The sequence below is a fragment of the Enterococcus hailinensis genome (assembly GCF_045862035.1).
Lineage (GTDB): Bacteria > Bacillota > Bacilli > Lactobacillales > Enterococcaceae > Enterococcus_A > Enterococcus_A hailinensis.
Map to the genome: position 1 here is coordinate 1 of NZ_BAAFRV010000013.1, position 55818 is coordinate 55818.

Genomic DNA, 55818 nt, shown 5'->3' on the forward strand with positions numbered 1-55818 from the left:
TTATAATCGTAATCGAATCCATAGTTCGATTCATTACTTAACTCCACAGGAGTTTGAAGATTTAGAAACAGAGAAAATGTCTTAGCAGTCTCTACTAAAATATGTCCAAGATATTGACTCAAATCCATCACTTAAATTGCAATACATAAAAAGTTCATCAATTAACTCTTTGAAAACAACATATCTATTTTCTCTTAAATCATTATTTTTAATTTCGTATCTATATCCATGATACAAATCGCTTCGCTCAATCACTCGATCAAAAATACCCATTTTTTTATACTTCCATAGTAAATTTTCGACTTTACTATCATATATTGGATATTCTTTTGGGTTAGAAAAACTACAGAATTTTGTAGCAAACGAAAATATTATTCCAGTAGTTCCGTTATTTGCTAAATCCCAAACTGCACTAGGATCACCTTTTTTTTCTTTAGAATCAAATTTCACATGATTTGCTACAATCCAATTTGCTACGGCAAGAACATCTTTATTATACAAATTAGTGCTATAAACAGAATTCAATATAGAAACTTTAGTAAAAACATTGGCAAAATCACTATTAATTTTATTGGAAAACATGGATACTAGAACTTCTTCTGGTTTTTCATAGATATCTTCACTATTCCACGCTTTGATACTATCACCTATTAAATCATTTGAAGGTAAACTATTTTCCATTTTGGCAACTCCACTTTATTCTTTTATTATGGATCTTCGTATCGTTCTATATCTTTAAATTTTCCATTTGCGGTAATTTCTTAATCCACATAAATATTACTCCTTAATCCGAATGTAGATATCATTCTATACCGTACTCCATATAACCCGTTTGGATTTCTCCTGATGTTTTCATATGCCTAGGCGTACTTCTCAAGGCTTCTTCTATAGACATGCCATTTTGCACCTTATATGCAGCGGGTGACATACCGTAAACATTCACGAAGCCGGTCAAAGTACTTGTATCTGTAGAAATATCTTGAGTTGTATCATCATTTTGTTGCTGAGCTTGATTATTCGAGTCTAATTGATCTTTTTGAGCTTGGGTAATGATATTGCCTGCATCATCCATAGCAAGACCATTCTCGCTTAGAGCCATACCGAACGCTTCCCACTCCTTATTGGACCAGTTTGTGCGATCGGCTGGAGTAGATTGCAATGTGCGTTGTTTTAGCTGTTCATACGTTTCCTGTTGAACCGCTGCAGGAGTAGTAATAGAATCTGTAGTTGACGATGAATCTGTAGCAGAGCTTGAAATAGAGCTTGTAGTTGTGGTACTGCTGCTTTCTTTAGTCTGGCTACTTTTAGTTTCCTGCTGTTTAGAAGTAGAGTCTGTAGTTTTATCATTCGAACAAGCAGCTAATAGTAAAGCAGAACATACCAACAATGCAATACTAATTTTTTTCATTTTATTTCCTCCTAAATATTTTACAATTTTATTCATATTAAGGAATCCCCAAAGTGGGGCAACGAATTAGTAGCTTCCGGTCCAAGATGCGTCGGCGAAATACACTTCATAATTAGGCGTATCATTTTTAACATCAAAATACGCAACACCAGTAGCTGATTTACCAGGTTGGATTGTATCTGAATAAAAATCTCTAGAGTTCAATTCAGCTTTCATGTTTTGACCGTCATAGAAATCCAGCTGATGAGCTGTAACTTTGAAAGGGTTATCTCCAAGATTCGTAACAGTAAAGCTAACTTTTGCATAGTAGCCATTTTCAGGGACATAGTAGTCTCCGTCACCCATATCTTTCTCAACAGAGTCGATTTTAACATCGATCATATCACCAGACTCGCTAGTAAAGGGTTGGCTTTGACCGATAGATGCAGAAACCTGCGCATTTGAGCTACTGTCACTGACATCCTCAGAATCTGATTCGTACGCTTCTTCTGCAGCCACTTGTTGCTTTGCTTCTTCAAATTCATCGTCTATATTATAAGATGATGAACTTTCTTCTGTTTCTGCTTCGTTTGAGGTTGAGCACCCAGCAATAAATACACCGACAAATAAGCATGATAAAACACAAATTATCTTTTTCATGATTTCCCCTTCTTTCAATTAGCAACTTGTACTACCATCATATCATCTTCAAAGACAATTGTTCAATTCGTAACAATTAGATAGTGGTTTACTTAATTCTTCATACAGTATTATTTATAACCCATAAAATCTGGTTCTTCCTTTGTTAAGCCAAAACCTATTGCTAACTCTTCGCCTTCATTAGTCTCATCAGTAAATATTTTTGCTTCCGAAATATTTTGAGTAAAAATGATTTCTTCTTTTACTTTTCTAGTCACACTTAGCTCATAACGTTTAAAAAACAGTCTACCCATACGCAATACATACTTTGGCAATATCTTTCTTTTTTCTTCTTCATACTCGTCCACCTGCTTATTCAATTCTTTTTGAAGTCGGTACTCGGCTTTATTTCTACGTGTTCTATATTCTTTCAGTTCAATATTATTTTTTTCTGATAGTATTTGGTCTGTAATCGGAAGCCTTGCCATGTAGCCATCATGTTCAGGGCTATATTGTGTTTTGTGGTCTGAATCCAAATATTTCTCAGATAGCAAAATGATATCCTCTTTGCTAGTGACGGATAATGCTTTAAAAAAGATTTTTGCCATTCTTTTCTCGTATTCATTCAGTTCGTTTCTATATTCCATGAATCCCGCCCATTTTGCCAAGTATCTTTTTACGTTCGGATAAATTACTGGGTAACTCATTACAACACCTCCGCCATTAGTTCAATATCAAGGTATAAATTATTCGCTAACTCAATTCGTTCGTCTGGTGGTTCATAGCCAAATTTGAACGCCGTAGCTGTCTCTATCTCGTAAATTTCATCAAGTACCTTCTCGTATATCCTTTGACTCCAAAAGCCTTTTTTGAGACTCTCACGTTCGATTGTAGCAAGGCTAGATAAGAACCTTTCAAACTGGCTTCTACGATACTCCCAACGTTTTATACGCTTATCTACCAACGAACATGCTTCTACATTATCAGCTACTAGCTGTGCTATTTTAGGGGCTTTCGCATGGATAGACAATTCATCATAAGTTATGCTAGTACAAAGGCTTTGATTATATAGTTCTTTTCTTATTGATTGTTTTTCTATCTCTAGTTTTTTGAGATATAAATCAATATTTAAATATCGCTTTAAATTATATTCGTTATCCACGCTATCCTCCTAGTAGTTTTCAAATGTACCTTGATAGTAATTTGGATTATCTTTTAACATACATAGATTTAAAGTAAATGTTCTATTAATATTTTTAAATACAAAAAGACGGTATGCTTTTAGTCATACCGCCTTTACCCAAAGAGAGAGAAAGAAGTTTGGAAACAACGATCCTCTTATAGCCATTTCTATCAACTATTATGGCGGGACTATTTATAAAGTTTCTAAAGGGAGATTCGTTCACACAAGAGAGGGCTTCGATTTATTGCCTCTCGCTTGCATAGGGGGGTCATAAATTTTTACCACTCAATTTGTCTAGCATTCTTGTCAATAAATCTTAAATAGTCATCTAGCCAACGAACATTCAAATTAAAATCTGCATCATAAAGAAAATGACGTTTTTGCTCGCTCACTTTGTCCAGCTCATATTTTAGTTTCTTATCAAATTCCGACCAAGCTTTTAGATTTTCTCGGTATTCTTTTTCTGCTTCTTTGTAGGCTTTTCCTAGTTCTTCTTTATAGTTATTAAAAATATATTCCCTAATAGAAGTCGCAGTTGTTTCATTGTTTAGCTTCAAAGATTCAAGTTCTTTATTTAATTGAATTAACTGGTCATTGATCTCAGACGTTCTTAATGGCTCAACAGCTTTGATGGTTACTAACTCATTTATTTTCTTTTGGATATCATTTTTTTCTTTTTCAATTTCCTCTTTATCTACACGCTTTGTAGCTTTTTGAGTATCACTACGCATCCGACTTACAATACCTATCAGTTCTTTAGCCTTGCTTTCATCAGTTGGTAAATGTTCAGTATTAATAATTTCATTCATGTATTATTCTCCTAACACTAATTTTATAAAATCTTTTTTGTCACGATCTGTATCTAATTTATTGATTTTATTAAAGTAATCATTAAAGTATTCGAGTGCCTTACTCTTTCCATATTTTTTTACTAATGCTTGCATAAGCAAATCTTTATTGGTTTGGACTACTTTCAAATCTAATTCCCTTTTGCTCATAGCAGGCAAATCATTGATTCTTCTCCGTTTATAATCACTTCTTGTATCTATCAATCGCATACTTATTTCCCTCCTTATTCCAAAAATAAAAGAGACTACCTCTCTCAAATTAATGAGTGAAGTAGCCTCTAGCTTTGTCTAGTCAGCTTTATTTAATTTGCTCTCCAATTTGCTTAGTAATATATACTGGTACGCCGTTCGCATACTTGATAACTACCTCACCATAATCAATTGGCTCAATCTTTATTTCTTTACCATCTTTTAAGATAATCAAATAATTTTCTATCTTTATCTACTCCTTTATTATAACATAAAAACTAATTTTTTAATACACTAAAATGCTTATATACAGAGGTTTATCGATTATTTTAAATAAACTAATCTCGGAAATTTAATAAAGAAAAGTATTGGCTTACTATTATTTATTCTAGAATTTATACACTATCAATCCATCCTATTCAAGTTCTAGGTGAATCTCAATAAACGGACTATACAACAAGTAATTTCTACCATCATCAAACTGTATGCTTATACAATTATCCTTTAATATTTTAAAACCATGTACTCCTCTTTGACCAGTTGCATATCTAACACGTTCCACACCATCGAACACATAAACCACTTCAATCATCTATGCTACCTCCAATAAGTTAGCTATCAATTCATCATCTGTTAGTAGCAAAGCCAAGAACTTATCATGGATGTTTAAAAACAAATTATCCTCATTCGATGTAAGCTCTCGTTGTCTCGCTCGGTCATATAGATTAAGCAAACAATTAAATTCATCCATTAGCTCACCTGTATCATCATAGTTCCCACTGTCAGCCAATGATCCCACTACTAGCGACTGACACCACACTACTGACTCCTGCAGCCAGTCAGGTTCTTCTACCATTATCTTTAATACTTCTGGATCAAATGTGGAATAATCTTCTGTTACCAATCCCACACTAAATGCCAGCGTGTTCATTAGAAACCGATCTATTTCATCTGTATATTGAAAGTTCGGTGCTTTGTTTGTTGAAATAATATTGAGCATTTACTTTCCTCCTGTTTAAATTGTCTGTCTTTTTTCCATTCATTGTCCGTAGTTCAATTTTTTTAAACCTTGATATATCAACGATTGTCCGTATTGTCCGACTTTTTACGCTACTTCTTTATATAAATAATATTACTAATATTTTTACTTTTTTATTTTTAAAAGAATTAACAAAAAATAGGGACAATAGGGACAATCCCTTGATACGTATGGCTTTCTTTTAGAAAAAATAGGGACAAAAGTCGGATAGAATAGAGACAATTACTCGTCCGTGATGTGGTATGTGGAAATTAATTTCAAACCAGTGTAACGTTCTTTGTGGCTTCCGCTATCGTTAAAACCTCTGGTATGTTTCTTTCTAGGTACATCAAACTTTTTGTTTAGATACTTAGTCAATTCAATCTTACTTTGGGGTTTAAATCCATTTTGCATACAAAATGCTTTGTATTCTAAGTAAACAGTAGTCGCAATTTCTCCCCTAGTTTCGGTATTATCGATCTTGCAACATTCAAAAACAAATTGTCCCATTCGGTCATTATCAAACAACCATTCGGCTTTAGTTTGCCGCATACTTTCGGAACGTGTAAAAGTAGCTTTCTTGCCATCGAATATTTTTCTAAACTCTTTAATACATTCATAGGCAAATGCGGGCGCTTCTTTCTCGATTGCTTCTAAGTCCTGTTCCTTCCAGAAAGTAGCACCTTCTTTCCGTTGATTACCAATAGTAATTGGTACGACTGTAAGGCGATCAGCAAACCCTGGGCTTATATCTTTAAAATGAAAGAAGGCGTTCATACTAAAAATGTGTTTAGCGTGGCTTACAAAAGTAAATCCTTGAATCCCTTTGAATTCTCCCTTAATAGCGTCTGAACCTGTTAAACGCTTCAAAATACCTGTCTGACTAATGTAATCATCATCAATATCCCCACTAATATTGAAAGCTTTGCCCAATAAATCTACTATCGAAAATTTTTCTTTGGTTAATTCTTGCGGTGTTAGCGCTGTACGATTTTCTTTTGTAACATAATATTCAGCTATCATGTTAAGAAAACTTGATTTTCCTTCGCCACCTTCGCCGTATAAAAACACTAAATCTTGAGCTGGTGCATGACTTCGATAAAATGTATAACCAATGAACTGTTTCATGAATAATGCTGCCTCACCAAAAAAATCAGTAAAAAATTTATCAGTTGCCGGCGTAGCTTTCCCCGACATATCCAAATTGTAATCATAAGAGATAAGAATATAATTCGATGGATCATGCGAATTAATTTCATCGGTCAAAATGTTATACGTTCCATTTTTGAATGGTACTAGCGCTGGATTGCTATCTTCAAAAGGTGATCTATTCGAATAACTCGGATCGTACGTTTTTTGTTTTACATATGTTTTAACTGGTGATATATATTTTTGATCGTAGAAACCCCACATTTGTAACTCCTCAAGACAAATTTTCTCGGCAAACATTATTAGTTCGTTTTTGCCAAAATACCGCCATGCGCCTTTTTTTGATTCATAAACAGCACCTTCTAACAACTTAGGAAATCGTAGTAAATGGTGCCTTTGGATAATTAGATCTCCCATTACCTCATGATTAAATCCATATTTAAAAGTTGCGCTGCTTACATGACCGTTGTTATCTTTTTTAATATTTGGGATAATCCAGAACCATTTAGGTGTATCATTGTTCAATTTACTTGTGGCATTTTTTATAAAAACAGCTCTTTCTTCCATATCAATAATCTTTTCAGATTGTTTAGTAATCTCACTTAATTCGATATTAATATGAATAGATTCGTTTGTTTTTGTTGTTAACCCTGGCACTGATATGAAGTAACTATCTTTCTTTTTAGGATCATAAACGTTTACAGTGTCTGCAATAGCTTTCTCCAGTGTAATTTGTCCATAAGTAGCGCCGTCGCTTCGGTGTTTCCGATCCCATTTTTCACGATATAGCCCCGACTGTCTAAAAATGGTGTCCATCATTCCGTAGTCTTTCTTAGAAAAAAAGGCTAAATAATTTGCTAGTGCTTGATCCGCCGATGACCAGTCATCATTATAGTAGCTAATATCTCCACGCATTAGAGATGAAATTTTGCTACCCGCTTTTGATTGGTTCATTGCTCGAATAATTTCAGCTTCACTTAAATTGTTAGGTTCATAATTTGCAATACGTGGCTGTGGAGTTACCTTCTCTTTTTTAAAACTATATTCTTTAATGATAAAATCAATCATTTTCTGGCAGTTCTGTGGTTCTAAATCGTTGTAACGATCTCCAGAAACCGTTACCCACCCAGTGTTAGTAAAAAACTCAATTTCTTCACCGCTTGCTGTTTTGCGCTTACGCCCAATATCACTGGGAACATTTCCAATCACCCAAACGTGTAAGCCACGCCCAGATGGACTCTTTTCAGCGTAGCCAGCATTGGTAATCGTTTGAAGTTCTTCACTAATGAATTCAACGCCCCTGCTGTTGTCTAAATCCACACACTGATACGGTGTGCTGCCTTGAGAAAAACCAATACCATCTGCAAAGCCAGCTTCTACCGCTTGTTTAACCTCTAAAAAACTAAATAATTCTCTTTCTTGCCACCCATATAAAAATTGTCCATTTAAATCAACGGGAACTTTATTTATTTTTTCTGGTTCTTTTTTATCAGGAACAGCTTTCCAACAAAGCCAACGATTGTATTTTTTCATTTCGTCTGGAATGTTTTCCCAAACTGGTTCACGTATTTTATCTGTTGCTAATAATGCCAATAAACTTCCCTCCCCTAACTCGCAAAAATTGCCTTCGGTGTGCCATCTTCATTAAATCGATCGTTAAACACAAGCCAAACTTGCTGTGCTTCAAAATTCAGCCATTGTGGGTTATTGTCTCCGTTCATATCAGTCAAAACAGAAAGAGTGATTTCTCGATCCATATCATTTCCAGCACCTACCGTAGCACCATGAGATAAAATTGGTGTATCAATCGGTATTTCTTTAAATCCCCAACGATCAATCATCATAATTTTCCCAGTGGGTTTTCCTGTCGGATCATATTGTTTTTCTAGCAACGTTTTACTCATGATTGATTCCCTCGTTTCGTTGGTCATAGTCGTAAAAATCGTATCGCATGAACAATGCTATTGCTGTACTTACAAGCAACGCTATCTTTATTGGTGCTGGTAGAAAGGTGACCACGCCACCTAAAATAATGCTAAGCAAAATTAAATTTGTTCTCTTATTCATTGTGATTCCCTCCTAATCTGGGCAAATGGTATTAGATATTTCTTGGATCGCTTCACCAACTATTTGAAGGTTATCGCCCATATCTTCCATCAACCCACTTTGTATTTGATGATTCACCGCGAACTGATCCCCGCTGACTCGTGAGTATTCCAGGTTTTCAGCCAGTCGGTGTAATACCTTAATTTGTTGCGCACATTCGGTTAGTTTCTCTGCCTGTTTTAAGAGTTCATCATTAGTTAAATGTTCCATCATAGTTTCCTCCGATTTTTTAATATGGTATAATCGGAACAAAGAATATCGGGTTTTATCCCAATATGTGTGCCTTTAACGTTCGCTTTGGTCGGTGGAATCGTTAAGGCTTTTTCTTTGTTCTCGATCATAGTTTTGCTCCTAGTTTGCTACTACTGGCATTTTTAGCGTAGTTTGATAAATTACATCTTGTCCGTTTAGAATGCCCTTGATTGTTGTGTAGTCAAAGTTTAACCCTAATAACGTTGTAACCTGTTGTTCTCGCTGATTCACTGCTTCAATTTCCTCTACTGTTAAATAATCAAGTGGTGTAGCTTTCTTGGTTGCTTCCCTAGCCTCACGTAATTGTTTAGCATTAAATCCTAACGCTGTTTTGTAAACAAGGTCTGTATAATGTTTATAGTAATGCGAAGACAGACCCAACTCTTTTATAACATCCGTCATCGATTTACGGACACGTTTACCATAATGACGTTCCATTCTTCGAGCGTACAACTCGTTTTTCATATCATAGAATTGACGAACTAATTCTTTTTTAAAGATTCTGACTGGCTCTGTATTATCAAGATAAGTAACTAAAAGCGTTGTTTGTTCTTCATTCAGAATGTAAGTTTTTTTAGGTCTACCACCTAACGTCCCCTTTTTAGGTTTACGGATTTCAAATCGCAAAACTCCAAAATCTTCTAAGTCCGATTGATAAGTTCTAATTAATCGCTTTACTGATTCTTGATCATTTTCCGAATACTTCGCAATAATCTCATCAGTAGTAAATGGTTCTTCCTCGATATACTCTGAATTTAAAAATACTAATTCGTTCATTCCGCTTCCTCCACTTCGATCCCTAGCAAGCTTGCTAACAACTCAACTTGCTGATACAAAATTTCTTGATACTCTTCAATAGAAAGTCGTTCTTGAAACTCTGCTTGTACTAAATCGTTCAAACCTTGCAATACTCCACTTACCGTTGGATCTTTAGGTAGCAATTTCTGATAGTCCATTTGCTCGTATAAGCAATTAAAAGTTTCTTCTAGTGCTTCGCCTTCCAAATTTGCTAATTCCTCAGCGGTTTCTTCTGTAACAACTCTCGATAATACTTTTTCAATTACTTTATTTTGTGTTAAATCCATTTTGGTTCCTCCTGTTAATCACTTGCCCCCACGCTTGCGATTATTTTTGATGATTCATAAGCCATTTTTTTGTTTCTTCTTTAGAAAAAAAGATTAATCCGTCAATTTGAATAACTGGCAATCCCATACTCTCTAATTTAGAAAGTGAATTGTAACTAATGCCTAGCCATTTTGCCATTTCACCTTTTTTCAAAAAGTCCTTATCAACGTTAGCCACATTTTTGGCTTCCGCCATTGCTTCTTTAGTAATCTCAAAAACATATTCTTTTAAAGAAGCTGCTTGCTCGTCTGATAGCATTACTTGAAATCCGTTCATGTTTGTCACCTCTATTACATTTATGTAGTTATTATTTTACATATGTATAGTATCATCACTTTAAATCATTTGCAAGCATATAGTTAAAAAAATACATGTATATAGGAATTATGATTGCTAAAGAAATTAAAAATCGCTATACTTGTACTATCGAAGGAGGGGAAACTGTGCATAAAGTTAATTTAAAAAATATCCTTGAAGAAAAAGGAAAAACTATGACTTGGCTACATGAGCAAACTAAAATATCAAAAAATACGCTTAGTTTAATATCTAATAATTCAAGTAAGGGGATTCAATTTGATACATTAGAAAAAATCTGCCTTGCCCTAGATATAACTCCTAATGATCTGATAATTATCAAGGAAGATTCCTATGATATGTCTATTTTGTCTGAAACATTTGAAGAATCGACACAAACTCATTATATTTTGGGGGAGTATATTCCCATGAGTAAAATGAAGGAAATGATTCAGAATGGAGGGATGACTACTGCAAACGATCCTTGGTTTATTGTTAAATACCCAGAGAATTTGAAGAATAATAAATTAATATATATAGAAGTAAGTATGCCTTCTCAAGAAGAATTAAGTAAAATTGATTTGGCTTTTATTACAAGTCTTACCGATCAAAGAAATAAAGAATTCTTTCAATCACTAGATGAAACAGAGATTTATTATTTCATTGAACAAATTTTTAATTTCATTATCTTAAAAAGAATCGGGTTAACTAATGATCAGATTATAGTTGGCTTAAAAAATAAGCCAGAATCTGATAGTTATACCGCTTTTATTTTTGTAAAGAATGATAATGGCGATTATGTTTTAAATTAAACCCTTCCTCCCACTCGCCCCCCACGGCTTGCTACACTATGGAGGGGAAATCTTATGGCAACATTCAAGCAATATGAAACTAAAAAAGGTAAATTTTGGCTCTATGAAGCCTATCTTGGAATGAACAAAATGACTGGCAAACCTGATAAGGTTCGTAGACGAGGTTACAAAACAAAAAAAGAAGCCCAGCTTGCCTTGTCACGGTTGCAAGTGGACTACGATAAAAACGGTATTAAAAAAGCGAACAACGAGACGTTTAAAGAAGTTTATGACTTGTGGCTAGAAACATATAAAACCACTGTCCGTGAAGCCACCTTCATGAAAACTGAAATCAAGTTTAGAAAGTGGATTCTTCCAAAATACGGAAATCTTCGTATAAATGAAGTCACGGTAAAAAAAGCCCAACAAATTGTAAATAGCTGGGCTGAAACTACCGATCAATATAAGGTTCTTCATTCAACTTCTAAGCGTATTTTTAGCTATGCTATCAATCTTGGGATCATTGAGACTAATCCATTAGAAAACGTCCTAATGCCTAAAAGAACCACCACTAAGCATGAAGAAAAGGTCAAAGTTTACAGTAAAGAACAACTGATAACCTTGTTTGATTACCTAAACAGCAAACCTGAAACTTATCGAAATGACTTTGATAAAACATTATTACGTTTTCTCTTTTATAGTGGGGTTAGAATTAGTGAAGCCCTTGCATTGAATTGGTCAGACATTGATTTTCAAGAAAATACAGTCACCATCAATAAAACACTAAGCCAATCCAAAAATGGCTATAAAATCAGTGATCCTAAAACTGATCGTAGTGCTGGAGTTCTTCCACTAGATGAAAGAACAATTTCTATACTAAAAAAATGGCAGATTAACCAGCGAAAATATATGCTGACACTTGGCATTACTAATCCGACTATGATTTTTTGCGGTATCTATAAAGAACTAATCACACACCACGCTATTTACGCAAGATTGAATACTATTTGTGAAAAAGCTATGGTTCCGTTTCTCGGTGTGCATGTAACAAGACATACTCACGCTTCAATGCTCTTGGACGCTGGGGCTACTATGGTAGAAGTTCAAACTAGATTACGGCATACAAAAATTAGTCAGACGATCGATTGCTACGGTCACTTGGCAAAAGAAACGAAAGAAAAGACTGTTGAAAAATTAGTACAACACTTAAATATCGACTAGATGGCATACAATGTGGCATACAGTAAAAAATAAAAAAAGGAGAAACCCTATCATATCAAGGTTTCTCCTAGCTTTATAGCCTATTCTTCTTCTTCAGTCATGAATGTATTGAATACTTCTTCAATCATATCCCATTCAGCATCTGTTTCGATTTGTTGTAAGTCACCTTCACTGCCGTCTTCGTTTTCAACGTAAGCGTAAGCTTGTAATTCTACATCTTCATCTTCAGGTGCTCCTGCTGGATAAAGTAACACATAGTTACGATTAAATTCTTCTTGACCATCGATCGTCAAAAGAATTTCATAAAGGGTTTCATTTCCTTCATCATCTACTAAAGTAATTAATTCATGTTCGTGATCATGGTCATGTGTGTGTTCGTGTGCCATTGTCATTCCTCTTTTCTAAAATTTGCTGCTTGTGCGATCAAGATAGTTTTGTAAAATCATGACTGCCGCAAGCTTGTCTATTACTTTTTTACGTTTTGAACGTGAAACATCTGCTTGTTCAACTAACATTCGTTCTGCCTGAACTGTCGTCAGACGTTCATCTTGAAATTCAATAGGTAAACCAAAAAGCTCCTTGATTTGTTCCGCATAAGCCATTGAAGCTTCGGCACGCGGTCCAATCGTATTATTCATGTTTTTAGGGAGACCTACTACAAATTTAGTTACTTTATACTCTTTGACCAGTTCGCCTAAGCGATCAAAACCAAATTCTTCATTGGCCTCATCGATTCGAATGATTTCTACTCCTTGTGCGGTCCAGCCGAAAGGATCACTGACTGCGATACCGACGGTTTTTGAACCCACGTCTAATCCCATCACTCGCATCAAACGTTAATACCATGATCTTTAAGATAGTATTTCACTAAAACTTCCATCACTTCATCACGTTCGTGACGACGAATCAAGTTTCTTGCATCTTGATAACGAGGAATATAGGCAGGATCGCCTGATAATAAATAGCCGACGATTTGGTTGATCGGGTTGTAGCCTTTTTCAGCTAATGCATTGTAAACGATCGTCAATGTCTCACTGATTTCTCTTTTATGATTATCATCAAAATCAAAACGGACTGTTTCATCTGTGTATCCCATTTTCTCACACCTCTCTTTGAAAGTATCAACAATTATATTTTACTAAAAGAAAACAAAACTTACAAATCTAGCAAGCTCTTAAATCGTTGACTTAACAAAATCTTCCGAATTATTATAACATGGTTTCACTTCAATTCGTATTTTATTAAGCATCTTTTTTTCTTTCAGTCAAAAAGCTCGTTATACTTTAACTAAAAGGAGGACAGTATTATGTTAAAAAGATTTTTTACACTACTTGCCTGTGTGATCGGCGTAGAGTTGGTTGGATCAATCTCAGGCTTTTTTGCCGGTGATATTCCTGCAGTATACGCACAACTAAACAAACCACTATTTTCACCACCGGGAAGTTTGGTAGGAACTGTTTGGATCATTCTATATGCTTTGATTGGATTGGCCTTATTTTTGGTGATTGACAGCAAGGAAAGACGCAGTAAAACATTCGCTTATTTACTTTTTGCGATTCAATTAATTCTTAATTTCATCTGGAGTATCATTTTCTTTGGGGCTTCTCATTTTTGGATTGCTTCATTCATCAGTCTCTTTTTATTGATTTCCATTTTATTCAGCATCCGTGAGTTTCGCAGAATCTCAAAAGTGGCTGCCCTTTGTTTCATTCCTTATCTCGCATGGGTAGCTTTTGCTACATACCTATCTTTTGGATTAGCTATTCTAAATTAAATTTTATGCTACCAGAATTTTTTTCTGGTAGTTTTTTTATAAAAAAAACTCTTGAGGAATTCCTCAAGAGTTCAAGCGATTGGATTAGTATAGTTCTAAATATTGATCGCGTTCCCACTCAGAAACTGTTTGACGGAAGGCTGCCCATTCCATACGTTTTGCTTCATTGAAGTTCGTATAGATATGTGTGCCCAAAGCATCGACCATAATTTGATCTTCACGCAATGCTTTGATCGCATTGTGGATCGTTGAAGGTAAATCATAGATTTCTGCTTCTTTGCGTTCTTCTTCTGTCATCACATAGATATTACGATCGACTGCTGCTGGAGGTGTTAAGTCATTACGGATACCATCTAGACCAGCTTCAATCAATACAGCCATTACCAAATATGGATTTGCTGCTGGATCAACAGAACGTAATTCTAAACGAGTAGACAATCCACGAGATTCAGGGACACGAATCAATGGTGAACGGTTACGTCCGCTCCAAGCAACGTATACAGGTGCTTCGAAACCAGGAACTAAACGTTTGTAAGAGTTAACGATTGGGTTACATACTGCCGTGTATGCGCGAGCGTGTTTCAATAAACCTGCTAAGAATTGATAAGCAGTTTTACTTAATTTCATTGGGCCATCTTCATCATAGAATACATTGCCTTCATCATTGAATAAAGACATATTGCAGTGCATACCTGAACCATTGATTCCGTAAAGAGGTTTAGGCATAAATGTCGCATGTAAACCATGTTTGCGAGCAATTGTTTTAACGACCAATTTGAATGTTTGGATATTATCACAAGCTTCGATAGCATCCGCATATTTGAAGTCGATTTCGTGTTGTCCAGGCGCTACTTCATGGTGAGAAGCTTCCACTTCAAAACCTAAGCTTTCTAATTCTAGAACGATATCACGACGACAATTTTCACCTAAATCAGTTGGTGCAAAGTCGAAATATCCGCCTTTGTCATTCAAGTCTAATGTTGGGCTGCCATTTTCATCCATTTTGAATAAGAAGAATTCTGGCTCTGGTCCTAAGTTGAATGATTTGAAACCAAATTCATCCATTCCTTTTAAGACACGTTTTAAGTTTCCGCGAGGGTCGCCAGCAAAAGGTTTTCCATCTGGTCCATAGATATCACAAATTAAACGACCAACTTTTCCATGTTCACTTTCCCAAGGGAAAACCATCCAAGTTGTTAAATCTGGATATAAGTACATATCACTTTCTTCAATACGTACAAAACCTTCGATTGAAGAACCGTCAAACATCATCTTGTTGTCTAATACTTTTTGCATTTGACTAACTGGCACTTCAACATTTTTGATTGTTCCCATAATATCGGTGAACATCAAACGTAAAAAGCGGACGTTCTCCTCTTCAACTATTCGTTTGATATCCTCTTTGCTTAGGTCTCTTTTCGGCATAACTATCTAATCCCTTTCTCGCACTTCGTTTTTTTTATATTCCACAATCACTTACAGCTTTGGCCCTTGTGACTGGTATGGATGTTGTTGTTGTAAACCACCTTGTGTCAACATTTCGTCATAAAAAATACGACGAACATCTTTATCGGTCAATGGTGGTTTTTCTTTGGCAGCTTTTACTTCTTCTTGACGCATCTGATAGACATGTTTGATTCCTGCCATGTTAAGTCCATCAGATAGATAGTCCTTAATTTCCAGCAATACATCAATATCATTCAGAGAATACATCCTACGGTTTCCTTCGCTTCGTTCGGGATGGATCAATTCTTGCTCCTCATAATACCGAATCTGCCGTGCAGTCAAATCAGTCAATTTCATAACTGTACCAATTGGAAAAACAGCAAGTGAGCGTCGCAATTCTTTTTCCCGCATTACATTTCCCTCCTCGTTGTTGATGATGTAGTTAATTTTAAATAAAAAAACTACACATGATGTTCATGCTCTATACCTTTGAATTAGCAGCTATTAGCTAATCATCAGTTTAAGAAATAAGTAAACATTTGATTTTTTCAAAAAGATAAACTTTGCTTTTCACAACGTTTATTTTGATGTTGAAAAAAGGATACCACCCGATAGACCAATCGTCAAGAGTTAATGTCATATTTTCTTACATCAAATTCAAAAAAGTTCGTCTTTGCTTAAAAACAAATTTTTTGACAAAAAATAAAATCCAAAGTCACAGTGACTTTGGATTTGTATTAACGATAATATACTTCGTTCACAGCGTTTGCTACCGCAACTTTTACATGCTCAAAAGTTAACCCGCCTTGTAAATATAAAGAATACGGTTCTCTTAAAGGACCATCTGCACTCAATTCGATACTTGCACCTTGAACAAAGGTTCCAGCCGCCATGATAATATCATCTTCATACCCCGCCATGTATGAAGGTATCGGAGCAACATATGCATCGATTGGAGAATATTTTTGAATCGCCTGACAAAATTGAATCATTTTTTCTCGATCACGAAAATCAATCAATTGGATCAAATCTGTTCGTGGTTGGTCCCATTTAGGTGTTGATTCCAGATCATATTCTGCTAATAGCGCTGCAGAAAAAACAGCTCCTTGAATCGCTTGGCTTACTACATGCGGCGCTAAGAAAAATCCTTGTAGCATATCAAAGACACTTCCTAGCATCGCTCCGCCTTCCGCTCCAACTCCCGGTGTCGTCAAACGGTACGCACAGCGTTCGATTAAATCACTTTTCCCTGCGATATAGCCACCCGTTTTTGCAATGCCTCCGCCAGGATTCTTAATCAAAGAACCAGCCATCAAATCGGCTCCCACTTGAACCGGTTCTATTAATTCAGCAAATTCGCCATAACAATTATCGACAAAAATCACAACATTTGGGGCGATAGTTTTAACAAAATCACACATTTCTTTGATTTTTTCAATCGTAAACGATGGACGCGCAGCATAGCCACGTGAACGTTGGATTGCCACGACTTTTGTTTTTTCAGTCAATTTATTCTTGATACCTTCAAAATCAACATCACCATTTTCAAGCAAATCTACTTTGTCATATCCGATGTTGTATTCTTTGAATGAACCGATCCCATTTCCTTGAACACCAATCACTTCTAATAAAGTATCATATGGGGTACCCGTGATATACAGTAGATCATCTCCAGGACGTAATACACCAAATAACGAAGTAGCAATAGCATGTGTTCCCGAAACGATTTGTGGCCGCACAAGCGCTGCTTCTGCGCCTAAAGTTTGAGCATAGACAGCTTCCAAGACGTCTCTTCCCTGATCGTCATTTCCATAACCAGTCGATGGCAAAAAATGGCTTTCTGAGACATGATTTTCGCGAAAAGCAGTTAAAACTTTCGCCTGATTCGATAAAGCAACTTCTCGAATCTCTTGTAAACGATTCGCAATTTTCCGATCCACTTTATCAATTTTTTCAACTAACTCAGGAGCTAGCTCAGTTGTCCAATTCATCTTCCATTCTCCTAATCCAAAACGATTGTTTCTTAGCAAATCCTCGTACAATATATGCTTCTTTTTCTTCATCAAAAGTCTCGCTTAAAACTAATGTTTCTCTTTTCATTTCGTTCAACGCTTGACCTTCAGCTGCATCCAATGTTAGTAAATACGGTTCTAATAGATCCATGATTTCTAATTTAATTGCTTCTGCAAGTGCCTCTTTGCCTTTTGTCGACTTCGCTGAGATCAATACATTCGGAAACAGTGTCGGCGTGAATGAAAAAGCGGCGATTCGATCTGCTTTATTGTAAATCGTCAACACAGGAATATCATCCATCTCTAAATCCTTTAATAGCGCCATTACCGTTTTTTCTTGCTGCTGACGGTCTTCTGCACTTGCATCGACAACATGCAGCAATAGATCCATGCCTTTACTTTCTTCTAATGTCGATTGAAAAGCATTGACTAATTGGGTCGGTAGATCTTGAATGAAGCCAACAGTATCCGTAATCGTCGTTTCCATTCCTTGCGGAAGATGCCAGCGTTTTGTCAACGGGTCTAACGTTGCGAACAATTGATCTTTCGAATAGGTATCTGCGTTGGTCAATAAATTTAAAATAGTTGATTTTCCAGCATTCGTATACCCGATCAAACCCATTTGAAAAATACTCGACTGTTGACGTTTCTGGCGGCTCCTCTCACGATGAGCTTCAACTTCTTTTAACTCTTTTTTGATAGCCGAAATTTTTTGACGAATGTGACGGCGATCTGTTTCCAATTTGGTTTCCCCTGGACCACGAGTACCGATTCCACCACCTAGACGAGAAAGGCTTTGACCTTGTCCAACTAACCGCGGCAACAAATAATCCAGCTGCGCCAATTCAACTTGTAATTTCCCTTCTTTAGAGCGCGCACGTTGGGCAAAGATGTCTAAAATCAATTGGATCCGATCAATCACCGGCACGCCAACTTTTGTTTCAATCGTTTGACTTTGGCGCGGAGTTAATGCGTGATTAAAAATAACTAGCTCAGCCTCGTGAGCGTCTACCAATTGCGCGAGTTCTTCGACCTTGCCTTTTCCAATGATCGTTTGACGATCTACACGTGGTCTTTTTTGAGTCAGTGAATGAACGATTTCTCCTTGAGCTGTTTTGGCAAGCCCAGCTAACTCATGCATCGATTCTAAATAGTTATTTTTGTTTTCGTCGGTTTCGACACCTACTAAAATGACTTTTTCTGTCAATCCGATCCCTCCTGTAACCATTTTTCGATGGTCATTTCGATCTCTTGCATTTCATCTGGATGCTGTACTAAATCATACCATTGAACAGTCATCCGATTTCTAAACCAAGTCAATTGACGTTTTGCATAGCGTCGTGACCGTAACTTGATTTCTTCAATTGCTGTTACTAAAGAAATATCTCCTGATAAGTAAGGGAATAATTCTTTATAGCCAATACCTTGAGCAGCCTGAACTTCGGGTGTCTCAGCTAATATTTTAGCTTCCGCGATCAGTCCTTGTTCCATCATCATATCGACTCGTTGATTGATGCGTTGATATAAGAGCGCCCGATCTGTGTTCAAACCAATCAAAAAACTATCATATAGTTCTTTGGGTTGTTCTTTAGGCTCTAAAATCGAATGTCCCGTCAATTCAAATACTTCTAACGCTCGAATCATTTTTTTTCGATTATTGTAATGGATTTTTTCTGCTGCTAGCGGATCCACTGATTGCAATTTTTGCCACAATGCTTGATTGCCATTTTCTTCGGCATAAAAATCATACTTTTCTCGTAAGGCACCGTCTTCTGGGCCGCCTTCGCTACCTAATTTATAGTCCCATAACAACGATTGGATATATAAGCCTGTTCCACCTACGATAATTGGCATTTTTCCTCGTTGCGTTATGTCTTCGATTGCCTTACGTGCGGCTTGCTGAAAATCAGCTGCTGAATATTGTTGATCGATATCTCGTACATCGATTAGATGATGTGGGATACCTTCCATTTCTGTCTGTGTTACTTTTGCTGTCCCAATATCCAGTCCGCGATAGACTTGCATGGAATCACCACTAATGATTTCACCATTAAATTTTTTTGCTAATTCAATACTAAGACTGGTTTTTCCTACAGCGGTGGGACCTACGATTGCTATTACTTTCATTGCTTATACCTACTTCTTGCGCGAATGGCTTTTTCAGGAAAATCAGTAATGATTCCTGCTAGATTATTTTCAAAACAAGTCATCATCGTTTCGTACAGATTTGGAGTCCAAGGACGAAGTGACTTAGCATATGATTCAACGATCGCTGGATTTTTTTTGATCCAATCATAACTAGGATGTAAACCTTCTAAATAATCTGTTTCTAATACCCATTGATATTTTTCAGGATCATTTTTTTGGATTAAATCGTACTGTGCATCGGGTTCATACTCATGCATGATTTTTAATGAATCCACATTAAAGCTACAATAACCATAAGTAAATGGCCACGCTTGACTTGTCATAACTTCCGAAAGTTTTTCTTCAATTCCGGGATAATGGAATTTATTGGTTTTGATCTCAATGCATAGAAATCCCCGGAAGCGCATCTGCAAAAGTAAATTTAGTACTTCATTCAAAGTAGAGATTTTTGTTGCTTGATATTTCTTATCAAACCAACTACCCGCATCTAATTTTTTTATTTGCTCTAATGTCAATTCTCGGACCAAACCTTTGCCATCGGTCGTCCGATCGACACTCTCATCGTGAATCACGATCAACTGTTGATCTGCAGTCAGATGTACATCTAATTCAATACCATCTGCTCCTGTTCGTACAGCTTCCATAAATGCTGGCAGTGTATTTTCGGGATGCGTGCCCGCACTACCTCGATGAGCAATAATTACTGTCATCATTTACCACTCCCATCCATTTTTTATTCGCTTTGTTCTGTTTACTGAACTTTGAAATAGCTTAACGGTTGTTTAGTCGATCGAGAAAGCGTCCGTTTCTTTTCATTTAAGATCTCTATTAATTGATCAGAGAAAGTCTCCATCACAATACGTCCACCTTTATACGTGTAACCACCGATTTTAACAGTTTCTTCTGGCGATAAGATCACTTTTCGATGCGAAATATTTTTAAAGAATTCTTCAATTAGATAGGTTGGTAAATAGAAACTATTTTGTGCTGCGAAAGAATTTAAATAAATAAAATCATCAATAGTGATATAGCAATCATCAAAAGCATTAAAAGACACATAATCTTGCATCAAAACATTTCGTTTCGAAAGAATCTCATTGACCTTTTTATTCAATAAGTTGATCGTTTCAATCTCTCTTACTTTATGTTCCAATTCTCTTTCTCGACGCTGACGTAACTCGATCTGTCTAAATACCAAAAATCCAGCGATTCCGGCAATCAAGGCACCTAATAAAACACCGATCAATCCAATAATTGCAACTTCCACACTACGTTCCTCCAATGTCTGTTCACTTTTAATATTCAGTCTATCTATGAGCGAACGCCTACTTTACTTGTATTAAACATCGTCTTGATCATTCGCTAAATTAATTTAATTTTGTTATCCTAGTATTTCTTGTCGATCAATGAAAATGAATTATCTTTCATTTGTCGCTTTATTTAATTGATTGAAGTTTTCTAACTACTATAAAACAGCTAGAAATAACCACTTCTCATCGTTATCAATAGTACCATATTTTCTTATTTATAGGATAGTTTGACTTATCTAATTCTTACGAACAATCCATTTGACCAACCCTGACCAAAGTTGTATACTTTGTCTTAGGTTTTAGCATTCTATCCTTGATTGTGCTAAAATAATTTATGAACAATATTTTAAGGAGGATTCCACTATGAATTTAGTTCCTACAGTTATCGAACAATCATCTCGTGGCGAACGCGCTTACGACATTTACTCTCGTTTATTAAAAGACCGCATCATTATGTTAAGTGGTGAAGTAAACGATGATATGGCAAATACGATCATCGCCCAATTACTTTTCTTGGACGCACAGGATTCAGAAAAAGATATTTATCTTTATATCAACTCTCCTGGTGGGAGTGTCTCAGCTGGTTTAGCGATTTTTGATACAATGAATTTTGTCAAAGCTGATGTACAAACAATCGTATTAGGTATGGCCGCTTCAATGGGAAGTTTCCTATTAACCGCTGGTGCCAAAGGCAAACGTTTTGCTTTGCCAAATGCTGAAATCATGATTCACCAACCGCTTGGCGGCGCTCAAGGTCAAGCGACTGAGATCGAAATTGCTGCTCGTCACATTTTAAAAACCCGCGAACGCTTGAACAACATTCTAGCTGAACGCACAGGTCAACCGATCGATGTGATCGAACGTGATACAGATCGTGATAATTTCATGTCTGCTGAAGAAGCAAAAGCTTACGGTTTGATCGATGAAGTTATGGAAAACAGTAGCTCTTTAAGCTAAATAAAAAAAACCGAGGTTAGCCTCGGTTTTTTTTATTTATAGACCAATATCTTCCAAAATCAAAAAAATAGCAATCCGATTTTTTGTCATCGAACGGCGGGTAATTGCGATCGTATTACAAATACATTCTGACTGAAGACAGTCCCCACAATTGCCTTTTTTGATACAAGGTGTTTTTTCCAGTCCTAATCGATGAGCATTTAAGGGTGCTGTGTTTTTACGAACCATTTCTAAAGTTGTATCCACATCTCCGTAGACTTTACGCATGCTGACAAAAGCCACAACTTTATCCGGACCATACGTTAAAGCAGCTACTCGATTCCCTACACTATCTACATTGACCAACTGTCCATCTTCTGAAATACCATTGATGCTCGTCAAAAAATAATCGGCAGTCAACGCTTTTTTCATTACACGATGCCGCTCTTCAAGTGTTTCTGTTTTTTCACGATCGATTATTTGCTGATTGCGTTGGTATAATGCTTCGATAAGGCCAGATTTTTCAATCGTAATCGATCCACCAAAGCCAACTGTTTTATCCAATGCGATCATTGATAATGCTTTTTGCTTTGCTTCTTCTAAATTTTGGCAAATAATTACTTCGAAATTTCTTCGTTCCAATTTTTTACTCAGTGTTTGTGCTGCTTGTTCATACCGCTCTTTCACATACCTTTCCATCGTACTACGCTCCTTTATTTTCCTACTACTATTTTTAAGTATCTACAAAAAAATAACAACCCAAAATAATAGTATTTTTTTTGATTTACAGTAAGTATTTTAATGTAGCAAACAAAAAAACTTTCTAAATCAGATATTTAAAAATCGGCAGCACCTATTTTAAATAATTTTCTGATTTAGAAAGTTTTTACGCTTTTTGCGAATAACCGTTTTGGTAATCGATCGTGATCCCGTTTTGAATATTGTAAACGAAAATATTAAATGAAATCTGATCATCCTCGACACTTTGGGCTTCCATCTGTACCCCACGAGCAACTAGCTCGTCGCCTTTAAAATAAGGCGTCACGCGATAGCGCACATGATGATTGGTTTTACGGATATACTTACCGATTTCAATCTCGTGCTCATTCATTCCAGGATCGTTCAACGAAGCAGTCCCCGTCATCAAATTCTTTAGATTATTATTCTCACCAGAAAATTGAAAAGCAATCAGATGTGCCCGATTGTAGAGCGGCTCATCTTGATAGAATTTCTGATGCCATCCTGTTGGTTTTACATACAATCTTTCCCGCCCTTTAGTTGGCATCAATTCTTTACCTAACATAGCATTCGCTTGTCCAACACGATTCAGTGAATCCAAATCTGAAAAAGTCGTCCACGAACCTTTGGTTAAGGAAAGGTCTGCTTTCGAAAAATCTGGTTGATTTGTATTTAATTGGATCGTTTGATTTTTCCCATCGTAATCAGGAACATCCGAAACGTTGCTTACAGCAACCTGTTTGGTTTCATTTACTGATTCCGTTGGTTTTACTTGTGTATAGACGCCATAAACTGCTGCGATAATCACAGCGACGATCGAGATTATCGTAGAGTTTTTTTTCTTTGTTGCGATGGTCTTTCCACTCCTAATTCCTACTTATTGGTTTGTTGCCAAATCTCTTTGATAGCTGGAACATTCCCCAACTCTGTCAAATTACTTGGCATGATAACCGTATTACCATTATTTTCAACCACATGTTTGAATGCTTCAATTCCAAGATAAGCAATCATTTCATCCGTTAGATTACTTTCAGCAATAGCTTTGTTAATTTCTTTGATTCGGGCAGTCTCTGCTTGAGTGATTTTTTCGATGCGATCTGCTTCTGCCATCGCATCGATTCGTGTACGTTCAGCGCGTGCATCCGCATCAATTTTTGTTTGGCGCGCTCGCGCTTCAGCATCAATTTGCATTTCAGATGATTTCGCTTCTGATTCTAAAATAACTGATTGTTTCTTCCCTTCAGAAATCGTGATCAATGATTCTTTGTCACGACTGGCAGTGATCAATTTATTCATAGAATTAACGATCTCATTCGAAACTGAAATTTCACCGATATTGATCCGATCGATCGACAATCCGTAGCCGGCTGTAATATCTTTGACACTTTCATAGAGATTAACGTTGATTTCTTCCGTCCCGTTTAATACTTCATTCAATTCCATTTTACCAATAATGCCACGTAAATTAGATTGGCAATCTTGGATCATTGAAGTGACAGAATCTTCATTATCATAAACAAACGCCCGCGCATCCGTTACGTGATATTTGATTGCTTCATCGATTTCAACGATCACATTATCTCTTGTAATAACATTTTGAGGTTCAATTTGAATCGGGGTTTGTTTTAATGAAACACGGCGACGAACGACATAAAGGATCGGAATCAAGAAATGCAGACCCGGTTCCAATGTTTTCACATATTTACCAAAGCTTTCAACTACTTTGACTTCCCCTTGTTGGACGATCACGATCAACTGACTAAGCACAAATAAAATGACGATCACTAATAAGATAAATAGAACAATATTAAAGATTAACAATATAATTCACATCACTTTCTTTTAGACTATTATTGACAACCACTAACAATTCTCGACTCGTAAAGTCGATGACTTCCAACATGTCCCCCTCTTCCGGCGGACCATTCAATACTTTGTAATCATACCAACTACCAAAAATGCGAATAATCCCAAGTTCAATGGTGCTTTTACTGCGAAAACATTTCCCAATTGTTTTCTGCATTTGATAATCCACTTTCTCCACTCCTTCCAAAGGTGTTTCTCTCCTTTGTGATAGTATATCAGAATTTCAGTTAATATCTTTTTATTCCTTTAAAACACTTTACACTTAGCTGGACTTCTTTTAAACTAACGAAAGAATGGAGGTTTCAAATGGACAAAAGTAAAAAACAATGGTGGGGACTATTGGTGATCCCAGTGGAAATGATCATCAATTTTTATCTTTTCCCCCTTTTCAACATTGAAAAAGAGCCAATTATCAATTTAATAAGTACTACGATTTTATTTGTTTTAGGATTTCTAATCATGATGTATCTTTTCCATGATTTTTTAAAAACCCAATGGCGACTTTACCGCCCAAAACTTTTTCGTAAATTGCTATTAAGTATTGTTTTGATGGTCGGGGTTTTCGTTATAATTTCTTTGGTACGCGGACTAATTCCTGACCATTTACTTGAAACTACAACAACTACTTCTAGCGCTGCCGTACTTCGTAAACCTGGTTGGGCTGTCTTAGCCGCTATAACGCCCTTTTTAGCACCTTTTGCTGAAGAATTGACTTTTCGCTATTTATTGCTCGGCAAAATCACCAATAATTTTCTTCGTGTCCCGATGTTGATCATCCAAGGAATTTTATTTGGCTTGATCCACTGGCATTCTTTTGGCGGAAATGTCTATGCAACTATCCCCTATATGGTAGTTGGAATTTACTTAGGCGTGATTTATCTCTTTTCAAAAAATATTTGGAGTTCACTGATCGTCCATTGGATGTTGAATACAATGAATTCATTACTCCCAGCGCTTTTCATTCTGATTTTAAGCTTTTTTGGCCTTACGTCTTGATACTCCTTGCGAGGATTTTTTTGTTGTCATAATTGCGTGTAGCTAAAAAATAAAAGGCCACCTATCCCACAAATTAATAGTTGACTAATAGCCGAAATCAGCACTTCCAAAGAAAAGTGATACCTTTCAGTTTTCAAACGTTGCTCATTTTCCCATGCGAATACAAATAAAATCACCGGAAATAAAAAGATCAGCCACTTATTCACCCAATTACTGAACTTACCGCTAAAATCGATTTGAATCGGTAATTTTTCTGGCAGATAACTAAAATAAAAAATATCTATAAGAAGATAAACCGTTGCACACAAATAACTGATTCGCTGAATCCAACGATAAATTTGCCACTTTTTCACTTTTTCTCCTCCCTTGGCTAATTAGTATAAACTTCTAATAAACCAAACACTAGCGGATTGGAATAAAAAACATTTTTTTCTATTTACAATTAATTCTTGATATGACTGAGTTAAATTTATAACTTTCAATAGAAAGTATTCTTTTGCGCATACGTTCTATATAAACAAAAAAACCAACGCTCAGCCACAAACGTTGGTTACTTCGGCGACTAATGGCGCCTATGCAAAAGATGAACTCTCACACCTTACTTAGCATACATCACATAGTAAAAATATAGCAAGCAGTCCTTTAACTTTTTAGATACAAAAAAACCGCCTCTAAAAAGAGACGGTAACATAGTTGTTTTAATTAAGCTTTAACGATGTTAGTTGCTTGAGGTCCACGTTGGCCTTCTTCAACGTCAAAAGTTACTGCTTGGCCTTCTTCTAAAGTTTTGAATCCGTCGCCTTGGATTGCTGAGAAGTGTGCAAATACGTCGTTGCCGTCTTCGCCAGTGATGAAACCAAAGCCTTTATCTGAGTTAAACCATTTTACAGTACCGTTATTCATAAATATTTCCTCCTGATACGCATCAAAGTACGTTCTTTATTTTTGCAATTAATTGTTGATAGTAAAAGGAGTTTAATACTGTTAAATATATAGCTCAAATCACATTTCAAAATCGATTACTTAATTAGTATAGCATGCTCAGAATTATAATGCTACCTATTTGCTGAATTAATATAGTTATATTTTCCTAAAGAATGCTTTAAAGCGATTATTACAACGTTTTAAGCCATAAGAAAAATACTAAATAACTATCTTAACAACAGTCATTTAGTATTTTTAAGCGGGTGACGAGAATCGAACTCGCGACGGAAGCTTGGGAAGCTTCTGTTTTACCACTAAACTACACCCGCATGTTTGTTATTATATCAGTGTTTACAGCACTTTTCGAACGAAAAATAATTATCTAAAAATGCTCAAAAGTGTGGAGTTCACACGATTTACTGCTATTTCATGGTAATCCTCAGTAGTATTTTTGTCAATTATTTATCTCATATTGTGCAAAAAGAAGAACAGAAGCTAAAAAGATTCTGTTCCCTCTCCATTTTCTTTTATTTCACTTGCTCTAGTTAATGCCTTTTTCATGTAATCTCTTATATGTGGCTCATCAAACTGAGTATCCTTGTACATTATCAAACCAACGAAAATGATGATAATTAAATATACAACAATGATACTAAAACGAAATAATAGATTCCCATCTGATAATATTCTTTCTAGGTTAACATTTATCAAGGATAAAAATCTATCAATAAAACTACTGATTTGTAAATTATTATTAGTTTCTGAAAGTAGACTAATTAAATCTTTAATTGTAGATGGTACAAAATATATGATTAATCCACCAAAAATTGTCTTTATTAATTTGATAAACCAGTTTTTCTTGGGCGTCAATTCAATATAAGACAGCATGTTTTTCAACTCAATTAAGGGTCTTTTAGAAAGTTCAAGTATAACTTCGTGATAAATCTCGAATGATTTCTCATAGACTAATGAATTCCAATATTCACGTTTATCTTTTGGGTTTCCGAGTTTCTCCAAATAAATTCTTTCTTTTTGCTGAATCAAATAGGTTAATTTACCTTTGTCTAAGTAATCAAGTAATCGATAAGTTTTGCCAAATTCTGATTTGTGTACCCAACTACTATAAGATTTCATCATACTCTTAGCTTTTCTCTCATAACGCCATTCATCAAACAAATTAATAATTGAATTTGTAATCTCTATAGTTAGTAGCATTATTATTAAGGTGAACATCACTAAAAGAAATAAAGCAATATTAGAAACTAACCGGTTTTCTAATGCCGAACTGAAAAAAGCAAACAAAATGAAGAGAAGAGCAACTATTACTAATAGCGCTTTTGCTGCATATTTGAATATAGTTCGCTTCTCATTTTGATAATACTTCTTAACACTTAAAACCCATTTAACAACTTTCTTCACGACTTTCTTCAAAATTTGCATCATTCAATCTCCTTAGCCAACTGCTTAATATTATTATCCGTAGCGTTGGCGTAAACATTCAGTGTTAATGCAATATCTATGTGTCCAACTATCCTTGCCAGAACAGTAACATCTAATTTTTTCTCAATTAAGTAGTAAATTATTCCGCTTCCTCGAAGGTCGTGCAATGTGGTTTGCTTCTTAATCAATCCCAATTTTTGTAATTTGGGTCTAAAATTAGAACTCCACATAATAGTCCAGTGATTTAACTTAAAAGGATTACCATCTTTATCTAAGAAAATCAGATTGCGCTTAATGCCTTGTTCATCAATCCAGTATCTATTTTTATATTTTGGTTTTAATCTCTTTAATATTTCAATTAATTCATTATTCATAATAGACAATCTGACTTCATCGCTTTTCGTATATTTCCTGTAATAAACTTTTTCTAAATGGGAGTCTTCAACAATTACACCTTTAATATTTAATGTTTTATCTTCAAAGTTTAAATCCTCCCAAGTCAATGCACCAATTTCGCCTCTGCGAAGCATTGAAATCATGGCGAAGAGATAAATAAGGCATCATTGGGTTCATCTGTAACCATACTTTTCAACTCTTCTTTAACCTTATCGTATTCTTCAATTGTGTCTAAGGAGGTTTTTCCATCTTTTTTATATTTTATTGTTCCAGCACGCATACCCATAAATGGATTAGTACCCTTTTTCCGCAGCTTAACAACCGATTCTAAGCTATTGAATACAATTTTTAAATTATTGATATACTTTTGAATCATTCCGTTGGAAATGGGCTCATAAATACCTTCTGCTTTATTTACTATTCTTTTACGTTTTCTAAGTTCTTCAATTAATTTTTCAGCATCTTCAGGTCCTATTTCAACTAATCTCTTTTCATTGAAAAATTTATAATCATCTTGATTTATGACACTTGTCTCTTTTCTCAACAGATTAATAGTATTTAAAGAATAGTTATCGCCTGCCTTGTTTCTTGGAATATTGGAGAATAGTAACCCTTCTTTTTCTTCGCCTTTTTTGGTGTACGTGAATTCTTTAAAAGTCATATCTAATAGTGATTCATCTGCTCCATCTGCAATATATTGCGTTTCAACTATTTCCTGCTTTTCTTCATAACGAGCTTTTTCTACAACATAAAGATTCTGCATTTCTTCTTTGTATTTTTTAAAAAGTTTCTTTGCTTCTGAATCAGTTGAAGCTTTAACAGTTTTTTTGTTTATCAAATAATCCGTAATCGCTTGGAGTAGCTTTATTGGTGCCGAAACGAACTTTAAACTTGTATTTACTTGTATCCAATTTAACCACTCCAGTGGTTTTATTACCTTGAATTATCTTCGCCTTTTCCTTAACCATACCAACACCTCACTGATTACTATTTTAGCTCACTATTACACAAGAATGGAAGTACCTTTCCACATAGTAAACAAAAGAGAGATAGTAAAAAACTATCTCTCCCTAAAGATTTTTAAGCTGTTTGATATTTAGTAAAACCAATCAATCCAACGAAGTAAACATTGTATTTACCATCTGAACTAGGAACAATATTGCATGCTAACGCACCCTCTGCCCAATTCTTTGATTCATCTTGATATAGCAAAGAATCAACAGCTTCGGGAGATTTTTTCCACTCATTCATTATAAAATCAGTTCCATTACTTCTAATCCATTCTAATGTAACATTTTCAGCTTTCACAATAATTTCTTTGCTAATGTATGAATCAAGAATAGACGGAAATTCATTTGAAATCACATAGTTTGGATTTTCTCCAAAATCAATAGCTTTAGCATTTGCAACACTTTGTATCTCTTGCGATTCAGAAATATCGGATTTACCATTCTCCTTCCTGTAGGTGCGCCATACCGAAATAACATCTTCCTTCATCTTTTTCCTAATACTTCCCATTTCAATTTCCTCAGAGTTTGCTTTTTTATATTTAAAATCAACTTCCATATTACCAGTTACAAGAATCCTTTTAACCGGCTCATCGTCTAGAACATACCCATGAAAAGCAATATCTAAGTATTCAGCATCAAAATACGCTCCCTTTTCAGCAGACCAATCAGTTCTACCAACCATATTACCATTTTCATCTCTACAAATAATTGAGATGACACATCGAGCTACTTCTAAATTCTTAAATGCATCTTCCAGAGCCATTTTAGAATCATCCACTTTTCGCTGCGTTGGAGCTCTTTCATCTAATATTGCTTTAGCTTCTTCTAATGCCTCTTTTAGTGTTTTTACTTGCCAATCATTATAATTCGATAAATCTAAATTTTTAATGGAATCAGATACTGTGTTATATACTTGCTTTAAATCATAATTAGCAACTAAATTATTATTAGCTTTTAACAATTCTGAATGAGCTTTATCTACTTCATATTGTGTAGCTTCAGGGCTTTTTAGGTAACTTTTTGCTCCTGATAAAGCCCAGTATAATTCCTCTCCACTCCCATCTGTATAAACTGATAAATCTTTATCTTTTACAGCATCATACAGTTCCTGTAACCATTTTTTGTCTGCTACATGTTTTGGGTTTTCTTCTAGTTTAGAATAGTGGTATGTCAACTCTGATAAAACAGTGTCTATATCGTTTTGGCTGGCATTAGAATTTTCTAACATTGAAATAGCACTTTTAAGCGAATCATTGAATGAGCTCCAACTGGACTCCGTATAGTTTTCATTTTTAACTTTTTTTAATTCATCAACTTTATCTCTCAATTTTTTTATATTGACTAATTGAGAACGTCCCTCTTCTAACTCTTTTTCAGTGCTGTCAACATTTTCTTGAGAAACATCCTCTTGCACTACAATATCTTTAGCTACTTTGAGTATTTCACTAAACTTTTTCCAACTAGTTTGAGTGTAATCTTCCATAGCGATAGTATATAACGAATCAATTTTAGCTTTTAATACTTTTATGTTCACCAAATCAGCACTTACTTCTTCTAGTTTATTAACAAAGTTATCAACTTCTTTTTGAGTTGCATCAGACTTAATTAATACACTATTTGCTTCCTTCAACACATCATTCATAGCTATCCAACTAGACTTGGTATAATCTGATTTATCAAACTGGTTCATGTTATTAATCTTTAGTCTTAAATCTTTTATATAAACCATTTCTGATTTCAGATTATTTAATGTTCTAATTGCTTGGTCTACTTCATTTTGACTAACATCTTTTTTGTCTAATATATTATTTTTAATATCATCTGTATTCTTCCTAAATAAGTTTCCTGAATCTTTAGTATAGTCGTTAAGTTCAACACTATTCATCAATTCATTATAGACTTTTTGAAGTTCAGTTTTATCTGCGATTGGTTGGACTTTATCATAATTAAAAGTGATTGTTGTATTTTTGGTAATTTTTAATGTTTGTGTTTTATTTCCCTTTAAAGTATAGTCACTAAAAGCTTTTGCTTTTGCTACATAATTTGTATCTTTGACCACTTGCACCGTTTTTTCTGTCTCTAATATCTTATCTGACCCTTTATGAACAACTATTACATTATATTTAACTACTGGTGCTGGATTTTTTGTGTAAGTAAAAGTAATTGTTTTATTGCCATTTATTGTTACAGTCTGTGTTTTTGAACCCTTTAATGTGTATCCACTAAACGAGCCCGCATTTGCAGTATATTTTTTCCCTTTTTCTACTTGTGTGCTTGAAGTATTTAAGGTTTTACCATTACTGCCTTTATGCACCACAGTTACCTTGTACTTTGTAATAGGTACTGTCTTTTTAATTCCGTACCAAGCAATACCCTCATTCTTCCAACCTGCTTTTAGTAGCATTTGCTGTTCACTGTTGTTAACAGTATAGTTGTGAGAACCCGCCTTGGCGTTTGGATTGTAGGCTCTATATAATGGCACAGCTTTTTTGGTATCTGAATACCAACCGATTCCCTCATAACGCCACCCAACCTTAACCAAATTATTCTTTTCTGCAGTATTTAAAGTGTAGTGGTGGTCACCTGCATTTGCATTATAAAGCCTGTAAACAGGATTTCCGCTGGATGGGGCAGTCCATCCAATTCCCTCATATTTCCATCCTACTCTTGTTAAATTATTCTTCTCTCCAACATTGGCGGTATAAAAATGTTCCCCGCTATTTGGATTATATAGCCTGTGCATGTCTGCTGCACTTGCTGAATCTGCAAATGCGAATGCTGAAAAACTTAACCCCAGTGCTAAACTTATACCAACATACAATTTCCTATTTCCCAATTTTCTCCCTCTTTTCTTCAAAATAATTAAAAAGTAAGCATTTTATATAAGTATATTATCTCACTTTTGAATTTAAAGAAACATCAGAATAATTTAATAGGATAAATCATTCTTGCTTAAGCAAAATTATTTAGTTCATTTGTTTGAACGCCAACACTTTTTCTGTCCTGAAACATCATTGAACTCTTGTTTCATTTTCTCATTGACTTTTCTTAGAAACTCAATCTTTCCATTTTTGTCAACAGATAAATCATTTGCCTCCATACTTCTTTTATCTACTTCATATTTAATTAAATATATTTTATTAAGTAGTTTTACAATTTCAGAATTGTTCATACAAAATATCATTTGAAACTGCTTGACCAAAGCCTAAGCGAAAAATTTCTTCACCATAAATGTCTTTATTGTCCATTGATGACAAGACAATACTAGAATCTTCTGCTTTTTGCTTCGCATCTGTTCCGTAAATTTTAGGTGTTGCTGTTTGATACAAGCGTTTGTTTGCCTTGATATAGTTATATTATGAACCCTTGTAAATACGCTTGCTTCTTCTCCTAAAGCCTTAGCCCCTGTTGTTCTATGCGCTTCATCACAAATAATAATATCAAATTCTGGAAATCCTTTTTCTTGTGCTTCATGTACAACTTCAATAAATTGATAAGTAGAATACACAACCGTTAAGTCACGTTGATTATTCTCTATTTTTTTATAGTGGGATAGTAATTTTTCTGAATCTGTTGTCGCAGGGAAGCCAATATCTTTCGCTGATAATTCGTCATCATTCTTCTTTTTAGAAGCATTTCTATCACTTGTCACAGCACATGAGTGCATACTTAGTTCCGTGTCATTATTCCAACTAATCAATGTTTGACTTAGTAATTGTATACTCGGTACTAAGTACAAAACATTAAATGTTTCTCTATCTGCTTGTTTAGCCATCTTTTCAACTAATTTCAAACTATTAAAAGTTTTTCCCGTTCCTGGGGCCATAATTAATTGACCGCGGTCATTTTTCTTAAAGTAATTAAGTGTTAAATCAAACGCTTCATTTTGATATGGTCTAATTTTTTTGCATTTTTAACTTTTACTTCATTTGAACTACTTGGAATAAAAGACTCCCATTCAATTCTACTATTTCTTAAATCACTCAGACCAATTTGTGCAACAGGTTTTGATAATTGATTAATTGCTTCATCAGTATTAATGCTTAATGAATCTAGTGAATAAACTATGATTCCTTCAGAATAATAAGACTTTCCAGGTTCAGCCAAAAATGAATCAATGTGTTTCTTATATATTTTATTGTCATAAAACTTCGCTTGGATAGCAGTTAATTCTCCTGTTGCCTCATTTTTTAAATATATTTGTACAATTTTTTCAAATAGTGTTCCTTTATCTCTTTTAACATTATCAGATTCTTTTCTTGCTATTTCTATTAACTCATCAAAAGTCACGTACATCCCTCTTCTTTTTAAAGTATCCTCGTATTATAAAAAAAGTATTTCTTCATGAGTATAACAGTTACATAAATTCGAAGAAATACCTATTATCAATTACAGTTTTAAGAATCTGAATTAAATATTATCTTCATTTTTTGCTTCATATTGTTTTATGTAAGTATAGAAGCTAGTTCGACAAATATTGTAAAGTTTTGCTACATCCGTTGCTGATTCACCATTTTTCCAAAGTTTGTACATCTTTTCCACCATTGATGCTGTTAGTTTTCTTTTTCTTCCTTCCCGATAATTTTCATCATGCTTACGCTTGTAAGCCCGTCCCGCTTACGTTCTTTCTACTATTCTTCTTCTGCTAGTTCAATAGTTGTATCCTGATTTCTATCTCCCTCTTGATATGACCATCCTTGAAATATTCCAGACTCGCCCTTATATATTCCATAGTTAATTCGAGCACTTGTTCTTTCTACTTCTTTACCTTCGTCTTTTAATTCTTCAATATGCTTATCTAATTTATCCATTTTTACTACATACTTATCTAATTTATCCATGTCTACTACCCCTTTTTTAATTTATTTTTTACTACTTTTAATTAAACATATATAAGTTGATATGTTCATATCCCCCTAATTGTTCTTTTATTTTTTTGAATGCTAATTTTTTTATTTCCTTTTCTTCTGGCTTGCTTAGTCCTGCGTTAGAATCAATGTGTACATCTACTTCAATATCATAAAATTTCCAAACTTCCGCTTCAACATATTCAGAATAATCAAATGGATACTCCGCATCACTCACATCGACATACAACATTGAATCGATTCCAGCATACAAATCACCATTATTTGCGCAGATAAGATTATCATCATCACAATCCTCAATAAACCATCCTTGATTTATTCTCATTTTATTGGAATCATCATAATCTTCCCAAATACCATAAGAAATCACTGATTTTTCCCTATAAACTTCTTTACCTTCGTTTTTTAATTCTTCCATATACTTATCTAATTTATCCATTTCACTACCCCTTTTTTAATTTATTTTTTTACTCCTTTATAGATACGAAAACCCTTATACATAAGGTTTATTAATATCTATTACACTAGTAACTTTAACTCCTTAAATATATGAATTCAAATTTTTAAAGGAATGTTTTTAACAATTATTAAAAATATTTTTATGTTATTTTTAGTCTTATGCACCAATATAAAATTGATGATATAGTCTCCTTTTTTACCCGATTTCCACAAAAAAATATAAAATTTTTTCCTGATTTTTTTTAAATTAGAGGTTTCTTCCTTTGAAATCGCTATCTATTACTTTTATTATAAAAAGTCAACGACTTAAATCGCTACGTATACCGTTTTGAAAATGTTTGGGATAAGTTACAAGCTAAATGTTTAAACAAGCTTATATCGCATTTCTGAGCCTTTCAGATGTCGTTGACACTTATCCTGTAAAGTTGGTCACATCGAAATTAAAAAAAGCTACCAGTTATTAGCGCCTTAATACTTTCTTAATCTTTAGTCAAAGATGTGTTTTCTGCTACTTTAAAATCACTAATAGCAGAATACTTCACTTTTCGATGCTAAAACTATTTCTCGTGCATTCTTTCAGTTTTTGATGAATTGAATAATGAGCATTCTAACCTTTATCCTCAACGCTTTTCTGCTTGTTTTTGATGCACAACTATTGACACTTTTTGAAATTGAAAAATGCAGAGAAACAGCGAACTTTTTTGCAGCACTAAATTTATCTCTAAAACGTATACCCTTCAAAATTTCAAAAAAAAAATAGAAGAAAGTCAGTTAACCTTCTTCTTACCTATTATTTTTTATCCGTTTTATTTTTATCTACTTTATCATGTTTACCTTTTTCGATGTTATTCGCTAATGTTTTCAAATCTTTTCTGCTATTCGAAAGTTCTTTGTAAGCATTTTGAAATTTTTCAATCAATTTTTTATCAGTAGTAGAAAGTTTATCGGCTTTAAAGCCTAATCTTTCAACATCTTCTATGTAGCTATTTGTCAACTTAAACAACGTGTCTGCTTCATTAGTTGAATATACCATTAACGTTTTTCCGTTTTTTTTTAATTAAACTAAAACCTTCTTCTCTTCCATCCTTGACCCTCGTAAAAATCCCGCTTACTACGCCTTTTCTTTCAAATTCGTCTACTTTAATCAATTGACCTTTTAAACTATCAATCTTTAAAAGTTTCTTCCAAATTTCAGCATGTGTGCGCCCTTTTCCATCATTCAGAATCCCCCGGAGTGCTATTTTAACCTCTGATGTTGTTGACATTTTTACCATTCCCTTCTTTTTTAAGCGGTATCATTTAACTTTTCTGTATGTTAGCTCTAACTGTTATCTTATTCAAGTCTTTTCATCAAAAAACACTTTAATAATATACTTTCTATAAAATGTCAACAATTTAATTGTTATTAAATTCAGTTTTAAATCTAAAAATTTTTAGAAAGTTCACTCCTTTTATCACTCTACCCCTTTTTATCAGAAAACTATCCACTCTTTCTTTTTTTAACATTGACCGATTCAACTGCGCCAGTAAAGGACTATCTAGAAAAATGAACTATAAGATGTTCACTCTTTATCTCCACTCCTACGTTCACTCTTACTTTTTTTAAATTGCTAAATTTTCACGTTTTCACACAATTATCTTCTGTTTAAAATTACATAATAATAAACAAAAAAACGCCTAAAAATAAGGTTCAGACGTTGTTAAAATTACATTATTAAAAATCAAACTGTTCCAATTCAAGGGCTTGGGAAGCTTCTGTTTTACCACTAAACTACACCCGCAATACATTTGGAAGTATAACGCTTTTTATTTTATTCGGCAACTATTTTATAAAAGCAATCTAGTTGACAATTTGACCTTTACTGATTATTGTTCAATAAAGAATGTACTATTATATAGGAGGAATGGTGTCATGGATCGTTTTGCAACTGTTCAAAGTAATCTAAAGGATCAACTAAATGCGGTGGTTTTTATTTCTTCACCGACTTGCAGTATCTGCCACGTCGATGAACCAAAAGTACGACAATTAGCGACTGACTACCATATCCCTTTCTATCATTTAGATAGTGTTGAAGATCCTGAATTAGCTGGTTTCTTTGAAGTATTGACTGTACCTGCTGTCTTGGTCTATCACGAAGGAAAAGAAATCGCTCGTCAAGCAAGATTTATTGATTTTAAAAATTTGGAAAAACGATTTGCAGAATTACCTAAGGATACTCTTCCAACGGATTATGAATCCTTATTCAAATAAAAAAAGTTGAGCAGTTGCTCAACTTTTTTTATTTTGCTTCTTTATCAGGATTGTGGTGCAAGAAATAAATCAAGGTTTGCAATTCATTGGTTAAATCAACACTTTGAATAATGACATCACTTGGTGCAGTCAAACGTGCAGCAGTAAAGTTTAAAATCCCTTTGATTCCTGCATCGACTAATTGATCAACCACTGTTTGTGCTTGCGGCGCTGGTAATGTTAAAATGGCAATTTCAATTTGCTGTAATTTGATTTGTTCGACCATATTGTCTAATGGATAAACTGGAATACCATCAACGATGCGACCTACAATGTCTTCTTTGACATCAAAGGCACAGCTGACACGGATACTATTACTTTGATGGAATTTAAATTTCAACAATGCGCTTCCTAAATTACCGACACCGACTAATGCAACGTTTGTTAATTGGTCATCGTTCAAAATTTTTCCAAAGAAATGCATTAAGTCTTCTACATCGTAACCATATCCACGTTTTCCTAGCTCACCAAAATAAGAAAAGTCACGGCGGATTGTAGCACTATCGACTTGGATCGCCTCACTTAGTTCTGTAGATGATACTTTTGTTTTTCCAGCATTATTTAATATACGTAAATACCGATAGTATAACGGCAATCGTTTAACAGTCGCTTTTGGTATTGATTGTTCTTTCACAATAACTCTCCTTTATTAAAAATTTTCGTAAATGTTGACTACTGAACTATAATAGCAAGAGTAATGCTAAAAATGCAACGCTATTGCTCGAAAATTTGTGAAAAAATCACTATTTCCTAATTTATCTCCTTCTAATCGCGTCAATGTTAAAAATATGATAGACTGAAGCCATTCGAAAAAATAAATTTAAGGAAGATATCCAATGATTTTATTACAAGCAAATCAAGTTGCCCGTCACTTTGGTGCAGATATTCTATTTGAGAATATCCACTTAGAGATCGCCAGTAAAGCTCGGATCGGTTTAGTTGGGCGAAACGGTGCCGGAAAATCAACTTTACTAAAAATAATCGCTAATATTGAAGCTCCAGATGGTGGTCAAGTCGTAAAAAATAAACAAGCGACACTAGGCTATTTAGCTCAAGACACTGGCTTAGACTCTAATGAAACGATCTGGAATGAAATGCTCAAAGCCTTTGCGACGGTTCGGCAAATGGAACGTCGAATGCGCGAAGTCGAAGTAGCCATTGGCGAAACACCCGAAAGCGATAAACGTTACACTTCTTTATTAAAAGAATACGATCAACTACAACATGATTTTAATGATCAAAATGGTTATGGTTATGAAAATGAGATTCGCAGTGTCTTACACGGCTTTAAATTTGATGAAAGTTTCTATGATAAAGAAATCAGCACGTTATCAGGAGGACAACGAACTCGTTTAGCCCTTGCTAGAATGCTGCTCGTGCGTCCTGATATCTTGATTTTAGATGAACCGACCAACCATTTAGATATTGAGACTTTAGCTTGGCTAGAAGATTATTTACAAGGCTATTCAGGTGCACTTTTGATCGTCTCACATGACCGATATTTTTTAGATCGTGTCGTTAATGAAATCTATGAACTTTCGCGACATAAGATTCGACACTATACAGGTAATTATTCACGTTACCTTGATTTAAAAGCTGCTCAGCTTGCTAGTGATTGGAAAGCCTATGAGAAACAGCAAGCAGAAATCGATAAATTAGAAGATTTTGTTGCGCGTAATCTAGTGCGTGCTTCGACAACCAAACGTGCGCAAAGCCGACGAAAAACTTTAGAAAAAATGGATCGTTTGGATCGCCCTGATGGCAAAGAAAAATCTGCTAACTTTATGTTCGACATCGATAAGATTTCTGGAAATGTCGTCTTGCAAGTCGAAGATGCCGCGATTGGTTATGAAGAAGCTTTGTCTGAACCAATCAATATGGATGTTCGCCGTGAAGATGCGATTGCTTTAGTCGGACCAAACGGGATCGGTAAATCTACTTTATTAAAATCGCTGATCGGTAAACTTCCCTTTATCCAAGGTGATGCTCACTTTGGAACAAACGTTTCGATTGGTTATTATGACCAAGGCCAAGCAGATCTGCACGGAAATAAAACTATTTTGGCGGAACTTTGGGACGAACACCCCACTACCCCAGAAAAAGATATTCGCAATGTTCTTGGCGGCTTTTTATTCAGCGGAAACGATGTCGAAAAAACGATTCCTTTATTAAGCGGCGGCGAAAAAGCCCGTGTTGCTTTAGCCAAGTTATCTATGAACAAAGAGAATTTTTTGATTCTCGATGAACCAACTAATCACTTAGATATCGACAATAAAGAAGTGTTAGAAAATGCCTTGATTGATTATCAAGGAACATTACTTTTCGTCTCACATGACCGATACTTTATCAACCGAATCGCTAATAAAGTCATTGAACTATCTCCTGAAGGCAGTAAATTATATTTAGGTGATTATGATTATTATTTAGAAAAGAAAAAAGAAGAAGAAGAAATCGCCGAACTTAAAGCGAAAGAAGAAGCACCGGTCGAAGCACCTAAAAAGAAATTTTATCAAGACAAAGAACAACAAAAATTGATTCGTAGTTTGCGTCGTAAAATTGAAACGATCGAAGAAAATTTAGCTACTTTAGATGAAAGTATTGCCTCATTAGAAACTCAGATGAGCCAACCTGAAGTGTTGAACGATCACGTCGAATTAATGGCGTTAACGAATGACTTAGAAGCTAAAAAGGCTGAACAAGAAGAACAACTGACCAGTTGGGAAGAATTGAGCCTTGAATTAGAAGAATTTGAATAACTACAACTTTTGACCGATGACACCTCCTACTTTTTTCGTTTTAATAAAGCTCTGGAGGTGTTTTTATGCGCAGACGAACACGTACTTTTCCAATCTTGCTGGGACTCATTTTAGTTTTGGGAAGTTTAGGCATCTTAGCCTTACGTTCCCTTGATTTTCATGCTAGCAGCCAGGATGATTTCTCAACTCAAGCTAATTACTATTTAAAAGAGCAAGGACAAGATTTTTCTTTATTACTACAAACCGATACACGATGGGCGGATACAGCTTACGGGAGCGGTTCAGATAAAAATGATTTGGCGACGAATGGCTGTGCGATTACATCACTAGCGATGATTCTTGCTTATTATGAAGATCGTTCTGTCTTGCCCACGGAGATCCTTCAATGGAGCGAAAATCGTTATTACCAATCTGGCCAAGGTACTGCCTGGTCGATTTTCCCCGCCTTTGCCCAAAATTATGGATTAACCGTTGAAGATTTAGCTACCGATCAGACAAAAATCCAACAACATTTAGCTCAAAATCAACCCTTAGTTGTTTCCGTTCGTCCAGGAGAATTTACTGAAGTTGGCCACATTATGGTAATAAAAAAAGATGCAAACAGTGATCAGATCGTCGTCTATGATCCCAATGATACTGCTGAGAAAAAACATTATGCGACACTCTACTCTCTTGATCAATTAGTCCCACAAATTGCGAATGCCTGGGCCTACACAAAATAAAGCTGACGCAAAAGCGTCAGCTTTATTTTTTATGGGGTTCCTGCTTTTACAGGGGAAAAAGATTATTTTTAGGGTTGAGTTCATCTTACTATCAATAAATGAAAAAGCTATGACCTTTTAAAACTAAAGTTAGAAAAAAGTATGTTTAAATTGTGAAAGCATCAAAGTTTATTCAGAAAAGTTAATTAAATGAAAAAAACGAACAACTAATAGAAATTTGTTCGTTTTTTTTACTTTTCATAACTTACTTCCGATACATTTTAAATTCTAAATATAGGTCATTATAGATCCCTAAATACTTCGAGCCTAAGTCTTTATAGACTTCGAGATGGCTGATCGTTTCATTATCTGGATAAAATTGTTTATCTTCAGAAATACGTTTAGGCAACATAGCCAGCGCCTTTTTATTAGGTGTCGAATAACCGATGTATTCAGCATTTTGTTTCGCTGATTCTGGTTTCAGCATGAAGTTGATAAAATCATAAGCACCTTTTTTATTTTTTGCGGTTTTAGGCATGACGATATTATCAAACCAAAGATTAGAACCTTCTGGTGGAATGACATAATGCAAGTGGCTATTTTCAGCCATCATATCTGCGGCCTCCCCTGAGAAAGTTACCGCAACAGCACTTTCTTCATTCGCCATATACATCTTGATTTCATCAGCAACGATCGCTTTGACATTCGGTGTCAAACTGCTTAATTTATTGATTGCTTGATCCAATTGCTCTTCATTTTTACTATTAAGGGAATAGCCTAAAGTAGTCAAAGACAAGCCCATCACTTCACGTGCACCATCAATCAACATGATATTATTTTTTAATTCCGGCTGCCATAGATCATCCCAATGTTTGATCTTGTCGCCAGAAATAAATTTATCATTATAAACGATCCCTAACGTTCCCCAAAAATAAGGGATCGAATATTGATTGTTACGATCAAAATCCAAATCTAAGAAACGCGAATCGATATTTTCTAACCCTTTGATTTTTGAATGGTCTAATGGCAGCAATAAATTTTCTTTTTTCATTTTTTGTATCATGTACTCACTAGGAATAGCAATATCATAGGCTGTCCCACCTTGCTTGATTTTTGCTTCCATCGCTTCGTTTGAATCAAAGGTTTCATAATTGACTTTATAACCATATTCTTTTTCAAATTGTTTGATCAATTCTGGATCGATATAATCGCCCCAATTATAAATATTCAAAACATTTGAACTCGCATTCGATGAACGGTTCAAATGGATCACTGATAAGGTCAGCAGCACAATGATTGCGATGACCCCAATAAAAAGTGAACGGAGTTTTCTCATTTCAGTACTGCCACCTCCTCAAATTCACGCTTGCGGTTACGAGCTTTTTTCGACGTATCACGACTGATGAAATAATACCCGACTACTAGCAACAACGAGAAGATAAACACTAGCGTCGACAAGGCATTGATTTCTAAGCTGATTCCTTGACGTGCCCGTGAATAGATTTCCACGGATAATGTTGTAAAGCCATTACCGGTAACGAAGAAAGTGACCGCAAAATCATCTAGCGAATACGTGAAGGCCATAAAGTAACCGGCAATGATTCCCGGTGTTAGAAACGGTAAAATAATATTCGCTAAGACTTGAAAATTATTTGCCCCAAGATCTCTTGCCGCATCGATCATCGAGTCATTCATTTCCTTTAATTTAGGTAAAACCATCAAGACAACGATTGGAATACTAAACGCAATATGGGAAAGCAGGACACTGACAAAACCTAATTGAAAACTCTTCAAATAGCCGCCAAGTAACGTAAATAAAATCAAGAAACTAGCACCAATGATGACATCAGGCGAAACCATCAAGATATTGTTTAATCCCAATAATGCATTTCTTGAGCCTCTTTTTTTAGTATAATAAATCGCCATCGCGCCAAAAGTTCCGATCATTGTGGCTATCAGTGCTGACAAGAACGCTAAAATAAAGGTTTGAACAACGATACTGATCAAACGGCTATCTGAAAACAAGTTTCGATAATGTTCCCAAGTAAATCCGGTAAAGGTACTCATATTTCCGCCGGCATTGAAGGAATAAAAAATCAAATAAAAAATCGGAACATATAATAGAACAAAGATAAAAACTAAATAGATATTGGCCCATGAGAAAGTTCTTTTTTTCATTTCACTCGTCCTCCTTTACGTCGTTCGCCTGTCAGCATCATCACGATAAACATCGCCACGATCAAAATCACACCGATCGTAGAACCCATCCCCCAGTTTTGCGTAACTAAAAAATGTTCTTCAATCGCAGTCCCCAGAGTAATCACACGGTTTCCCCCGATCAAACGAGTCAACATGAATAATGATAACGAGGGAATGAAGACAGCTTGAACTCCGCTTTTCACCCCATTCATCGATAGTGGGAAAATGACCCGACGAAACGTGTCAAAATTATTCGCACCGAGGTCACGACTAGCACTGATCAACGATGGATTGATTTCTTCTAACGCATTGAAAATCGGCATGATCATGAAAGGTAATTCGATATAAGCCGCCACAAACATAAAACTAAAATCCGTAAACAGCAATTGTTTCTGCCCGATGCCGATAAAACTTAGAAAATCATTGACTGACCCATTCGCACTAAAGATACCAATGAAGGCATAGGCTTTTAATAATAAATTGATCCACGTGGGCAAGACAACGAGTAATAATAATAATTGCCGATGTTTTAATTTTGATAAAAAATACGCAGTTGGATAACTGATCAACAAGGTCATCAAGGTGATCAGAGAAGCAAATAGCACCGAATTAACGGTCATCATCAAATAAGTTTTTGATGTCAGATACGTATGATAATTGCTTAAAGTAAACTGTCCGTTCATATCAAAGAACGATTGATAGACGATCAAAATCACTGGCGCGATCACAAAGAACAATAACCAGAAATAATACGGGATCGAATACAGACGACGCATGTTTTTCATTTGTATTTCCCCTTTCTATCAGTCCTCATAACTTTCTAAACGTGCTTCAAAGTCTTCTTCACTTTCATTAAAGCGCATAACATGGATATCTTCTGGATCGAAATACAGTCCGACTTTACTGCCAATCGTTGCTTTTTTCGTTGAATGGACCATCCACTCATTACCATCTGCATCGATGCCATTCATTTCATAATGAACGCCGCGGAATAATTGACTATCGACTGTTACGACTAATTTTCCTTTTTCAGGAGTCGTTAAACTTAAATCCTCTGGACGTAAGACGATTTCTACCGGCTCGTTCGGACGCATTCCGCCATCCACACATTCAAATTCTTTGCCGACAAAACGCACCAAATTATCTGCAACCATTTCCCCTGAAACGATATTACTTTCACCGACAAAATCAGCTACAAAATGATTGATCGGTTCATCATAGATATCGACTGGCGAACCACTTTGAACAATTTTTCCTTTGTTCATCACAAAAATTTCATCACTCATCGCCAAGGCTTCTTCTTGATCATGAGTAACAAAAATAAATGTGATTCCTAAACGTTTTTGCAGTGCACGCAATTCATATTGCATATCTGTCCGCAATTTTAAGTCCAAAGCTGAAAGAGGTTCATCCAGTAATAAAATCTTAGGTTCGTTCACGATTGCTCGAGCAATCGCTACCCGCTGACGTTGACCGCCGGACATCTCTGTGATCTCTCTATTTTCATATCCAGGCAATTGCACCAACTTCAAAGCTTCTAATACCTTTTTCTCAATTTCTTTTTTAGATAATTTTTTGATTTTCAAGCCAAAAGCAACGTTCTCAAATACATTCATGTGCGGAAATAATGCGTAATCTTGGAATACGGTATTTACTTGACGCTTATTCGCTGGAACATCGTTCATTCGTTTTCCTTCTAAATAAATATCTCCTTCACTAGCATCCGTAAAGCCTGCAATGATTCGTAAGATCGTTGTTTTTCCACAACCTGAAGGTCCTAATAAAGTATAAAAACGCCCTTCTTCAATATCAAAGTTTATTTTTTTCAATACGGGATCGTCATCGTCGTATTGTTTGACAACATCTTTAAATGAAATAATTGTTTTTGCCATGATTTCCTCCTAATGAATAGTTTTATAAATAAGATTCCGTTGCAACGATCAGGACTTTACTGATGCCTTTCGCTTGGTTCTGTAGACGATGCGGTTTACTAGCTTCGTAATAAATACTCTCGCCCTTTTCTGCATCATAAAGTTGTTCTCCAAATTGCAAAGCGACCTTTCCTTCTAATACATAGATGAAAGTCTCAGATAGCGAAGGCGTGAATTGTTTATATTGCCCCTGTTTTTCTAATGTCAGCAAAATGGGTTCCATTTCTTTTTCATTCGATTCAGGAATGAGCCACTTAATATGATAACCGTGTTCCTCATCTGTGTAAAAAGTTGTGTCTTCTTCCTTATAAACCAATTTTTGGTCACTCTTTTTTTGTTTAAAAAATTCTTCTGGGGTAACACCTAAAACTTCTAAAATATCAAAAAAAGTTTCCATCGAAGGTGAGCTGAGGTCTCTTTCCAGCTGTGAAATATATCCTTTGGAAAGATCTGTTCGTTCACCTAACTCTTCTTGAGTTAAATTTTTTTGAATCCTTAAATTTCGTAACTTGTCGCCTATTTCCATCTTCTCACCTCCGATTTTTTATTAAGTATTTCAGTTAATCGTTTCCAGCAAGTTTGCTAATAGTAAACTTCTTGTTTAATAGCACCATTCAAGTATACGAACTTTGATTTAAAAATCAAGCATTCTGAAAGATTTTTATTATTCAAATTTTGCTTTAGCACAGGAAAAGAAATTTGCTTTTTCTTCCATTTCCGCTAAGATAATAGTAACGAATTTTTTTATATTTAAGGAGGAACGTACACATGACTTACCGCCGTTTACGTGTCAGCAATGAGGATACTTTTAAAGCTGAAATCGAAGCTTTTTCTAAACCTGAGATTGCCGATAATGAAGTTTTGATTGCCGTGGATTATTCTGGTATCAATTACAAAGATGCTTTAGCCACTCGCCCGAAGACCGGTGTCTTACGTGAATACCCGATGACACCAGGAATCGATCTCGCCGGTACGATCATTGAATCAAAAGATGACCGGTTTGTCAGCGGTGAGGCTGTTTTAGTGACTGGTTATGGTTTAGGTGTCAAACAAGATGGCGGCCTCAGCGATCTCCAGATCGTTCCAGCTGATTGGATAGTAAAACGTCCAAAAAATTTATCTGCTGCACAAGCAATGACGTTCGGGACTGCTGGTTTTACAGCAGCTTTAGCAGTCCAGGCACTTTTATCTCATGGATTGAAAGAATCGAGTCGTGTGTTAGTGACGGGGGCAACGGGTGGTGTTGGTGGTTTTGCGCTACATTTTCTAAAACAATTAGGTTGCCAAGAAGTGATCGCACTTAGTCGAAAAGAAAAGCAAGCGGACTATTTAAAATCATTAGGGGCAACAAAGGTTATCTCGCCCACAGAATTGTTTCCAGAGAAAAGCCGTCCTTTAAATAAACAATTATTTGATTTCGCCATCGATACTGTCGGAGCGGATACTTTGGCTCAAATTTTACCATTTATTAACTATGCCGGTAGCGTTGCTCTTTGCGGAAATGCTGGCGGTATTAAATTAAATACAACCGTTCTCCCTTTTATTTTACGAGGTGTTAATTTCTTAGGAATTGATTCTGTCGAAGCATCAATGGAAGAACGTCAAAAAATTTGGAAAAAAATGACCGATGAATGGCTACTGCCAAAAAATATGCAAGTAAATACGATTGCACTTGATCAAGTGCTTGAAACAGCTGATGCTTTACTGGCTGGAAAACATATTGGACGTACAATCGTCGCCTTAGGAGGAAAAAAATAGTGAGAATCCTGATTACTTCAGGTGGTACATCCGAAAAAATCGATGATGTTCGTGCCATTACCAATCATTCTAGTGGAAAACTAGGCAAGGCGATCGCGGAAAGTTTTGCTAAAGATGATACAACCATCGATATGATTACTACAAAACAAGCAGTTCAACCTGTAGGAAATACGATCCATCCTTACTATATTGAAACAACTTCAGAGCTCGAACAAACCTTAAAAGAATTGATGACTACGCATTCCTATGATGCTGTGATTCACAGTATGGCTGTCAGTGATTTTACACCTGAAAGTTCGGTTACAATAGAAGATTTAGAAACAGTGATCGCTTCTAAGCCTAGTGACCTCCCTGCCGCTTTAGCAACAATTGAAGCCGAGCGAACTGAGAAAAAAATCTCTTCAGATACTGACCATTTAGTGATTGTATTAAAGAAAAATCCAAAAATCATTGGGTTGATCAAACAACTACAACCAGAAACAATTTTAGTCGGCTTTAAATTATTAGTCGATGTCCCGTTAGTAGAATTATTGAACGTCGCCAAAAAAAGCTTGGAAAAAAATCAAGCCGATTTTATCTTGGCCAATGATTTGTCAGAAATCAGCGGTGAAAAACATCATGGCTACTTGGTCAATCAGCAGCATAAAGTCAAAGAAGCTCATACTAAAACAGAAATTGCTGAATTGATCAAAGAGGAAGTCATGAAATTGGAGGAAACAAAATGAAAACGATCCTATTAGGAATCAGTGGAAGTATCTCGGCTTATAAAGCCGCCGATATTACCAATGAATTGACCAAAATGGGTTACCAATTAGATGTCATTATGACAAAAAGCAGTACAGAATTTATTACGCCATTAACGATTCAGTCTCTTTCACATCGTCGTGTCCACTTAGATGTGATGGCTGAGCCCGATGCAGCATTGATCAATCATATTGCGTTAGCAAAAGAAGCCGACTTATTTTTAGTCGCCCCAGCTTCTGCAAATACGATCGGTAAATTAGCTAATGGGATCGCTGACGATTTATTATCGACGGTTGCATTGGCCCTATTACCAGAAACACCAAAATTTATTGCTCCAGCAATGAATACATATATGTATCAAAATCCGATCGTTCAAAAAAATTTAACAACATTAAAGGAAGTCGGCTACCAAGAGATCGAACCCCGTGAAGCCTTATTAGCATGTGGCGATTATGGTCGCGGCGCATTAGCCAATGTTTCAGAGATCGTTCATCTGATCAATGCGGCCTTAAAGGAGTAACTTATGAAACAGACAAATGTTAGAAGTTTTACATTAACCGCGATGTTTTTAGCAATCATGATCTTATTAGCTGCAACACCGCTTGGTTTTATACCGATCGGACCGATCAATGCAACAACGATGCATATTCCCGTGATTATTGCTTCGATCATTTTGGGTCCTCGTATCGGAGCTGGTCTAGGCACTATCTTTGGCGTGATCAGTATGATTCGCTCGACGGTCATTATTACACCAATGTCCTTTGTCTTCTCGCCATTTATCGCCAATCCGTTAACCAATCATGGCGACTGGCGTGCAGTGATCATCGCGATCATTCCTAGAATCTTGATTGGTGTGGTTCCTTATTATGTTTATAAAGGACTGCGTAAACTATTAAAAGAAAAAGCGATCCCAGTTAGTCTTTTTATAGCTGGTATGGCCGGCTCATTGACTAACACGATTTTAGTCATGAATCTGATTTTTATTTTCTTTAAAGATAGCTACGCAGATGTATTACAAGTTGCAGCTAATGCTGTATATAGTGTTATTCTAGGAATTATTTTTGGTAGTGGATTAGTCGAAGCTGCCGTAGCCGGAATAGCAACAATGGCCGTTTGTGCCGTCTTGCTTCGTTTGATGAAAAAATAAAAAATGCTTGATAAGAATCACACGATTCCTATCAGGCATTTTTTATTTTGGTTCTTCCCCTAAAATACGGACTTCCGTTTCTAAGGCCACATCAAATTTTTCTTTGATTGTTTTTTGGATATGAGCGATCAGTTCTAAATAATCAGTAGCTGTTGCATGATTGATATTTACAATAAATCCGGCATGTTTTTCTGATATTTGCGCACCGCCCCAAATCAATCCTTGCAATCCAGCATCTTGAATCAATTTACCAGTAAAATGACCGACGGGACGTTTAAAGACACTCCCACATGATGGATATTCTAATGGTTGCTTCAATTCTCTTAATTCTGTCAATTCCGCCATCCGTTTTTCGATCTGAGCATGATCACCGTGAGCTAACTTGAACGTGGCACTCAAAACGATCGCTGGTTGTTCTTGAATCGCTGAATGACGATAAGCAAAATTCATTTTTTCTTTGGTCCAAGTTTCAAAATTTCCATCTGCTAATAAAACATCAACCGATTCAAAAACATCTTCTAGTTGACCATCGTAAGCACCAGCATTCATAAAGACTGCCCCTCCGATACTTCCTGGAATACCACAAGCAAATTCAAAGCCGGTCAATGAATGGTCCAAGGCAACATATGTTGTATCGATTAATTTTGCGCCAGCTTGCGCAGTGATTTTTGTTTCGTCAACGCGGATCGTGGTCATGTCGGTCAGCATGATCACCACACCGCGGATACCACCATCTTTTACGATCAAATTGCTTGAATTTCCTAGTACGATCCAAGGAAGATCATTTTCGCGACAAAAATCAACTAATTCTTTAACTTCTTGGTTATCAGTAGGAAAAGCTAAAGCGTCAACGGGCCCGCCAGTTTTAGTAAAAGTATAATTCATTAAAGGTTCATCCAAAAGGATTTTCAAATTAGGTAATGTTTCTGTTAACTTAGTTATTTTCACTTTGATAAGCCTCTCTCGTTCAATACGGGTAAATTTTCAAACGTCTTTGCTATTTTAGCACGCTCAAAAAAAACTTACCACCCTTTATAATACATGTCGTAGATGCTGCTCTAACATTTTCTCACACAATTCATGACTCAATAGAATATTCTTTTGACGTAGATCATTGTCAGCGCCATCAAGTGCTGCTAAAAAATGTGTAACTAATTGTTCAAACCCGCGTTTTTCTAAAGTTGTCGTCCAATCTCCGAATTTTTGTATTTCGGCCATCTGCCCTTTTTTAATCGTTAGATCGGTTAATTGGTCCAAAATCATTGTTTGTTCTGCGGAACTTACTTGGTAACGTTCCATTTTTCCGCCACTCATCAGATCCATCGATAACAAGCATTCACTAGTAGCTGTGGACAATTGCATCTGCGCATATGTCATTAATCCAGCCTCTTCGCGAATCTTTGATTGGACGAATAAAATTTCATCATCCAACAAATAAACAGCCGTGTCTACTAAATGAATAAACAAATCGTAGATACCGTATTGCGTCGCCATCGCATGATTCGGTTCATTCTTTTCTAGATGGATCACTCGTTTTTGCGGTAGCTGTTTCAATTGCTCAACCATGGGAGCAAAACGACGATTAAAGCCAACCATGAATAAGATTTTTTTTTCGTTTGCTAATTCATGTAATTGACGAACTTCGGCAAAATTTTCGCTGACGGGCTTGTCCATAAAGACTGCTACTCCTGCTTCTAAGCATTTTTTAGCAATCTCAAAATGAACTTTAGTCGCCACGTGAATAAAACAAGCTTCGATGTTTTGTGCGATCAATTCATCAATTGTTGAAACTGTTTCTTCAAAATGATACTTTTGGGAAATTTCTTTCCTTACTGCTTCATTGCGCGTCGCAAAAATAAAGGTCGTTTTCTCTCTTGATTTTGCATAGGTCGGTAAATAGGCTTTTTGAGCAATCCCACCAATGCCGATAACGCCAACTTTCATATCTAAAAACTCCTTCTATCATTTTATTTAGTTGTATACTACTTTCATCTCAACTCTAGGTAGTCAAAGCAACGTTTCTTTGCTTTCTGACTTTTTTTCGTTACAATTGAAGCAATTAAACGTATTCATTTGAAAAATGGAGGAAAAAACATTGAAATTAATTTCTTGGAACGTCAACGGTCTACGTGCTGTTATGAAAAAAAATTTTATGGAAGTTTTTAACGAATTAGAGGCTGATTTCTTTTGCTTGCAAGAGACAAAACTTCAAGCAGGCCAAATCGAAATGGACTTGCCTGGTTATTATCAATATTGGAATTATGCCGAAAAAAAAGGTTATTCTGGAACTGCAATCTTTACCAAGCATGAACCGATCAGCGTAAACTATGGTCTAGGTATTGCAGAACATGACCAAGAAGGTCGTCTAATCACCTTAGAATATCCTGAATACTATGTCATTACTTGTTATACGCCCAACTCACAAAATGAATTGAAACGTTTAGATTATCGGATGACATGGGAAGAAGCTTTTCTAACCTATCTCAATCAACTAAAAGAAAAGAAATCGGTCATTTTCTGTGGTGACTTGAATGTCGCACATGAAAAGATTGATTTAAAAAACTGGAAAACCAATCAAAAAAATGCTGGTTTTACACCCCAAGAACGTGAAAAATTCAGTACCTTATTAGAAAGTGGCTATCTTGATACGTTCCGTTACTTTTATCCTGAGCAAGAAGGTATTTACTCATGGTGGAGCTACCGTTTCAACGCCCGTAAAAATAATGCCGGTTGGCGGATCGATTACTTCGTTGTCTCGGATAATCTAAAAGATCAACTGCAAGATGCCAAAATCCATACAGAGATCATCGGCAGCGACCATTGTCCAGTTGAACTAACGATCAATCTTTAAAATTTCTCAAGTTTTTCTGACTAGTCTTTTGCCGTTAAACAAATTATGCCAAAATAATGGCAAAGAGGTGAAACGATTGAACTTTATTGCAATGGACTTTGAAACAGCTAACTATCAATCCCACAGCGCTTGTTCATTAGCATTAGTAATGGTAAAAAACAGCCAGATCGTTGGTGAATACTATTCTTTGATCAAACCGGAAACAGATTTTTTCTGGAAAAACATCCAAATTCACGGTATTCATCCAGAGGACGTAGCAAAGGCACCAAAATTTCCTGAAGTTTGGCAAGAAATCAAACAATATTATCAAGAAAATCGGTTGATTGTTGCTCACAATGCCGGTTTTGATACCAAAGTATTGGCAGGCTGTCTTGATTATTATCAGCTAGAACAGCCTTCTTACCTTTCACTTTGTACCGTTCGAACCAGTAGACGCTTGTTCCCTGAAATGGCCAATCATCGGTTAAATACGGTCTGTGAAAAACTCGCGATTCCTTTAGAAAACCATCATGATGCCTTGGAAGATAGTCGAGCTTGTGCCAAAATCCTACTCTATCAAGAGAATCATTTTGGCGTCGACCCATTAAAAAAATTAGTCTTGCCCATGTAAAGGTTTATTCTTAAGCGAAGCAGATTGCTTCGCTTTTTTAATCGATCAATTTGCTCATTAATAATACATCAATAAAATTTCCTTGCTGATCACATGCTCCGCGTTTCATCACTGCTTCAGTTTCAAAACCAAATTTTTGATACAAATGAACAGCTCGTTCATTTCTTTTTTGGACTGTTAATTCTAAACGACGTAAGGGTGATTGTTCTTCGCTCCAATAGATCAATTCATCTAATAGAGCTGTTCCTAAACCAATTCCCCAAAATTCTTTTAATACGCTAATTCCGATTTCGCCGATATGAGCAATAATTTTTTCTGCTCCTGCTTTGATAGAGGCCATCCCGACAATTTGCTCATCAGCTAGTGCTAACAGTAGTATATTATTTTCACTTTCATATAAATCGGCTAATTGCAGCTGTAGTAATTCTTCTGTCAAACCTAATCCAGTTTCATCCATGATTAAAAAATCGGTTTCTTTTGCAATTTGACGACTGACTTTTTGTATTTCTGCTGCATCATCAGGAATTGCTTCTCTTAAAGTGATCTCTACTTCACTCAACAGCTTTCCCACGCTGCTAAAATTCTTGCTTGGAAATGTTCAGCTCGTTTCCCTTGAGCTAATAATTCTACTCGTCGCATTGTTTCATCTTGGTCATCTTTTGATAAGATCAATTCAAGATAATCTTCTGGTAAAAATTCTCCCAATTGTTGTCCCCATTCGATCACCGAAAGACCCTCACCTTCAAAATAGTCATCTAATCCTAAATCATCTGCACCTGATTCAATACGATAAACATCCATATGATAAAGAGGCATACGGCCTTGTTGGTATTCACGAATAATCGTATAGGTGGGACTTTTGATCATTTGATCGATCTCCATACCTAGGGCAATGCCTTTAGTCAAAGTTGTTTTTCCTGCACCTAAATCGCCGGTTAAAACTAAATTATCACTTGGCTTAGCGACAGCACCAATGATTTTTCCTAATTTTTCAGTTGCTGTTGTATCGACTAACGTTATCACGTGTCTCCCCCTTTTTCTATTACTCACTAAGTATAACGATTTGTCTCCATAGAGAAAAGAAAAACATGCCTCGATCCTTTTGTGCCTTCATGTTTAAATTTAAGACAAAAGAAAAAGAGCTACCCCAAGGATAGCTCTTGAAATTCCAATAATTAGTTCATCAATGTCTGAGCTGCAGTGATGATTGATAACTTATAGACATCTTCTTCGTTACAGCCACGAGAAAGATCCGAAACTGGTTTATTCAATCCTTGTAGAACTGGTCCGATAGCTTCAAATCCACCAAAACGCTGAGCGATCTTGTAGCCAATATTTCCTGATTGTAATTCTGGGAAGACAAAGACAGTTGCTTGTCCAGCTACTTTTGATTCTGGTGCTTTTAATTGGGCAACGCCAGGAATATAAGCCGCATCAAATTGTAATTCACCATCGATTAAGTATTCAGGTGCTAAGTCTTGTGCAATTTTAGTTGCTTCAGCGACTTTTTCTACTTCAGGCGCTTTCGCAGACCCTTTCGTTGAAAAACTCATCATCGCCACTTTAGGCTCAATATCAAATAGTTCAGCTGTTTTTGCTGATTCGACTGCAATTTCAGCTAGCTCTTGCGCATTTGGATTTACATTGATCGCGCAATCTGAGAATAAATATTTTTCTTGATCTCGACCACGTACCATTAGGAAAGCACCACTCGTACGGCTAACACCCGGTTTTGTTTTAATGATTTGTAACGCTGGACGAACAGTATCACCTGTCGAATGAATAGCACCAGAGACCATACCTTCTGTGATTCCCATATAAGTAAGCATCGTACCAAAATAATTTTCGTCCTTAAGAATCTTTTCAGCGTCCTCTTTGCTGACTTTGCCTTTACGGCGTTCAACAAATACTTCTACCATTTCATCCCAGCGATCAAAATGATCTGGATCAATGATCGTGAAGTTATCTAAAGCGATTCCACGAGCACCCGCAGCTTTTTCAATTTCAGCTAAATTGCCGATTAGGACTGGTTCAACTAATTCTTCTGCTTTTAAGCGAGAAGCGGCACCTAAAATACGAGCATCTGTTGCTTCAGGAAATGCCACTTTGATGTTGCGACGAATAATCTTAAATTTCAAACTATCAAATAATTCCACGATTAAAACCCTCCAGATATTTATTTCTTATTAATCATACAACAATTCAAGTCAAAAGAAAAGGACAGAGTAAAAACTCTGTACTACTAATTAAAATCTAATAACTAAAGATAAAAGATGTTTTTATAAAATGTCTATATAACAGAAACCGGTATCACTTTAAACTGTTTCAGGTAACTGCCAATCAATGGGTTTCTCACCCCATTCAGTTAAAAACTTGTTTGTTTGTGAAAAAGGTTTTGTTCCAAAAAAGCCTCGATGGGCAGACAATGGTGATGGGTGAACGGACTTGATGATCGCATGCTTAGTCGTATCGATCATTTTTATTTTTTCTTGCGCGGGTTTCCCCCACAAAATAAAAACAATCGGTTTTTCCCGTTCATTCAAGCGTTGGATAATCACATCCGTTAGTTGTTCCCATCCTTTTCCTCGATGAGAATACGCTTGACCTTCCCGTACAGTCAAAACGGTATTCAATAACAGTACACCTTGCCTTGCCCAACTGATCAAATTCCCATGTTGAACTGCTGGTATATCTAGATCACTCTCTAATTCTTTATAGATATTTCTTAGTGATGGCGGTATTTTAACTCCTGGTTGAACTGAAAAAGATAAGCCGTGCGCTTGATTTACTCCATGATAAGGATCTTGACCTAAAATAACTACTTTCACATCACTGTAAGGTGTTAATTCAAGGGCTTCAAAAATATGATACATATCAGGATGGATCTTTTGAGTTTGGTATTCTTGTTTTAAAAATTCTCGTAATTGTAAATAATATGGTGCTTGAAATTGGTCAGCCAAAACGTTTTGCCAATCATTATGGATGATTTCCTTCATCTTGCACACTCCTATTCTTTTTGATCGATAATGATAGTTTTTAACATTATCAGTGCAGTTATTTTAAAAGTAGACTGACACGTGCCTAATTCTTTATAAAGAATCAAAACGAAGTCGTTTTCTGCTTTGAGAATATGGTACACTAACTATGACTGATAAGAAAGCTAGGTGAATAATTTTGATAAAACTCATTGCCTCTGATATGGACGGTACTCTGTTAAACGATCAATTACAAGTTTCGACTAAAAATATCGAAGCCATTCAAAAAGCTCAAGCACAAGGAATCGAATTTATTACCGCTACTGGACGTGGTGTCAGCCACGCTATCATCTCCTTGGATCGTGCCAATATCCATGTGCCGATGATTCTCTTAAATGGCGCTCAGGTAGTTAATGCTCAACGTGAAACGATTTTTACGATTCCCATTGGTAAAGAACGAACAAATACTGTTTTAGATGCTCTAGATCGTGCAGATCTTTATTATGAAGTTTTTACTGCTGAGCATGTCTATTCTGAGAACCAGCCGGAACGAATCGATTTTATCTCAGGACACTTGCTAAAAAAGGTTCCTGGATTATCCAAAAAAATGGCAATTGCAGTTTCCTCTGAACATTTAGCATTAACGCCATTAACGTATGTAGACAATATCCGTCAAGTCTTGAAAGAAACGGATGAAGAAGTGTTAAAAATTATTGCCTTCGATAAACATGGACCTGATACGCTTAAAGCAGCGACTTTAGAGTTAGAAAAAATTGGCAACTTAGCGATTGCGGCTTCTGAGTTGACAAATATCGAAATCAACCATGAAGATGCTCAAAAAGGTATCGCTTTGAAACAATTTGCTGAACAACGTGGTTTTACTGCTGAGCAAGTGATGGCAGTTGGAGATAATTTTAATGATTTAACAATGTTAAGTTATGCAGGCGAAAGTTTCGCTATGGGCAATGCAGTTGATGAAGTCAAACAAATCGCAAAACATGTCACTTATACAAACGAAGACAATGGTGTAGCCACGGCAATTGAACGGGTCCTTTCTGAAGAGCTATAATTAGAAGGTGTGAATCAAGAATGACCGAATTTTTTATTCAAGAGAAACAACTAAGCTCGGTAACTCGAACTATCGTCAAGGACAATAAAGGCAAGCCTTTATATCTGATGGTCGGTCACTGGGGACGCAAAGGAAATGTCTTATCGCTTTATGCAATGGATGGGCAGATCGTTGCGTATATTAAACAAGCTAGCGTTATTTTAGGACGTAAATTTGAGATCTATTATGAACAGACAAGAGTAGGCATTTTGCATAAAATTTT

The 55818-nt window shown here is 35.7% G+C and carries 71 protein-coding genes, 1 tRNA gene and 1 pseudogene (1 of these 73 only partly in view); 16 read left to right on the plus strand and 57 right to left on the minus strand.

All coding sequences use genetic code 11. The features are described from left to right. Window positions 1-81: 81 nt before the first annotated feature. The 17 genes from ACKTSC_RS09660 to ACKTSC_RS09740 form a co-directional block, all read right to left on the minus strand. Window positions 82-681, minus strand: coding sequence for a hypothetical protein (locus ACKTSC_RS09660; RefSeq protein ID WP_407857465.1), 600 nt, complete (start codon window positions 679-681; stop codon window positions 82-84). A 121-nt stretch (window positions 682-802) separates the two neighbouring features. Continuing rightward, window positions 803-1408: a hypothetical protein gene (locus ACKTSC_RS09665; RefSeq protein WP_313630606.1), complete on the minus strand. Its 606-nt coding sequence runs from the start codon at window positions 1406-1408 to the stop codon at window positions 803-805. Window positions 1409-1474: 66 nt separating this feature from the next. After that, window positions 1475-2047, minus strand: a complete 573-nt coding sequence (locus ACKTSC_RS09670; RefSeq protein WP_313630605.1) for a DUF4352 domain-containing protein — start codon at window positions 2045-2047, stop codon at window positions 1475-1477. Window positions 2048-2157: 110 nt separating this feature from the next. Next, window positions 2158-2733, minus strand: a complete 576-nt coding sequence (locus ACKTSC_RS09675) for a hypothetical protein (protein ID WP_407857466.1) — start codon at window positions 2731-2733, stop codon at window positions 2158-2160. After that, window positions 2733-3188 (minus strand): hypothetical protein, encoded by a 456-nt coding sequence (locus tag ACKTSC_RS09680; RefSeq protein ID WP_313630603.1) that lies wholly within the window; start codon window positions 3186-3188, stop codon window positions 2733-2735. Before ACKTSC_RS09680 ends, ACKTSC_RS09675 begins: the two co-directional genes overlap by 1 nt. 299 nt (window positions 3189-3487) lie before the next feature. Then, complete coding sequence (locus ACKTSC_RS09685) at window positions 3488-4018, minus strand: hypothetical protein (protein ID WP_407857467.1); 531 nt, start codon at window positions 4016-4018, stop codon at window positions 3488-3490. Between the two features lie 3 nt (window positions 4019-4021). Next, the gene (locus ACKTSC_RS09690; RefSeq protein ID WP_407857468.1) at window positions 4022-4267 is read right to left on the minus strand and encodes a hypothetical protein; all 246 of its coding nucleotides are present in this window, start codon (window positions 4265-4267) and stop codon (window positions 4022-4024) included. Between the two features lie 394 nt (window positions 4268-4661). Continuing rightward, entirely contained in the window at window positions 4662-4838 is a 177-nt protein-coding gene (locus ACKTSC_RS09695; protein WP_216430773.1) for a hypothetical protein, read from the minus strand. Then, window positions 4839-5246, minus strand: a complete 408-nt coding sequence (locus ACKTSC_RS09700; RefSeq protein ID WP_407857469.1) for a DUF3206 domain-containing protein — start codon at window positions 5244-5246, stop codon at window positions 4839-4841. It lies immediately after the preceding gene. 261 nt (window positions 5247-5507) lie between these two features. Next, window positions 5508-8006, minus strand: a complete 2499-nt coding sequence (locus ACKTSC_RS09705; RefSeq protein ID WP_407857470.1) for a phage/plasmid primase, P4 family — start codon at window positions 8004-8006, stop codon at window positions 5508-5510. Between the two features lie 14 nt (window positions 8007-8020). Next, window positions 8021-8317, minus strand: coding sequence for a hypothetical protein (locus ACKTSC_RS09710; protein ID WP_407857471.1), 297 nt, complete (start codon window positions 8315-8317; stop codon window positions 8021-8023). Further along, on the minus strand, window positions 8310-8480 hold the full coding sequence (locus ACKTSC_RS09715) for a hypothetical protein (protein WP_407857472.1): 171 nt from the start codon (window positions 8478-8480) through the stop codon (window positions 8310-8312). Before ACKTSC_RS09715 ends, ACKTSC_RS09710 begins: the two co-directional genes overlap by 8 nt. 12 nt (window positions 8481-8492) lie before the next feature. After that, the gene (locus ACKTSC_RS09720; RefSeq protein WP_407857473.1) at window positions 8493-8732 is read right to left on the minus strand and encodes a hypothetical protein; all 240 of its coding nucleotides are present in this window, start codon (window positions 8730-8732) and stop codon (window positions 8493-8495) included. Further along, on the minus strand, window positions 8729-8860 hold the full coding sequence (locus tag ACKTSC_RS09725; protein WP_407857474.1) for a hypothetical protein: 132 nt from the start codon (window positions 8858-8860) through the stop codon (window positions 8729-8731). The genes ACKTSC_RS09720 and ACKTSC_RS09725 overlap by 4 nt, the downstream gene beginning before the upstream one ends. A gap of 10 nt (window positions 8861-8870) precedes the next feature. Continuing rightward, window positions 8871-9548, minus strand: a complete 678-nt coding sequence (locus ACKTSC_RS09730) for a Rha family transcriptional regulator (protein WP_407857475.1) — start codon at window positions 9546-9548, stop codon at window positions 8871-8873. Next, window positions 9545-9856 (minus strand): hypothetical protein, encoded by a 312-nt coding sequence (locus tag ACKTSC_RS09735; RefSeq protein WP_407857476.1) that lies wholly within the window; start codon window positions 9854-9856, stop codon window positions 9545-9547. Before ACKTSC_RS09735 ends, ACKTSC_RS09730 begins: the two co-directional genes overlap by 4 nt. Before the next feature lie 40 nt (window positions 9857-9896). Further along, window positions 9897-10172, minus strand: coding sequence for a DNA-binding protein (locus ACKTSC_RS09740; RefSeq protein WP_087064045.1), 276 nt, complete (start codon window positions 10170-10172; stop codon window positions 9897-9899). Between the two features lie 110 nt (window positions 10173-10282). Between ACKTSC_RS09740 and ACKTSC_RS09745 the strand changes: the two genes are divergently transcribed. Further along, entirely contained in the window at window positions 10283-11002 is a 720-nt protein-coding gene (locus ACKTSC_RS09745) for a helix-turn-helix domain-containing protein (protein ID WP_407857477.1), read from the plus strand. 54 nt (window positions 11003-11056) lie between these two features. Further along, complete coding sequence (locus ACKTSC_RS09750) at window positions 11057-12202, plus strand: tyrosine-type recombinase/integrase (RefSeq protein ID WP_407857478.1); 1146 nt, start codon at window positions 11057-11059, stop codon at window positions 12200-12202. Window positions 12203-12282: 80 nt separating this feature from the next. On the opposite strand, the gene ACKTSC_RS09755 is transcribed toward ACKTSC_RS09750, so the two are convergent. From ACKTSC_RS09755 to ACKTSC_RS09765, 3 genes are read right to left on the minus strand one after another with little or no spacing between them, the layout of a single operon-like run. After that, window positions 12283-12588, minus strand: coding sequence for a DUF1292 domain-containing protein (locus ACKTSC_RS09755; protein ID WP_332580281.1), 306 nt, complete (start codon window positions 12586-12588; stop codon window positions 12283-12285). Window positions 12589-12603: 15 nt separating this feature from the next. Then, on the minus strand, window positions 12604-13032 hold the full coding sequence (gene ruvX / locus ACKTSC_RS09760) for a Holliday junction resolvase RuvX (protein ID WP_332580282.1): 429 nt from the start codon (window positions 13030-13032) through the stop codon (window positions 12604-12606). Next, window positions 13032-13298: an IreB family regulatory phosphoprotein gene (locus ACKTSC_RS09765; RefSeq protein ID WP_071858535.1), complete on the minus strand. Its 267-nt coding sequence runs from the start codon at window positions 13296-13298 to the stop codon at window positions 13032-13034. The genes ruvX and ACKTSC_RS09765 overlap by 1 nt, the downstream gene beginning before the upstream one ends. 210 nt (window positions 13299-13508) lie before the next feature. Here ACKTSC_RS09765 and ACKTSC_RS09770 point away from each other — a divergent pair, with 210 nt between their 5' ends. Next, window positions 13509-13976, plus strand: a complete 468-nt coding sequence (locus ACKTSC_RS09770) for a TspO/MBR family protein (RefSeq protein ID WP_407857479.1) — start codon at window positions 13509-13511, stop codon at window positions 13974-13976. 84 nt (window positions 13977-14060) lie between these two features. Here ACKTSC_RS09770 and glnA read toward each other — a convergent pair whose 3' ends face one another. The 7 genes from glnA to ACKTSC_RS09805 all read right to left on the minus strand — a co-directional run bounded on the left by glnA (window position 14061) and on the right by ACKTSC_RS09805 (window position 20849). Continuing rightward, the gene (gene glnA / locus ACKTSC_RS09775) at window positions 14061-15401 is read right to left on the minus strand and encodes a type I glutamate--ammonia ligase (RefSeq protein WP_332580285.1); all 1341 of its coding nucleotides are present in this window, start codon (window positions 15399-15401) and stop codon (window positions 14061-14063) included. A gap of 51 nt (window positions 15402-15452) precedes the next feature. Beyond that, window positions 15453-15833 (minus strand): MerR family transcriptional regulator, encoded by a 381-nt coding sequence (locus tag ACKTSC_RS09780; RefSeq protein ID WP_071858538.1) that lies wholly within the window; start codon window positions 15831-15833, stop codon window positions 15453-15455. Window positions 15834-16159: 326 nt separating this feature from the next. Next, entirely contained in the window at window positions 16160-17413 is a 1254-nt protein-coding gene (locus tag ACKTSC_RS09785; RefSeq protein WP_407857480.1) for a methionine gamma-lyase family protein, read from the minus strand. Beyond that, on the minus strand, window positions 17397-18641 hold the full coding sequence (gene hflX, locus ACKTSC_RS09790) for a GTPase HflX (RefSeq protein ID WP_407857481.1): 1245 nt from the start codon (window positions 18639-18641) through the stop codon (window positions 17397-17399). The genes ACKTSC_RS09785 and hflX overlap by 17 nt, the downstream gene beginning before the upstream one ends. After that, on the minus strand, window positions 18638-19561 hold the full coding sequence (gene miaA / locus ACKTSC_RS09795; protein WP_407857482.1) for a tRNA (adenosine(37)-N6)-dimethylallyltransferase MiaA: 924 nt from the start codon (window positions 19559-19561) through the stop codon (window positions 18638-18640). Before miaA ends, hflX begins: the two co-directional genes overlap by 4 nt. Beyond that, window positions 19558-20292, minus strand: coding sequence for a glycerophosphodiester phosphodiesterase (locus tag ACKTSC_RS09800; RefSeq protein ID WP_407857511.1), 735 nt, complete (start codon window positions 20290-20292; stop codon window positions 19558-19560). The genes miaA and ACKTSC_RS09800 overlap by 4 nt, the downstream gene beginning before the upstream one ends. A 41-nt stretch (window positions 20293-20333) precedes the next feature. Then, entirely contained in the window at window positions 20334-20849 is a 516-nt protein-coding gene (locus ACKTSC_RS09805; protein WP_407857483.1) for a hypothetical protein, read from the minus strand. 373 nt (window positions 20850-21222) lie between these two features. Here ACKTSC_RS09805 and clpP point away from each other — a divergent pair, with 373 nt between their 5' ends. Continuing rightward, window positions 21223-21849, plus strand: coding sequence for an ATP-dependent Clp endopeptidase proteolytic subunit ClpP (gene clpP / locus ACKTSC_RS09810; RefSeq protein ID WP_281246553.1), 627 nt, complete (start codon window positions 21223-21225; stop codon window positions 21847-21849). A gap of 36 nt (window positions 21850-21885) precedes the next feature. Here the strand turns inward: clpP and ACKTSC_RS09815 are convergent, their stop codons facing one another. The 4 genes from ACKTSC_RS09815 to ACKTSC_RS09830 all read right to left on the minus strand — a co-directional run bounded on the left by ACKTSC_RS09815 (window position 21886) and on the right by ACKTSC_RS09830 (window position 24589). Beyond that, the gene (locus ACKTSC_RS09815; RefSeq protein WP_407857484.1) at window positions 21886-22527 is read right to left on the minus strand and encodes a lactate utilization protein; all 642 of its coding nucleotides are present in this window, start codon (window positions 22525-22527) and stop codon (window positions 21886-21888) included. Between the two features lie 187 nt (window positions 22528-22714). Next, on the minus strand, window positions 22715-23368 hold the full coding sequence (locus ACKTSC_RS09820; protein WP_407857512.1) for a DNA/RNA non-specific endonuclease: 654 nt from the start codon (window positions 23366-23368) through the stop codon (window positions 22715-22717). 71 nt (window positions 23369-23439) lie between these two features. Next, a complete protein-coding gene (locus tag ACKTSC_RS09825; RefSeq protein ID WP_332580291.1) occupies window positions 23440-24387 on the minus strand; it encodes an SPFH domain-containing protein in 948 nt (315 codons plus the stop codon). Next, on the minus strand, window positions 24374-24589 hold the full coding sequence (locus ACKTSC_RS09830) for a hypothetical protein (protein ID WP_332580328.1): 216 nt from the start codon (window positions 24587-24589) through the stop codon (window positions 24374-24376). The genes ACKTSC_RS09825 and ACKTSC_RS09830 overlap by 14 nt, the downstream gene beginning before the upstream one ends. A 149-nt stretch (window positions 24590-24738) precedes the next feature. On the opposite strand from ACKTSC_RS09830, the gene ACKTSC_RS09835 reads away from it, so the two are divergent. Continuing rightward, a complete protein-coding gene (locus ACKTSC_RS09835) occupies window positions 24739-25428 on the plus strand; it encodes a CPBP family intramembrane glutamic endopeptidase (RefSeq protein ID WP_407857485.1) in 690 nt (229 codons plus the stop codon). A 26-nt stretch (window positions 25429-25454) separates the two neighbouring features. Here the strand turns inward: ACKTSC_RS09835 and ACKTSC_RS09840 are convergent, their stop codons facing one another. The 14 genes and pseudogenes from ACKTSC_RS09840 to ACKTSC_RS09905 form a co-directional block, all read right to left on the minus strand. Then, window positions 25455-25781, minus strand: coding sequence for a DUF1648 domain-containing protein (locus tag ACKTSC_RS09840; protein ID WP_407857486.1), 327 nt, complete (start codon window positions 25779-25781; stop codon window positions 25455-25457). Window positions 25782-26130: 349 nt separating this feature from the next. Beyond that, window positions 26131-26331: a cold-shock protein gene (locus ACKTSC_RS09845; RefSeq protein ID WP_332580294.1), complete on the minus strand. Its 201-nt coding sequence runs from the start codon at window positions 26329-26331 to the stop codon at window positions 26131-26133. A gap of 279 nt (window positions 26332-26610) precedes the next feature. Next, window positions 26611-26681: transfer RNA gene (locus ACKTSC_RS09850), tRNA-Gly, on the minus strand. Between the two features lie 166 nt (window positions 26682-26847). After that, complete coding sequence (locus ACKTSC_RS09855; RefSeq protein WP_407857487.1) at window positions 26848-27795, minus strand: hypothetical protein; 948 nt, start codon at window positions 27793-27795, stop codon at window positions 26848-26850. Beyond that, complete coding sequence (locus ACKTSC_RS09860; protein WP_407857488.1) at window positions 27792-28295, minus strand: tyrosine-type recombinase/integrase; 504 nt, start codon at window positions 28293-28295, stop codon at window positions 27792-27794. Before ACKTSC_RS09860 ends, ACKTSC_RS09855 begins: the two co-directional genes overlap by 4 nt. A gap of 32 nt (window positions 28296-28327) precedes the next feature. Then, the gene (locus ACKTSC_RS09865; protein ID WP_407857489.1) at window positions 28328-29026 is read right to left on the minus strand and encodes a hypothetical protein; all 699 of its coding nucleotides are present in this window, start codon (window positions 29024-29026) and stop codon (window positions 28328-28330) included. A 242-nt stretch (window positions 29027-29268) separates the two neighbouring features. Continuing rightward, window positions 29269-32034 (minus strand): MucBP domain-containing protein, encoded by a 2766-nt coding sequence (locus ACKTSC_RS09870; protein ID WP_407857490.1) that lies wholly within the window; start codon window positions 32032-32034, stop codon window positions 29269-29271. A gap of 369 nt (window positions 32035-32403) precedes the next feature. Beyond that, complete coding sequence (locus tag ACKTSC_RS09875; RefSeq protein ID WP_407857513.1) at window positions 32404-33099, minus strand: DEAD/DEAH box helicase family protein; 696 nt, start codon at window positions 33097-33099, stop codon at window positions 32404-32406. After that, the gene (locus ACKTSC_RS09880; RefSeq protein WP_407857491.1) at window positions 33066-33488 is read right to left on the minus strand and encodes a restriction endonuclease; all 423 of its coding nucleotides are present in this window, start codon (window positions 33486-33488) and stop codon (window positions 33066-33068) included. The genes ACKTSC_RS09875 and ACKTSC_RS09880 overlap by 34 nt, the downstream gene beginning before the upstream one ends. A 120-nt stretch (window positions 33489-33608) precedes the next feature. Then, window positions 33609-33758 (minus strand): annotated as a pseudogene (locus ACKTSC_RS09885) (helix-turn-helix domain-containing protein); the annotation flags it as partial. Between the two features lie 71 nt (window positions 33759-33829). Next, window positions 33830-34039: a hypothetical protein gene (locus ACKTSC_RS09890; RefSeq protein ID WP_407857492.1), complete on the minus strand. Its 210-nt coding sequence runs from the start codon at window positions 34037-34039 to the stop codon at window positions 33830-33832. Between the two features lie 37 nt (window positions 34040-34076). Beyond that, window positions 34077-34505, minus strand: coding sequence for a hypothetical protein (locus ACKTSC_RS09895; protein WP_407857493.1), 429 nt, complete (start codon window positions 34503-34505; stop codon window positions 34077-34079). A gap of 810 nt (window positions 34506-35315) precedes the next feature. Then, window positions 35316-35528, minus strand: a complete 213-nt coding sequence (locus ACKTSC_RS09900; protein ID WP_407857494.1) for a hypothetical protein — start codon at window positions 35526-35528, stop codon at window positions 35316-35318. 13 nt (window positions 35529-35541) lie between these two features. Then, complete coding sequence (locus ACKTSC_RS09905) at window positions 35542-35790, minus strand: hypothetical protein (RefSeq protein WP_407857495.1); 249 nt, start codon at window positions 35788-35790, stop codon at window positions 35542-35544. A 647-nt stretch (window positions 35791-36437) separates the two neighbouring features. Between ACKTSC_RS09905 and ACKTSC_RS09910 the strand changes: the two genes are divergently transcribed. Next, window positions 36438-36776 (plus strand): thioredoxin family protein, encoded by a 339-nt coding sequence (locus tag ACKTSC_RS09910; RefSeq protein WP_407855688.1) that lies wholly within the window; start codon window positions 36438-36440, stop codon window positions 36774-36776. Window positions 36777-36804: 28 nt separating this feature from the next. Here ACKTSC_RS09910 and ACKTSC_RS09915 read toward each other — a convergent pair whose 3' ends face one another. Next, window positions 36805-37449 (minus strand): redox-sensing transcriptional repressor Rex, encoded by a 645-nt coding sequence (locus ACKTSC_RS09915; RefSeq protein WP_332580296.1) that lies wholly within the window; start codon window positions 37447-37449, stop codon window positions 36805-36807. Between the two features lie 202 nt (window positions 37450-37651). On the opposite strand from ACKTSC_RS09915, the gene ACKTSC_RS09920 reads away from it, so the two are divergent. Both ACKTSC_RS09920 and ACKTSC_RS09925 read left to right on the plus strand, forming a co-directional pair. Beyond that, window positions 37652-39571, plus strand: a complete 1920-nt coding sequence (locus ACKTSC_RS09920) for an ABC-F family ATP-binding cassette domain-containing protein (protein WP_407857496.1) — start codon at window positions 37652-37654, stop codon at window positions 39569-39571. 65 nt (window positions 39572-39636) lie between these two features. Continuing rightward, window positions 39637-40293, plus strand: coding sequence for a C39 family peptidase (locus tag ACKTSC_RS09925; protein WP_407857497.1), 657 nt, complete (start codon window positions 39637-39639; stop codon window positions 40291-40293). 244 nt (window positions 40294-40537) lie between these two features. Here the strand turns inward: ACKTSC_RS09925 and ACKTSC_RS09930 are convergent, their stop codons facing one another. The 5 genes from ACKTSC_RS09930 to ACKTSC_RS09950 are packed head-to-tail and all read right to left on the minus strand — an operon-like array spanning window position 40538 to window position 44928. Continuing rightward, window positions 40538-41608, minus strand: coding sequence for an ABC transporter substrate-binding protein (locus ACKTSC_RS09930; protein ID WP_407857498.1), 1071 nt, complete (start codon window positions 41606-41608; stop codon window positions 40538-40540). Then, on the minus strand, window positions 41605-42450 hold the full coding sequence (locus ACKTSC_RS09935) for an ABC transporter permease (protein ID WP_407857499.1): 846 nt from the start codon (window positions 42448-42450) through the stop codon (window positions 41605-41607). The genes ACKTSC_RS09930 and ACKTSC_RS09935 overlap by 4 nt, the downstream gene beginning before the upstream one ends. After that, entirely contained in the window at window positions 42447-43256 is an 810-nt protein-coding gene (locus tag ACKTSC_RS09940; protein WP_071858555.1) for an ABC transporter permease, read from the minus strand. Before ACKTSC_RS09940 ends, ACKTSC_RS09935 begins: the two co-directional genes overlap by 4 nt. Before the next feature lie 18 nt (window positions 43257-43274). Beyond that, window positions 43275-44363 (minus strand): ABC transporter ATP-binding protein, encoded by a 1089-nt coding sequence (locus ACKTSC_RS09945; RefSeq protein ID WP_332580301.1) that lies wholly within the window; start codon window positions 44361-44363, stop codon window positions 43275-43277. A 22-nt stretch (window positions 44364-44385) separates the two neighbouring features. Continuing rightward, entirely contained in the window at window positions 44386-44928 is a 543-nt protein-coding gene (locus ACKTSC_RS09950; protein WP_407857500.1) for a helix-turn-helix domain-containing protein, read from the minus strand. Between the two features lie 242 nt (window positions 44929-45170). Between ACKTSC_RS09950 and ACKTSC_RS09955 the strand changes: the two genes are divergently transcribed. From ACKTSC_RS09955 to ACKTSC_RS09970, 4 genes are read left to right on the plus strand one after another with little or no spacing between them, the layout of a single operon-like run. Beyond that, on the plus strand, window positions 45171-46160 hold the full coding sequence (locus ACKTSC_RS09955; protein ID WP_407857501.1) for an acrylyl-CoA reductase family protein: 990 nt from the start codon (window positions 45171-45173) through the stop codon (window positions 46158-46160). After that, window positions 46160-46885 carry a phosphopantothenate--cysteine ligase gene (locus ACKTSC_RS09960; protein WP_407857502.1) on the plus strand — a complete coding sequence of 242 codons (726 nt, stop codon included), beginning with the start codon at window positions 46160-46162 and terminating at the stop codon, window positions 46883-46885. The genes ACKTSC_RS09955 and ACKTSC_RS09960 overlap by 1 nt, the downstream gene beginning before the upstream one ends. After that, the gene (gene coaC, locus ACKTSC_RS09965) at window positions 46882-47424 is read left to right on the plus strand and encodes a phosphopantothenoylcysteine decarboxylase (RefSeq protein ID WP_407857503.1); all 543 of its coding nucleotides are present in this window, start codon (window positions 46882-46884) and stop codon (window positions 47422-47424) included. The genes ACKTSC_RS09960 and coaC overlap by 4 nt, the downstream gene beginning before the upstream one ends. A gap of 3 nt (window positions 47425-47427) precedes the next feature. Then, window positions 47428-48051 (plus strand): ECF transporter S component, encoded by a 624-nt coding sequence (locus ACKTSC_RS09970; RefSeq protein ID WP_407856258.1) that lies wholly within the window; start codon window positions 47428-47430, stop codon window positions 48049-48051. A 42-nt stretch (window positions 48052-48093) separates the two neighbouring features. On the opposite strand, the gene murB is transcribed toward ACKTSC_RS09970, so the two are convergent. Both murB and ACKTSC_RS09980 read right to left on the minus strand, forming a co-directional pair. Then, window positions 48094-48999 carry a UDP-N-acetylmuramate dehydrogenase gene (gene murB / locus ACKTSC_RS09975; RefSeq protein WP_332580307.1) on the minus strand — a complete coding sequence of 302 codons (906 nt, stop codon included), beginning with the start codon at window positions 48997-48999 and terminating at the stop codon, window positions 48094-48096. A gap of 84 nt (window positions 49000-49083) precedes the next feature. Further along, window positions 49084-49995, minus strand: coding sequence for a Gfo/Idh/MocA family protein (locus ACKTSC_RS09980; RefSeq protein ID WP_332580308.1), 912 nt, complete (start codon window positions 49993-49995; stop codon window positions 49084-49086). A 151-nt stretch (window positions 49996-50146) separates the two neighbouring features. Between ACKTSC_RS09980 and ACKTSC_RS09985 the strand changes: the two genes are divergently transcribed. Further along, entirely contained in the window at window positions 50147-50902 is a 756-nt protein-coding gene (locus tag ACKTSC_RS09985) for an exodeoxyribonuclease III (protein WP_407857504.1), read from the plus strand. 76 nt (window positions 50903-50978) lie between these two features. Beyond that, on the plus strand, window positions 50979-51512 hold the full coding sequence (locus ACKTSC_RS09990; RefSeq protein ID WP_332580310.1) for a 3'-5' exonuclease: 534 nt from the start codon (window positions 50979-50981) through the stop codon (window positions 51510-51512). Between the two features lie 37 nt (window positions 51513-51549). Here the strand turns inward: ACKTSC_RS09990 and ACKTSC_RS09995 are convergent, their stop codons facing one another. The 4 genes from ACKTSC_RS09995 to ACKTSC_RS10010 all read right to left on the minus strand — a co-directional run bounded on the left by ACKTSC_RS09995 (window position 51550) and on the right by ACKTSC_RS10010 (window position 54508). Further along, window positions 51550-52071, minus strand: coding sequence for a GNAT family N-acetyltransferase (locus ACKTSC_RS09995; RefSeq protein WP_332580311.1), 522 nt, complete (start codon window positions 52069-52071; stop codon window positions 51550-51552). Next, the gene (gene tsaE / locus ACKTSC_RS10000; protein ID WP_407857505.1) at window positions 52068-52535 is read right to left on the minus strand and encodes a tRNA (adenosine(37)-N6)-threonylcarbamoyltransferase complex ATPase subunit type 1 TsaE; all 468 of its coding nucleotides are present in this window, start codon (window positions 52533-52535) and stop codon (window positions 52068-52070) included. The genes ACKTSC_RS09995 and tsaE overlap by 4 nt, the downstream gene beginning before the upstream one ends. A 152-nt stretch (window positions 52536-52687) precedes the next feature. Beyond that, window positions 52688-53668 (minus strand): phosphate acetyltransferase, encoded by a 981-nt coding sequence (pta, locus tag ACKTSC_RS10005; RefSeq protein ID WP_071858568.1) that lies wholly within the window; start codon window positions 53666-53668, stop codon window positions 52688-52690. A gap of 159 nt (window positions 53669-53827) precedes the next feature. After that, window positions 53828-54508, minus strand: coding sequence for a uracil-DNA glycosylase (locus ACKTSC_RS10010; protein ID WP_332580313.1), 681 nt, complete (start codon window positions 54506-54508; stop codon window positions 53828-53830). Between the two features lie 178 nt (window positions 54509-54686). Between ACKTSC_RS10010 and ACKTSC_RS10015 the strand changes: the two genes are divergently transcribed. Both ACKTSC_RS10015 and ACKTSC_RS10020 read left to right on the plus strand, forming a co-directional pair. After that, on the plus strand, window positions 54687-55556 hold the full coding sequence (locus tag ACKTSC_RS10015; RefSeq protein ID WP_407857506.1) for a Cof-type HAD-IIB family hydrolase: 870 nt from the start codon (window positions 54687-54689) through the stop codon (window positions 55554-55556). A 20-nt stretch (window positions 55557-55576) separates the two neighbouring features. Then, window positions 55577-55818: the beginning of an LURP-one-related/scramblase family protein gene (locus tag ACKTSC_RS10020; RefSeq protein ID WP_332580315.1), read on the plus strand. Its footprint extends 280 nt past the window's final position; 242 of the gene's 522 nt are visible here — the first part of the coding sequence; its start codon is at window positions 55577-55579; its stop codon lies off the right edge, out of view.

What these genes read in the sequence shown, in the direction of transcription:
- ACKTSC_RS09755 (WP_332580281.1), bottom strand. Translation starts at nt 12,588, where the DNA reads ATGGCACACGAACACACACATGACCATGATCACGAACATGAATTAATT.
- ACKTSC_RS09665 (WP_313630606.1), bottom strand. Translation starts at nt 1,408, where the DNA reads ATGAAAAAAATTAGTATTGCATTGTTGGTATGTTCTGCTTTACTATTA.
- glnA (WP_332580285.1), bottom strand. Translation starts at nt 15,401, where the DNA reads ATGCCGAAAAGAGACCTAAGCAAAGAGGATATCAAACGAATAGTTGAA.
- ACKTSC_RS09950 (WP_407857500.1), bottom strand. Translation starts at nt 44,928, where the DNA reads ATGGAAATAGGCGACAAGTTACGAAATTTAAGGATTCAAAAAAATTTA.
- ACKTSC_RS09940 (WP_071858555.1), bottom strand. Translation starts at nt 43,256, where the DNA reads ATGAAAAACATGCGTCGTCTGTATTCGATCCCGTATTATTTCTGGTTA.
- ACKTSC_RS09670 (WP_313630605.1), bottom strand. Translation starts at nt 2,047, where the DNA reads ATGAAAAAGATAATTTGTGTTTTATCATGCTTATTTGTCGGTGTATTT.
- ACKTSC_RS09745 (WP_407857477.1), top strand. Translation starts at nt 10,283, where the DNA reads ATGATTGCTAAAGAAATTAAAAATCGCTATACTTGTACTATCGAAGGA.
- ACKTSC_RS09710 (WP_407857471.1), bottom strand. Translation starts at nt 8,317, where the DNA reads ATGAGTAAAACGTTGCTAGAAAAACAATATGATCCGACAGGAAAACCC.
- ACKTSC_RS09735 (WP_407857476.1), bottom strand. Translation starts at nt 9,856, where the DNA reads ATGGATTTAACACAAAATAAAGTAATTGAAAAAGTATTATCGAGAGTT.
- ACKTSC_RS09910 (WP_407855688.1), top strand. Translation starts at nt 36,438, where the DNA reads ATGGATCGTTTTGCAACTGTTCAAAGTAATCTAAAGGATCAACTAAAT.
- ACKTSC_RS09800 (WP_407857511.1), bottom strand. Translation starts at nt 20,292, where the DNA reads ATGACAGTAATTATTGCTCATCGAGGTAGTGCGGGCACGCATCCCGAA.
- ACKTSC_RS09740 (WP_087064045.1), bottom strand. Translation starts at nt 10,172, where the DNA reads ATGAACGGATTTCAAGTAATGCTATCAGACGAGCAAGCAGCTTCTTTA.
- ACKTSC_RS09905 (WP_407857495.1), bottom strand. Translation starts at nt 35,790, where the DNA reads ATGTCAACAACATCAGAGGTTAAAATAGCACTCCGGGGGATTCTGAAT.
- ACKTSC_RS09695 (WP_216430773.1), bottom strand. Translation starts at nt 4,838, where the DNA reads ATGATTGAAGTGGTTTATGTGTTCGATGGTGTGGAACGTGTTAGATAT.
- ACKTSC_RS09715 (WP_407857472.1), bottom strand. Translation starts at nt 8,480, where the DNA reads ATGAATAAGAGAACAAATTTAATTTTGCTTAGCATTATTTTAGGTGGC.
- ACKTSC_RS09675 (WP_407857466.1), bottom strand. Translation starts at nt 2,733, where the DNA reads ATGAGTTACCCAGTAATTTATCCGAACGTAAAAAGATACTTGGCAAAA.
- ACKTSC_RS09765 (WP_071858535.1), bottom strand. Translation starts at nt 13,298, where the DNA reads ATGGGATACACAGATGAAACAGTCCGTTTTGATTTTGATGATAATCAT.
- ACKTSC_RS09955 (WP_407857501.1), top strand. Translation starts at nt 45,171, where the DNA reads ATGACTTACCGCCGTTTACGTGTCAGCAATGAGGATACTTTTAAAGCT.
- ACKTSC_RS09660 (WP_407857465.1), bottom strand. Translation starts at nt 681, where the DNA reads ATGGAAAATAGTTTACCTTCAAATGATTTAATAGGTGATAGTATCAAA.
- ACKTSC_RS09750 (WP_407857478.1), top strand. Translation starts at nt 11,057, where the DNA reads ATGGCAACATTCAAGCAATATGAAACTAAAAAAGGTAAATTTTGGCTC.
- ACKTSC_RS09945 (WP_332580301.1), bottom strand. Translation starts at nt 44,363, where the DNA reads ATGGCAAAAACAATTATTTCATTTAAAGATGTTGTCAAACAATACGAC.
- ACKTSC_RS09685 (WP_407857467.1), bottom strand. Translation starts at nt 4,018, where the DNA reads ATGAATGAAATTATTAATACTGAACATTTACCAACTGATGAAAGCAAG.
- ACKTSC_RS09920 (WP_407857496.1), top strand. Translation starts at nt 37,652, where the DNA reads ATGATTTTATTACAAGCAAATCAAGTTGCCCGTCACTTTGGTGCAGAT.
- miaA (WP_407857482.1), bottom strand. Translation starts at nt 19,561, where the DNA reads ATGAAAGTAATAGCAATCGTAGGTCCCACCGCTGTAGGAAAAACCAGT.
- ACKTSC_RS09815 (WP_407857484.1), bottom strand. Translation starts at nt 22,527, where the DNA reads ATGGAAAGGTATGTGAAAGAGCGGTATGAACAAGCAGCACAAACACTG.
- ACKTSC_RS09690 (WP_407857468.1), bottom strand. Translation starts at nt 4,267, where the DNA reads ATGCGATTGATAGATACAAGAAGTGATTATAAACGGAGAAGAATCAAT.
- ACKTSC_RS09725 (WP_407857474.1), bottom strand. Translation starts at nt 8,860, where the DNA reads ATGATCGAGAACAAAGAAAAAGCCTTAACGATTCCACCGACCAAAGCG.
- ACKTSC_RS09895 (WP_407857493.1), bottom strand. Translation starts at nt 34,505, where the DNA reads ATGGATAAATTAGATAAGTATATGGAAGAATTAAAAAACGAAGGTAAA.
- ACKTSC_RS09720 (WP_407857473.1), bottom strand. Translation starts at nt 8,732, where the DNA reads ATGATGGAACATTTAACTAATGATGAACTCTTAAAACAGGCAGAGAAA.
- ACKTSC_RS09845 (WP_332580294.1), bottom strand. Translation starts at nt 26,331, where the DNA reads ATGAATAACGGTACTGTAAAATGGTTTAACTCAGATAAAGGCTTTGGT.
- ACKTSC_RS09835 (WP_407857485.1), top strand. Translation starts at nt 24,739, where the DNA reads ATGGACAAAAGTAAAAAACAATGGTGGGGACTATTGGTGATCCCAGTG.
- ACKTSC_RS09930 (WP_407857498.1), bottom strand. Translation starts at nt 41,608, where the DNA reads ATGAGAAAACTCCGTTCACTTTTTATTGGGGTCATCGCAATCATTGTG.
- ACKTSC_RS09785 (WP_407857480.1), bottom strand. Translation starts at nt 17,413, where the DNA reads ATGAATTGGACAACTGAGCTAGCTCCTGAGTTAGTTGAAAAAATTGAT.
- ACKTSC_RS09700 (WP_407857469.1), bottom strand. Translation starts at nt 5,246, where the DNA reads ATGCTCAATATTATTTCAACAAACAAAGCACCGAACTTTCAATATACA.
- ruvX (WP_332580282.1), bottom strand. Translation starts at nt 13,032, where the DNA reads ATGCGAGTGATGGGATTAGACGTGGGTTCAAAAACCGTCGGTATCGCA.
- ACKTSC_RS09780 (WP_071858538.1), bottom strand. Translation starts at nt 15,833, where the DNA reads ATGCGGGAAAAAGAATTGCGACGCTCACTTGCTGTTTTTCCAATTGGT.
- ACKTSC_RS09970 (WP_407856258.1), top strand. Translation starts at nt 47,428, where the DNA reads ATGAAACAGACAAATGTTAGAAGTTTTACATTAACCGCGATGTTTTTA.
- ACKTSC_RS10010 (WP_332580313.1), bottom strand. Translation starts at nt 54,508, where the DNA reads ATGAAGGAAATCATCCATAATGATTGGCAAAACGTTTTGGCTGACCAA.
- ACKTSC_RS09770 (WP_407857479.1), top strand. Translation starts at nt 13,509, where the DNA reads ATGTTAAAAAGATTTTTTACACTACTTGCCTGTGTGATCGGCGTAGAG.
- ACKTSC_RS09980 (WP_332580308.1), bottom strand. Translation starts at nt 49,995, where the DNA reads ATGAAAGTTGGCGTTATCGGCATTGGTGGGATTGCTCAAAAAGCCTAT.
- ACKTSC_RS09855 (WP_407857487.1), bottom strand. Translation starts at nt 27,795, where the DNA reads ATGATGCAAATTTTGAAGAAAGTCGTGAAGAAAGTTGTTAAATGGGTT.
- coaC (WP_407857503.1), top strand. Translation starts at nt 46,882, where the DNA reads ATGAAAACGATCCTATTAGGAATCAGTGGAAGTATCTCGGCTTATAAA.
- ACKTSC_RS09830 (WP_332580328.1), bottom strand. Translation starts at nt 24,589, where the DNA reads ATGCAGAAAACAATTGGGAAATGTTTTCGCAGTAAAAGCACCATTGAA.
- ACKTSC_RS09925 (WP_407857497.1), top strand. Translation starts at nt 39,637, where the DNA reads ATGCGCAGACGAACACGTACTTTTCCAATCTTGCTGGGACTCATTTTA.
- ACKTSC_RS09890 (WP_407857492.1), bottom strand. Translation starts at nt 34,039, where the DNA reads ATGGATAAATTAGATAAGTATGTAGTAAAAATGGATAAATTAGATAAG.
- ACKTSC_RS09935 (WP_407857499.1), bottom strand. Translation starts at nt 42,450, where the DNA reads ATGAAAAAAAGAACTTTCTCATGGGCCAATATCTATTTAGTTTTTATC.
- ACKTSC_RS09730 (WP_407857475.1), bottom strand. Translation starts at nt 9,548, where the DNA reads ATGAACGAATTAGTATTTTTAAATTCAGAGTATATCGAGGAAGAACCA.